General features: G+C 58.9%; 48 protein-coding genes and 6 tRNA genes (1 of these 54 running past the window's edge). 47 read left to right on the forward strand and 7 right to left on the reverse strand.

Annotated elements, in window-relative coordinates; translation table 11 throughout:
• Nucleotides 1–634 (forward strand): tetratricopeptide repeat protein (locus tag R3C19_16435; GenBank protein ID MEZ6061934.1); only part of this gene is annotated, 634 nt, incomplete at its 5' end.
• Nucleotides 635–675: 41 nt separating this feature from the next.
• Here the strand turns inward: R3C19_16435 and R3C19_16440 are convergent.
• Nucleotides 676–2,049 (reverse strand): hypothetical protein, encoded by a 1,374-nt coding sequence (locus R3C19_16440; GenBank protein MEZ6061935.1) that lies wholly within the window; start codon nt 2,047–2,049, stop codon nt 676–678.
• Nucleotides 2,050–2,086: 37 nt separating this feature from the next.
• On the opposite strand from R3C19_16440, the gene R3C19_16445 reads away from it, so the two are divergent.
• From R3C19_16445 to R3C19_16515, 15 genes are all read left to right on the forward strand, one after another.
• The gene (locus R3C19_16445) at nt 2,087–2,329 is read left to right on the forward strand and encodes a hypothetical protein (protein ID MEZ6061936.1); all 243 of its coding nucleotides are present in this window, start codon (nt 2,087–2,089) and stop codon (nt 2,327–2,329) included.
• Nucleotides 2,330–2,353: 24 nt separating this feature from the next.
• A complete protein-coding gene (locus R3C19_16450; GenBank protein MEZ6061937.1) occupies nt 2,354–3,019 on the forward strand; it encodes an acetamidase/formamidase family protein in 666 nt (221 codons plus the stop codon).
• A 16-nt stretch (nt 3,020–3,035) separates the two neighbouring features.
• Complete coding sequence (locus R3C19_16455; protein ID MEZ6061938.1) at nt 3,036–3,236, forward strand: hypothetical protein; 201 nt, start codon at nt 3,036–3,038, stop codon at nt 3,234–3,236.
• A 33-nt stretch (nt 3,237–3,269) separates the two neighbouring features.
• Complete coding sequence (locus R3C19_16460; protein ID MEZ6061939.1) at nt 3,270–4,028, forward strand: SDR family NAD(P)-dependent oxidoreductase; 759 nt, start codon at nt 3,270–3,272, stop codon at nt 4,026–4,028.
• A gap of 208 nt (nt 4,029–4,236) precedes the next feature.
• Nucleotides 4,237–6,747 carry a PPC domain-containing protein gene (locus R3C19_16465; protein MEZ6061940.1) on the forward strand — a complete coding sequence of 837 codons (2,511 nt, stop codon included), beginning with the start codon at nt 4,237–4,239 and terminating at the stop codon, nt 6,745–6,747.
• The gene (locus tag R3C19_16470; GenBank protein ID MEZ6061941.1) at nt 6,744–8,990 is read left to right on the forward strand and encodes a DUF1549 and DUF1553 domain-containing protein; all 2,247 of its coding nucleotides are present in this window, start codon (nt 6,744–6,746) and stop codon (nt 8,988–8,990) included. Before R3C19_16465 ends, R3C19_16470 begins: the two co-directional genes overlap by 4 nt.
• A 94-nt stretch (nt 8,991–9,084) precedes the next feature.
• Nucleotides 9,085–10,371 carry a DUF1501 domain-containing protein gene (locus R3C19_16475; GenBank protein MEZ6061942.1) on the forward strand — a complete coding sequence of 429 codons (1,287 nt, stop codon included), beginning with the start codon at nt 9,085–9,087 and terminating at the stop codon, nt 10,369–10,371.
• A 207-nt stretch (nt 10,372–10,578) separates the two neighbouring features.
• Nucleotides 10,579–11,160 (forward strand): sigma-70 family RNA polymerase sigma factor, encoded by a 582-nt coding sequence (locus tag R3C19_16480; protein ID MEZ6061943.1) that lies wholly within the window; start codon nt 10,579–10,581, stop codon nt 11,158–11,160.
• A gap of 27 nt (nt 11,161–11,187) precedes the next feature.
• Nucleotides 11,188–13,530, forward strand: coding sequence for a serine/threonine-protein kinase (locus R3C19_16485; protein MEZ6061944.1), 2,343 nt, complete (start codon nt 11,188–11,190; stop codon nt 13,528–13,530).
• Between the two features lie 159 nt (nt 13,531–13,689).
• Entirely contained in the window at nt 13,690–16,170 is a 2,481-nt protein-coding gene (locus tag R3C19_16490; GenBank protein ID MEZ6061945.1) for an aryl-sulfate sulfotransferase, read from the forward strand.
• A gap of 1 nt (nt 16,171) precedes the next feature.
• The gene (locus R3C19_16495; protein ID MEZ6061946.1) at nt 16,172–18,295 is read left to right on the forward strand and encodes an alkaline phosphatase family protein; all 2,124 of its coding nucleotides are present in this window, start codon (nt 16,172–16,174) and stop codon (nt 18,293–18,295) included.
• Entirely contained in the window at nt 18,292–20,346 is a 2,055-nt protein-coding gene (locus R3C19_16500) for an alkaline phosphatase family protein (GenBank protein MEZ6061947.1), read from the forward strand. The genes R3C19_16495 and R3C19_16500 overlap by 4 nt, the downstream gene beginning before the upstream one ends.
• A gap of 35 nt (nt 20,347–20,381) precedes the next feature.
• Nucleotides 20,382–20,582 (forward strand): hypothetical protein, encoded by a 201-nt coding sequence (locus R3C19_16505; GenBank protein MEZ6061948.1) that lies wholly within the window; start codon nt 20,382–20,384, stop codon nt 20,580–20,582.
• Nucleotides 20,579–21,415, forward strand: a complete 837-nt coding sequence (locus R3C19_16510; protein ID MEZ6061949.1) for a hypothetical protein — start codon at nt 20,579–20,581, stop codon at nt 21,413–21,415. The genes R3C19_16505 and R3C19_16510 overlap by 4 nt, the downstream gene beginning before the upstream one ends.
• A gap of 27 nt (nt 21,416–21,442) precedes the next feature.
• The gene (locus tag R3C19_16515; protein MEZ6061950.1) at nt 21,443–22,024 is read left to right on the forward strand and encodes a sulfotransferase family protein; all 582 of its coding nucleotides are present in this window, start codon (nt 21,443–21,445) and stop codon (nt 22,022–22,024) included.
• A 92-nt stretch (nt 22,025–22,116) separates the two neighbouring features.
• On the opposite strand, the gene R3C19_16520 is transcribed toward R3C19_16515, so the two are convergent.
• A complete protein-coding gene (locus R3C19_16520) occupies nt 22,117–22,506 on the reverse strand; it encodes a hypothetical protein (GenBank protein MEZ6061951.1) in 390 nt (129 codons plus the stop codon).
• Between the two features lie 487 nt (nt 22,507–22,993).
• Here R3C19_16520 and R3C19_16525 point away from each other — a divergent pair, with 487 nt between their 5' ends.
• The 4 genes from R3C19_16525 (at nt 22,994) to mazF (ending at nt 26,508) form a co-directional block, all read left to right on the forward strand.
• Nucleotides 22,994–23,218 carry a hypothetical protein gene (locus R3C19_16525; GenBank protein MEZ6061952.1) on the forward strand — a complete coding sequence of 75 codons (225 nt, stop codon included), beginning with the start codon at nt 22,994–22,996 and terminating at the stop codon, nt 23,216–23,218.
• 101 nt (nt 23,219–23,319) lie between these two features.
• Nucleotides 23,320–25,662, forward strand: a complete 2,343-nt coding sequence (locus R3C19_16530; GenBank protein ID MEZ6061953.1) for a 2OG-Fe(II) oxygenase — start codon at nt 23,320–23,322, stop codon at nt 25,660–25,662.
• A gap of 247 nt (nt 25,663–25,909) precedes the next feature.
• Entirely contained in the window at nt 25,910–26,152 is a 243-nt protein-coding gene (locus R3C19_16535; GenBank protein MEZ6061954.1) for an AbrB/MazE/SpoVT family DNA-binding domain-containing protein, read from the forward strand.
• Nucleotides 26,153–26,172: 20 nt separating this feature from the next.
• Nucleotides 26,173–26,508 (forward strand): endoribonuclease MazF, encoded by a 336-nt coding sequence (gene mazF, locus R3C19_16540; protein ID MEZ6061955.1) that lies wholly within the window; start codon nt 26,173–26,175, stop codon nt 26,506–26,508.
• 111 nt (nt 26,509–26,619) lie between these two features.
• Here the strand turns inward: mazF and R3C19_16545 are convergent.
• The 3 genes from R3C19_16545 to R3C19_16555 form a co-directional block, all read right to left on the reverse strand.
• Nucleotides 26,620–26,692, reverse strand: a tRNA-Ala gene (locus tag R3C19_16545).
• Nucleotides 26,693–26,770: 78 nt separating this feature from the next.
• Entirely contained in the window at nt 26,771–27,148 is a 378-nt protein-coding gene (locus R3C19_16550) for a DUF2784 family protein (GenBank protein MEZ6061956.1), read from the reverse strand.
• A 193-nt stretch (nt 27,149–27,341) separates the two neighbouring features.
• Entirely contained in the window at nt 27,342–27,812 is a 471-nt protein-coding gene (locus tag R3C19_16555) for a GNAT family N-acetyltransferase (GenBank protein MEZ6061957.1), read from the reverse strand.
• Nucleotides 27,813–28,021: 209 nt separating this feature from the next.
• On the opposite strand from R3C19_16555, the gene R3C19_16560 reads away from it, so the two are divergent.
• The 4 genes from R3C19_16560 to ccsA all read left to right on the forward strand — a co-directional run bounded on the left by R3C19_16560 (nt 28,022) and on the right by ccsA (nt 34,408).
• A complete protein-coding gene (locus R3C19_16560; GenBank protein ID MEZ6061958.1) occupies nt 28,022–28,513 on the forward strand; it encodes a sigma-70 family RNA polymerase sigma factor in 492 nt (163 codons plus the stop codon).
• The gene (locus R3C19_16565; protein MEZ6061959.1) at nt 28,510–29,124 is read left to right on the forward strand and encodes a hypothetical protein; all 615 of its coding nucleotides are present in this window, start codon (nt 28,510–28,512) and stop codon (nt 29,122–29,124) included. The genes R3C19_16560 and R3C19_16565 overlap by 4 nt, the downstream gene beginning before the upstream one ends.
• 288 nt (nt 29,125–29,412) lie before the next feature.
• On the forward strand, nt 29,413–29,985 hold the full coding sequence (locus tag R3C19_16570; GenBank protein MEZ6061960.1) for a hypothetical protein: 573 nt from the start codon (nt 29,413–29,415) through the stop codon (nt 29,983–29,985).
• Nucleotides 29,986–30,205: 220 nt separating this feature from the next.
• Nucleotides 30,206–34,408 (forward strand): cytochrome c biogenesis protein CcsA, encoded by a 4,203-nt coding sequence (ccsA, locus tag R3C19_16575; GenBank protein ID MEZ6061961.1) that lies wholly within the window; start codon nt 30,206–30,208, stop codon nt 34,406–34,408.
• Between the two features lie 128 nt (nt 34,409–34,536).
• Here ccsA and R3C19_16580 read toward each other — a convergent pair whose 3' ends face one another.
• The gene (locus R3C19_16580) at nt 34,537–35,106 is read right to left on the reverse strand and encodes a hypothetical protein (protein MEZ6061962.1); all 570 of its coding nucleotides are present in this window, start codon (nt 35,104–35,106) and stop codon (nt 34,537–34,539) included.
• A 167-nt stretch (nt 35,107–35,273) separates the two neighbouring features.
• Between R3C19_16580 and R3C19_16585 the strand changes: the two genes are divergently transcribed.
• The 4 genes from R3C19_16585 to R3C19_16600 all read left to right on the forward strand — a co-directional run bounded on the left by R3C19_16585 (nt 35,274) and on the right by R3C19_16600 (nt 38,040).
• The gene (locus R3C19_16585; GenBank protein MEZ6061963.1) at nt 35,274–35,846 is read left to right on the forward strand and encodes a glutathione peroxidase; all 573 of its coding nucleotides are present in this window, start codon (nt 35,274–35,276) and stop codon (nt 35,844–35,846) included.
• A 166-nt stretch (nt 35,847–36,012) separates the two neighbouring features.
• The gene (ispG, locus tag R3C19_16590; protein MEZ6061964.1) at nt 36,013–37,161 is read left to right on the forward strand and encodes a (E)-4-hydroxy-3-methylbut-2-enyl-diphosphate synthase; all 1,149 of its coding nucleotides are present in this window, start codon (nt 36,013–36,015) and stop codon (nt 37,159–37,161) included.
• 25 nt (nt 37,162–37,186) lie between these two features.
• Nucleotides 37,187–37,438 (forward strand): hypothetical protein, encoded by a 252-nt coding sequence (locus R3C19_16595; GenBank protein ID MEZ6061965.1) that lies wholly within the window; start codon nt 37,187–37,189, stop codon nt 37,436–37,438.
• 203 nt (nt 37,439–37,641) lie between these two features.
• On the forward strand, nt 37,642–38,040 hold the full coding sequence (locus tag R3C19_16600) for a GlsB/YeaQ/YmgE family stress response membrane protein (protein ID MEZ6061966.1): 399 nt from the start codon (nt 37,642–37,644) through the stop codon (nt 38,038–38,040).
• A 33-nt stretch (nt 38,041–38,073) separates the two neighbouring features.
• On the opposite strand, the gene R3C19_16605 is transcribed toward R3C19_16600, so the two are convergent.
• A complete protein-coding gene (locus tag R3C19_16605) occupies nt 38,074–38,544 on the reverse strand; it encodes a hypothetical protein (protein MEZ6061967.1) in 471 nt (156 codons plus the stop codon).
• A gap of 705 nt (nt 38,545–39,249) precedes the next feature.
• Here R3C19_16605 and R3C19_16610 point away from each other — a divergent pair.
• The 19 genes from R3C19_16610 to fusA all read left to right on the forward strand — a co-directional run.
• On the forward strand, nt 39,250–40,914 hold the full coding sequence (locus R3C19_16610) for a sigma-70 family RNA polymerase sigma factor (GenBank protein MEZ6061968.1): 1,665 nt from the start codon (nt 39,250–39,252) through the stop codon (nt 40,912–40,914).
• Nucleotides 40,915–41,189: 275 nt separating this feature from the next.
• A tRNA-Thr gene (locus R3C19_16615) sits at nt 41,190–41,262 on the forward strand.
• A 66-nt stretch (nt 41,263–41,328) separates the two neighbouring features.
• Nucleotides 41,329–41,410: transfer RNA gene (locus R3C19_16620), tRNA-Tyr, on the forward strand.
• A 40-nt stretch (nt 41,411–41,450) separates the two neighbouring features.
• Nucleotides 41,451–41,521, forward strand: a tRNA-Gly gene (locus R3C19_16625).
• A 26-nt stretch (nt 41,522–41,547) separates the two neighbouring features.
• Nucleotides 41,548–41,620, forward strand: a tRNA-Thr gene (locus R3C19_16630).
• 111 nt (nt 41,621–41,731) lie between these two features.
• Nucleotides 41,732–42,928, forward strand: a complete 1,197-nt coding sequence (gene tuf / locus R3C19_16635) for an elongation factor Tu (GenBank protein ID MEZ6061969.1) — start codon at nt 41,732–41,734, stop codon at nt 42,926–42,928.
• A gap of 75 nt (nt 42,929–43,003) precedes the next feature.
• Entirely contained in the window at nt 43,004–43,156 is a 153-nt protein-coding gene (gene rpmG, locus R3C19_16640; protein ID MEZ6061970.1) for a 50S ribosomal protein L33, read from the forward strand.
• A 22-nt stretch (nt 43,157–43,178) separates the two neighbouring features.
• Nucleotides 43,179–43,251, forward strand: a tRNA-Trp gene (locus tag R3C19_16645).
• Between the two features lie 46 nt (nt 43,252–43,297).
• The gene (gene secE, locus R3C19_16650) at nt 43,298–43,726 is read left to right on the forward strand and encodes a preprotein translocase subunit SecE (protein ID MEZ6061971.1); all 429 of its coding nucleotides are present in this window, start codon (nt 43,298–43,300) and stop codon (nt 43,724–43,726) included.
• A gap of 247 nt (nt 43,727–43,973) precedes the next feature.
• Nucleotides 43,974–44,540: a transcription termination/antitermination protein NusG gene (gene nusG, locus R3C19_16655; GenBank protein MEZ6061972.1), complete on the forward strand. Its 567-nt coding sequence runs from the start codon at nt 43,974–43,976 to the stop codon at nt 44,538–44,540.
• Between the two features lie 21 nt (nt 44,541–44,561).
• On the forward strand, nt 44,562–44,987 hold the full coding sequence (rplK, locus tag R3C19_16660; protein MEZ6061973.1) for a 50S ribosomal protein L11: 426 nt from the start codon (nt 44,562–44,564) through the stop codon (nt 44,985–44,987).
• Nucleotides 44,988–45,097: 110 nt separating this feature from the next.
• Nucleotides 45,098–45,781: a 50S ribosomal protein L1 gene (gene rplA, locus R3C19_16665; GenBank protein ID MEZ6061974.1), complete on the forward strand. Its 684-nt coding sequence runs from the start codon at nt 45,098–45,100 to the stop codon at nt 45,779–45,781.
• A 59-nt stretch (nt 45,782–45,840) separates the two neighbouring features.
• Nucleotides 45,841–46,356: a 50S ribosomal protein L10 gene (gene rplJ, locus R3C19_16670; protein ID MEZ6061975.1), complete on the forward strand. Its 516-nt coding sequence runs from the start codon at nt 45,841–45,843 to the stop codon at nt 46,354–46,356.
• An 80-nt stretch (nt 46,357–46,436) separates the two neighbouring features.
• On the forward strand, nt 46,437–46,856 hold the full coding sequence (rplL, locus tag R3C19_16675; GenBank protein MEZ6061976.1) for a 50S ribosomal protein L7/L12: 420 nt from the start codon (nt 46,437–46,439) through the stop codon (nt 46,854–46,856).
• A gap of 422 nt (nt 46,857–47,278) precedes the next feature.
• Complete coding sequence (rpoB, locus tag R3C19_16680; protein MEZ6061977.1) at nt 47,279–51,001, forward strand: DNA-directed RNA polymerase subunit beta; 3,723 nt, start codon at nt 47,279–47,281, stop codon at nt 50,999–51,001.
• Between the two features lie 141 nt (nt 51,002–51,142).
• Entirely contained in the window at nt 51,143–55,462 is a 4,320-nt protein-coding gene (gene rpoC, locus R3C19_16685; protein ID MEZ6061978.1) for a DNA-directed RNA polymerase subunit beta', read from the forward strand.
• A gap of 181 nt (nt 55,463–55,643) precedes the next feature.
• On the forward strand, nt 55,644–56,015 hold the full coding sequence (rpsL, locus tag R3C19_16690) for a 30S ribosomal protein S12 (protein ID MEZ6061979.1): 372 nt from the start codon (nt 55,644–55,646) through the stop codon (nt 56,013–56,015).
• 40 nt (nt 56,016–56,055) lie between these two features.
• Nucleotides 56,056–56,529 carry a 30S ribosomal protein S7 gene (gene rpsG / locus R3C19_16695; GenBank protein ID MEZ6061980.1) on the forward strand — a complete coding sequence of 158 codons (474 nt, stop codon included), beginning with the start codon at nt 56,056–56,058 and terminating at the stop codon, nt 56,527–56,529.
• A 122-nt stretch (nt 56,530–56,651) separates the two neighbouring features.
• Nucleotides 56,652–57,671 carry the beginning of an elongation factor G gene (gene fusA, locus R3C19_16700; GenBank protein MEZ6061981.1) on the forward strand. Its footprint extends 1,053 nt past the window's final position, so the window shows 1,020 of its 2,073 coding nt (coding positions 1–1,020); its start codon is at nt 56,652–56,654; the stop codon falls past the right edge of the window.

Here is a 57,671-nt window from a genome sequence, read left to right on the forward strand (position 1 = left end):
GGTAATCGCGTCGACGTCGGTCAACCTCGCGGAATTGCTGCGGCAGACCGGTCGACCGCAGGAAGCATTGTCAGTGGCCAACCGGGCCGTCGAGTTTGCGGAAGAGATCTACACCAATCAGGTCGAACCCGTCGACGCGAACACCACGCTGGTACCGGCTCACGGGTGCCGGGCACATGCCCTGCAGGCTCTCGGACGGTATTCCGACGCCGTCTCCGACTGGGACCGCATCGTCGCCGTTGCCAGGAATCCCGTCCGCCCGGCTCACTTCGTATCGCGAGCCTACTGCATGGTCCAGGCGAAGCAGTTCCACAATGCAGCGGCCGAAGCCATGCGGCTGGCAAGCGAATCTCAGGTTCACCCGGACAATCTCTACAACGTGGCCTGCATTCTGTGCCTGTCCGCTCCGGCGATGCCCGACACCACCGACGCGTCAAACAACGATCAGCCAACGCAGCAGCAATGCGTGGAAACCGCTTTGACGCTGCTGGAACAACTGAACCAGAGCAAGTACTTCGACGACGCTGCACGAGCCGCGCACGTTCGAGTTGACTCCGATCTGACCGTGCTGCACGACGAGCCGCGGTTCCGACAGTTGTTCCCCGCGACGCCGGATGCTCAAGACGTCCCGTAGATGCGATAAATCGCTGACCAACGGCCGATCGTCCGGGCCGGCTACTTGTCGGCCGGTGCGACTTCCGATGGCACCGACTTCAGGCCGACGGTGTTCACGGCGATGACGCGATAGATGTGCTTCGCGCCGGCGTCGGCGGTCGTGTCGGTGAATTGCATGGGCACCAGCGGCTGCGTGGGTGTGTCGCTGTACTGCAGATTCTGAAAGATCGGACGCCCGAACGGGTTGCGGGCGTTCTCCGGCACGCTGGCCAGAACCTTTCCGTCACGTTCGATGATGAAGCCTGCCAGACCGCTTTCGACGTCGGCTGCCGCATCCCAGCGAAGTTCGCTGCCGCTTACGCGCAGGTTGCCCGGTGCAGGCGGCGGAGTTGTATCGGCGACACTTGTGTCCCGAACATATTGCATCCAGCTTTGGGCAATCGCTTCGTTTGGCAGCCATGCTGCCTGCAGTGGATCGCCGTCGAAGTCTGCAGCCCGAACTGCTTCCGACCCGATGGGCTTCGCCAGCCAGATTCCATCCGCAGGCATGGCGTTAAGCGGTGCGCCGCTGGTTGCCGGAAGTCGAATGCTCAGACACGCGTCGAGCCACGGAATGGCGAAGTACCGCTGATTGCCACACTCGTGCGACGTCAGCGGATCGACGGCCACACCGATCAGACCGCCTCTGCCGCGAACTTCACCGAAGAATGCCTGGTTGGCGGGCCATACACCGGCAAAGCGCCCGTTCGTGTCCGTCACGCCTTCCTTCGTCCCGAGGTTACACATCACCGGGACGCGAAGCGCCGCGTCGGGCAACTCGTGATGTTTGATGGTCGATCGTTCCGGGTTCGGTTTCAGCAGGGGCACGCCGGAACGGAGCCACGCGGCCGCCACACGTTCCGGATGCATCAGCAGCATGCCGCCCGCCCAGTGTCCGCCGCCGCTGTGACCCCACAGTGCCCACGGTACCGTTGCAAGCTCCGGATGCCCGGACATCTCACCGAGATCTGCCAGGCACTTCTGAAACGCCGCGTCCGATCCATTGCGAGGATCGCACCACATCTGGCAGTCGGCTCCTTCAGGCTGTTCGTATGACGGAGCCAGCAGCGCACAGCCGTGCTTTTCGGCAAGCGCCTGCCAGTGCAGATCGAAGGCTCCCGTCAGTCCGGACTTGCACGAACCTTCGCCGCAACCGTGCTGATGGACAACGACGCCTCGCAATACATCGACGCTACCCGGAATCCAGATCGTGTAATTCACCGGAAAGATCAGCTCGCCCGGCTTGCTGGAACCCTCGTAGCGCACCCGGTAATACGGCGGGGTCGCTTCCGGAAAGACGTCGTACGGAGCGTTCTGTGCAACGACGACCGAGGGCAGAGCGAACAGCAATACGATGCTGTGACACAACGTCGAAACCGTGCGTGAGAACATCATGTGGACCCTGTCGCAAGCTGGATTTGGATTCACCGGAATGATCAACGCCGGCATTGTGAACAATCCGCCGCGTCGCCGGTACCGAATGAGCGTCGACGACAGCCGTCAAGCGCTGGTGAACGGTCTGGCTGTCGTCGCCATGAACTACAACGGGATGTTTCGTCAGGTGCGCGACAGCGGACGTCCTCAGATCGATTTGTCGCGACCACCGCCTCGCGCGTGGCTGTCGCTTGCCTTCACGAGCGTTGGCAAACAAGCTGTGCCGGTTCTGAACCGCTGATAACCCCGTTTCACGAGAACCGCGATGCAGCGACTTTCGATCGGTCCACTCTATTACGAATTCAGTCGTCACAATGAACCGCGGCTGACGATCCGGCCGGGCGAAACGCTGCAGGTCGAATCGGAGGACGCCTTTTCCGGACAGATTCGCACCAACGACGACCGGCGCGACAAGTCAAAACGCCCGTTCGGGAATCCTCAGACGGGCCCGATTCTGGTCGAAGGTGCCGGCCCCGGCGATACGCTGGCGGTCACGATTGACGACATCCAGCCACTGATCGGCCAATGCGCCACGCGCACCAGTGATCCCAGACAACTCGCGCAGTGGCTGGGCGACGATTGCCCGCACGGCACACATGTCTGCCCGATCCGCGACGGCCTGATTTACTGGAGCGACCGGATCACGCTGCCCTATCGGCCGATGCTGGGCTGCATCGGAACGGCGCCCGGCACAGGCGTTCCGACAACCGGTCCTGCCGGACCGCATGGCGGCAACATGGACATCATCGAAACCTGCCCCGGCAACACCGTGTATCTGCCGGTGTTTGTCGAAGGTGCCTACCTGTATCTGGGTGACGCCCACGCAGCCATGGGCCACGGCGAACTGTCGGCAAGCGGTCTGGAAATGCCGGCGCGCGACAACCATCACCGTGAACCTCCTCAGGAATCAGTCGATCCCCGCGCGCATTGAATCTCCGGACGAAATCATGACGATCGCAACAGGGTGTCCGATGGAACGGTCTGTCGCTCAGGCGTTTGCCTGGCTGATCCTGTGGATGGAATCTGACTACGGCTGGAACCGCTGGCGCTACGACCTGCTGACTCATGCGGCACAGATTTCGGTCGGGTACTACGACATCGGAACCGTCGCCACAAAGATCGCAAAGTCCCTGGTGCAACTGTCCTGAACGAAGTCGTCCTGATAACGGAACCCGGATCTGATGAACGAACGCGAACTGAACAACCGCACTGTTCTGGTCACCGGAGGTTCGCGGGGCATTGGCCGCGAATGCTGTTTGCGACTGGCCGAAGCCGGCGCGAAGGTCGCGGTCAACTACCGAGCCGGCGCCGAAGCCGCCCGCCACGTTGTGGAACAGATCCGCGCCGGCGGCGGAACAGCGATTTCCTGTCCGGGCGATGTCTCTCAGCCCGCTCAGGTCGATGCGATGATTGCTCAGGTCCGAAGCGAACTGGGTCCGATCGAATTACTGGTCAACAATGCGGGTGTGTTCGAATTCACGACACACGACAGGGCTTCGTTCGAAACCTGGAAGACGATGCTGGATATCAATCTGACGGGCTGTTACCTGACCACCTGGGCGGTCAAGGACGAAATGATCGAACGTGGTTTCGGGCGCATCGTGAATGTCTCGTCGATCGCCGGCCTGGTGGCTCGCCCGATGTCGATTGCCTATTCGGTCAGCAAGGCGGGTGTTGTGGCACTGACACGCAGCCTGGCGGCCGCCGTCGCCGAACACAATGTTCGCGTGAATGCTGTCGCCCCCGGATTGGTCGACACGGAGATTCTGTCCGGCGTCGATCACGATTCTCTGAATGCGCTGATCGCATCGACTCCGATGAAACGCATCGGAAACGCGAAGGAAATTGCGGAACTTGTCCTGTTCCTGCTGTCCGAACGGTCCAGCTTTACGACCGGCCAGACGATCGTTGCCAGCGGCGGTCGAGTGATGCTGCCATAACAGGCGTCCGGACAACACTGAACAGTGATCCGACCAATGACCGGCGCTGCATGCACACCGGGAATCGTTGAGCGCCCGTTGTTATACTCTGGACCTTGCAACTCCGCGAAGCCCGTGCGTATCCTGCATATCCTTCCTCACGGATTTCTGGTTCACGCCCGAAACTGCCTTCCTGTGTAATGCCGCCCGTAGCCATAAGGAGTCCGACATGACCGACGCCGGACTGACATGGCGCAGTGTCTTCGGAACTCCGCTTTGTGCCGCCGTCCTGACACTGGTGACCGGCGGTGCTTCTGCCGCTCCTCCCGATCCGCTGCTCACGACCGTGTTCCCGGCCGGATGTTCGGCAGGCACGACGACGGAACTGACGCTGTCCGGCACTGATCTTGAGGAACTGCGCACGGTGCAGTGCAATGCCGACGGAGTCGCGTTTGAATTCGTGGAAGCGAATCGCGTTCGCATCAGCGTGCCGGACGATGCGGTTCCGGGGTACTACGACATTCGGGCTGTGACGTCGCATGGAATCAGTTCGCCGCGAACCTTCGTGATCAGCCATCAGGAGGAGTTCACCGAAACGGAACCGAATTCCGGGCTGCCGGACGCTCAGCGGGTTCCGATGAATGCCGTCATCAACGGACAGATCAGTGAATCGGGTGATGCTGACTGCTTTCGCTTCGACGCCGTCGCCGGGCAGCGAGTGATCATCGACTGCGCGGCCCGCCGGATCGATTCCCAACTGCGTGCCGTCCTGAAAGTGTTCAGCGATCAGGGTCGTCAGCTTGCCGTAAACCGCGGTTACTTCGGCGTCGATCCGCTGATCGATTTTGAAGTTCCCGCGGACGGGCCATACATCGTCCAGGTGCAGGACCTGACGTCAGCCGGCGGCGGTCAGCATCTCTATCGGCTCGACATCAGCAGCACACCGCGCGTCCTGTTCACTCGGCCGGATATCATTCAATACGGCCAGTCAGCGAAGGTCGAATTGTTCGGCTGGAACCTGAGTCCCGGTTCCAAAACGAACATCGCTCCGTCAGGGACACTGCAAACGGTCACGGTCCACCTCCGGGCACCGCCGAAACCATCGGCATCGGGCGATTCTTCTGAGACGGTTTACACAGCGACATCGTCAAGCCCCGCGATCGCGCAAAGGCCGCCGGCGTCAGCGGCGGTGAGCGACGAATTTGCCTGGCACCTGCCTCATTCGTCGGCGGCGATCACGTTCGGGCTGACCGACGTTCCCGTTGTCGTCTCCCGCGCCGGGATCCATTCACCAGAGTCTGCGCAGAATGTCCAGGTACCATGCATCGTTGCAGGACAGCTTGCGGAATTGCACCAGCAGGACTGGTTCGCATTCGATGCTCGGCGCGGTGAGGTCTTCCACATCGAAGTCATCGCCGATCGCCTGCAGTCGCCGGTTGATCCGGAGATCAGTGTCTGCGACGAAACCGGCGATCGGGAACTGGCCTGCTTCAGAGACGAAGTGCGAAACATCGGCGGGACGATGTGTTCGACCAGTCACCTGGACCCGTGCGGTCGCTGGGTTGCTCCGGTGGACGGCAGGTTTCTGATTAACGTCCGAAACATCGGCGGCGGAGCTGCCAGGGATCCGCGTCGAATTTATCGGCTCAGCGTTCGCCGCGAGGAACCGGGATTTCAACTGGTGGCGGTACCGCGCCGCGATGGATTCGGACGCGTGAATCTCCGTCGCGGAGGACGGGAAATTCTCGACATCGTCGCTCTGCGTCAGCGCGGTTTCAGCGGGGCGATTCGAATTTCCGCGGACGATCTGCCGTCGGGTGTCGAATGTCCGGATGTGTGGCTGGGGCCGGATGTCGAACGCGGCGTGATCGTTGTGTCGGCGGACCAGGCGGCCGACGACGCACTCGGAGTTCTCAGACTGACCGGGACGGCCGAAGGTTGCGACGCAGTTTCCGTTCGGTCGGCCACCGTGGTCAGACCGGACACTCCGCAGGTCTGGAGCCGGCTGACGTCACAGACGCCGCTGGCCGTCACCGGCGATGCGCCGCTGGCGGTCACCGCAAGTGCCGAAGAAATCCTGGAACACCATATCTACGGACCGTTGCAGGTTGAGCATGCTCCGGGCAGTGTGCTGGACGTGGCGGTGCAGATCGATCGGCGCGACGGCGACCAGGGGGCTCCCGTGCGACTTTCCGCGGTCGGCCTTCCCGCACTGATTCGTGATGAAACGGCCGTGATTCCGCAGGGACAGCACAGGGGCTATATCAGCTTCTACCTGCCGCCGTCGCTTGCTCCCGGCCGCTATTCGCTGGCCATTCAGGCGGAAACAACAGTGCCGACTCCCGACCAGAAGTCCGAGCAAATCGTCGCTATCAGCAATGCTGTGACGTTCCGCGTCAAGCCGGCCGCGTTTCTTATTGAAGCTGATCGATTCGCGCCGAAAGTCGTGCAGCGCGGGGAGACGTTTCAGATTCGGTACGCATCGCGGCGGCAGAACGGCTTTATCGGGAAGATGCACACGGAACTCGCGGCCCCCGGAGTCATCACCAATGTTCCCGGACTGCGCAGCCGCGGCGAAACGTTCGTCGGGCAGACGGATACCGGTTCGCTGCAGATTGAAGTCAACGCTGACGCGCCGCTGGGACATCAGCAGTTTCTCAGACTGTTTACCGTTGGTGTCGTGGAAGATGAGCCCGTGTTTTTTGGCAGTTGTTTTGTGCCTCTGGAAGTTGTGGAATGAAGCATCCCATGACCGTGACAACAACAACTCGCGCTGTGCTGCTGTTACTGGGAGTGCTGGTTCCGCTCGGTTCCGGAGCTTCCGCCGCGGACAGCGTACCGGTTCGGTTCGCGACGGATGTCGTGCCGGTATTGACTCGGCTGGGTTGCAACGGCGGCGGCTGTCACGGCAAGGCCACTGGCCAGAACGGATTTCGCCTATCGCTGCTGGGCTTCGAACCCGACTTCGACCATGAGGCGATCGTGCGGGAAGGCCGCGGTCGTCGGCTGTTTCCCGCAGCTCCGGAGCAAAGTCTTCTGCTGCTGAAGGCGACTGCCGCATCACCGCACGGCGGTGGAAAACGGCTCGATCCCGCCAGCGACGATTACCGACTTTTGCTGCGGTGGATCGTCGAAGGTGCCCGCCCGGCGGATGTGTCTGATCCGACAATTGAACGCATTGAAGTGACGGCGCCCGAACAGACGCTGACCCCCGGTTCGTCGATACAACTGTCCGTCGTCGCGTGGTTCTCGGACGGCACTTCACGCGATGTCACGCGGCAGTCAGTATTTCAGTCCAACGAACCCGATATCGCCGACGTGGACGAAAGCGGTCTGCTGACGACCGGCACTCAGGCCGGAATCGTCGCCGTGATGGCTCGGTTCGGAGACCAGATTGCTTCCTTCGGCACAGTTTTGCCGTTCGCGCGTGACGCAGCGGCGGCTGCAGAAGCCGAACGAAGACTCAGTGAACTCGAACAGGTCGTCGGCGATTCTGAATTCGATCGCTTGCTGATGCAGCAGTGGCGGCGACTGGGAATTGTGCCGTCGGAGCCAGCGGACGACGCCACGTTTCTGCGCAGGGCCACGATCGACATCTGCGGCACGCTTCCCACGGTGGCGGAAATTCAGGACTACACCAATGATGTCCGTCCCGATAAGCGCGCCCGTCTGATCGACCGACTGTTGGAGCGGCCCGAATACGCAAGCTACTTCGCACTGAAGTGGGCCGATATTCTTCAGAATCGCGGTGCCGGATATTCCACCAGCCGCCAAAGGGCCGGGACAACACTGTTCGCCGGCTGGGTTCGTGATTCGCTGGCCGCCAACAAGCCGTATGACCAGTTTGTGTCCGAGATTCTGACTGCCAGCGGAAGCCAGAGCGAGAATCCGCCGACAATCTGGTATCGCACGGTTCGTAAGTCGCCGGAGTACGTGGAATCGGTGGCTCAGGCGTTTCTGGGTGTTCGCATTCAGTGTGCTCAGTGTCATCATCATCCGGCGGAACGGTGGAGCCAGGCGGATTACTACGGCCTGGCCGCCGTGTTCGCACGCGTTGGTCGAAAGGGCGGATTTGCCGATGCCGAAGTCCCGACGAACGAAACGATTTTCGTCAGTGACACGGGACAGGTTGTGCATCCGAGAACTCAGGAAGTGCTTCGTCCCACGGCACTCGGCGGCGAAATCTTTGAAATCCGCCGCCATGAAGATCCTCGCGTCAAACTCGCCGAATGGATGGCACGTCCTGACAATCCCTTCTTCGCGCGGACGATGGTCAATCGCATGTGGGCTCACTTCCTGGGTCGCGGGATCATTCATCCCATCGATGACGCCCGCAGCACGAATCCGCCGAGCAATCCGGAGCTGCTGGATGCTCTGTCAAACGACTTCATCGCCAGCGGTTTCGACATCAAACACCTGATTCGCAGGATTGCCGGCAGCTATGCCTACCGGCTGGAATCAATTCCGAACGACAGCAATGCCGGAGACACACAATCCTTCGCGCGCTTTTATCCCCGGCGACTGCCGGCGGAAGTTCTGCTGGATGGATTCAGCCAGGTTCTGGAAGTGCCGACGGAATTTCCGGGAGGCATCCCCGTCGGAACGAGAGCGATCGATCTGCCGGATGAAAATGTTCCCGCCGGCTTTCTGGATGTTTTCGGCCGCCCGGCGCGGATGTCGGCCTGCGAATGCGAACGAGTCGACGCGCCGGCGCTGACTCAGGCGCTGGAACTTGTGAACTCCGCCGAGATCCAGCGAAAACTCGTGCATGAAGACGGATACGCTCAGCGCGTGGCAGCCGGCAATCAGCCTGCTGCGCGGCAAGCCACGGAAATGTTCCTGAAGACTCTGGGAAGACCGCCGCGCCCCGAAGAACTTGACGTGGCTGTTGAGTTTCTGGAATCACAGTCGGACAAGGCCGAAGCGTGCCGCTCGCTGCTCTGGTCACTGCTCGCGACGAACGAATTTCTGTTCAATCATTAACACCGCCGAAGGGGAGCGGCATTCGTTCGCTCTTGTCGGGGAGACTTCCATCGTGCTGCAACTTACCGGTCCATCGTTCCGGAACTGCGCCGGATTGACGCGTCGCAATCTGCTTCAGATCGGAATCCCCGCACTCGGACTGGGACTGTCCGACCTGCTGCGTCGGGAAGCCCGCGCCGCCGAATCCGGTCGTGCGGCCGGCGGCAAGTCGATCATTGTGTTCTGGACTGACGGCGGTCTCAGTCAGCAGGACACCTATGACCTGAAACCGGATGCTCCGGCGGAGTATCGCGGCATGTACTCGCCGGTCACAACATCCGTTCCCGGGCTGGTCCTGGGCAATCTGCTGCCGATGCAGGCTCAGGTGGCGGACCGGTTTTCCATCGTCCGTTCCGTCCATCATGAAAACGGCATTCACGCGCCGTCGTCGCACTGGATGCAAACCGGCTACTTCGGTCCGACTCTGGCTCGCAACGCGCCGCAGAAGCCGTCGTTTGGATCGGTGATTTCCAGAACGCTGGGTTCCCGGCAGCCGCCCATGCCCGCGTACATCACGATGCCCAAATCGGAAGCGTTCGGATATCAGGGTGCCGTCTATCTCGGGAAGGCGTTCAATCCGTTCGAGGTGATCGCCGACCCGAATGACGCGGAATTTCAGCTTCCGAATCTGACACTTCCGGCCGGTCTGTCTGTGAGCAGCGTTGAGTCGCGACGATTTCTGCTGAAACAGTTCGATACGCTTCGGCGCGACATTGACGACAGCGGTGTGATGGACGGACTGGACACCTTCAAGACTCAGGCACTGACCATGGTTGCCGACGACCAGATGCGGGCTGCGTTCGACATCGGCTCCGAAAAGTCCGCATTGCGGGATCAATACGGTCGCCATCGGTACGGCCAGAGTGCGCTGCTGGCGCGGCGGCTGATTGAAGCGGGAGCACGCTGCGTCAACATCAACACCGGCAACTGGGACCATCACGACAACATCGCGAAAGGACTGGAAACACACCTGCCTCCTCTGGATCGCGCGATCGCCACATTGATTCAGGATCTGGAAGACCGCGGAATGCTGAACGATGTGATCGTTTACTGCGTCGGTGAATTCGGACGCACTCCGAGGATCAACGGTCATGCCGGACGCGATCACTGGTCGGACTGCTTCAGCGTATTGCTTGCCGGCGGAGGAATTCAGGGCGGACGAATCGTCGGCGCCAGTGAGAAATGGGGCGGCAGCGTCGCCGAACGACTGGTCACACCGCTCGACCTGCTGGCAACGATCTACAACGTTCTGGGAATCTCGCCGGGGACACACTTCGACGATGCCAGCGGCCGACCGATCAGCATCACCGGCAGCGGCAAACCCATTCACGAACTGCTGTAACCCGCGCAACGCTCAGGCCCGCGGCGCGGACTTCCGCCTCCGGCCAGGAACGACGACGACGGATCGCCGCGGAATGCGCCGACCAGACTCCGTGCGTTCGCCCCGGCAGAATTTCAGCTCACGCGACAGGATTGGCTGCGTCGAAATGCGTATGATCTCGCTGGCCCGCGTTTCTGAGCCTGCACGTTCACAGACAACCGCCATTCCATGGAAAACGTCACGCAGATTCTGCATCAGGTCGAAGCGGGTGACGCCGGGGCGGCGGCGAAACTTCTTCCGCTGGTCTATGACGAATTGCGGCGGCTGGCCGCAAGGCAAATGGCGGTCGAAAAGGCAGGCCATACGCTGCAGCCCACGGCGCTGGTGCATGAAGCCTGGCTGCGGCTGGCGGGCGATGCTTCGTCTCAGCAGTGGAACAGTCGCGGGCACTTTTACGCAGCGGCCGCTGAAGCCATGCGCCGCATTCTGATCGAATCGGCTCGCCGGAAGGCCAGTCTGAAGCGAGGCGGCGAACTCAACCGGGTGGAACTGCCGTTTGAGGCGATCGCAACATCGCCGGAAAATGACTGGGCGGGTCTGCTGTCGCTGGATGAAGCCCTGACGAAGCTTCGGGATGTCGACTTTGATTGCTACCAACTGGTGATGCTGCGATTTTTCAGCGGCCTGACCGTTGAGGAAGCTGCGCGGTCGCTCGACGTGTCTTCACGCACCGCGAAACGCAACTGGAATTACGCCCGGGCGTGGCTGCAGCGGGAAATTGACAGCGAACCTGCGGATCCGCCGTCATAATCACAGCCGGGTCAGGCGGCAGGCGTCATGATGAACAACCGGGAGAAATCGATCTTTCTCAACGCGCTCGACATCGAGTCGGATGAGGAACGGTTCGCCTACGTGAACAGCGCCTGCGGGAATGACCCGGAACTGCGCCGTTCGGTGCAGTCGCTGCTGGCGTCTCACGAAAAGCCGTCAGGCCTTCTGGATGACAGCAACGATCCGCGCGCGGAACTGCACCGGCATGTGCAGCAGGCTGCCGAAGCGTTCGAGTTGTCGAATTCCGAATTTGACGCGGACGGGTCGTGTTCGGTGGATCGAACCGGTGAAACGATTCGCGGCTTTCGCCTGATGGAAAAACTCGGCGAAGGCGGTTTCGGGCAGGTCTATGTGGCTCGCCAGGACCAGCCGGTCAGACGCGATGTGGCGATGAAACTGCTGAAGCCGGGAATGGATACAAAAGAAGTTCTGGCACGATTCGAAGCGGAACAGCAGGCGCTGGCACTGATGAATCATCCGAACATCGCTCAGGTGTACGATGCCGGTGCGACGAAGGAAGGCCAGCCGTTCATCATCATGGAACTGGTCCGCGGTGTTCCGATCACAACCTTCTGCCGGAAGAAGAAACTGTCGCTTCAGGAGCGGCTGGCGCTGTTTGCCGATGTCTGCAAAGCCGTGCATCATGCGCACCAGAAGGGCGTCATTCATCGCGACCTGAAGCCTTCGAACGTGCTGGTGGCGATGCACGACACGACCGCTGTCGTGAAGGTGATTGACTTCGGAGTCGCCAAGGCCATCAATCAGCCCCTGACGGACAAGACAATCTACACGCGGTTCGCACAGCTGATCGGGACTCCCATGTACATGAGCCCCGAGCAGGCGGAGATGAATGCGTTTGATGTCGATACCCGCAGTGATGTCTATTCGCTGGGCGTGTTGCTGTATGAGCTGCTGACCGAATTGACGCCGTTCGATCAGATGCGAATGCAGACCGCGTCGTTCGACGAAATGCGGAAGATGATTCGTGAGGAAGAGCCGCCTCGCCCGAGTCTGCGGCTGTCGACGGCACGTGCGATGAAAGTGGAGACCGGGACGGATGTTGTCGCGGACCGGCTTGAGCTTGCCGGCCGCCTCCGCGGGGATCTTGACTGGGTGGTGATGAAGGCTCTGGAGAAGGATCGAGTCCGCAGGTATGACACGGCCGCGGACCTGTCTCGCGACGTGCAGCGTTATCTGAATGCGGAGCCGGTGGTCGCTCGTCCGCCTTCGCAGTGGTATCGATTCCGAAAGTTCTACGGCCGCCACCGGCTGGTGCTTGTGGCGACTTCGGTCGTTCTGTTTTCGCTGGTGAGCGGCACTGTCGTCAGCACGTGGCAGGCCATTCGGGCAACACGTGCACAGCAGGAAACCGAACGGCTGAGGCGGGAAGCGGTCGATTTTGCTCAGCGCCTCCGGGACGCCAACATCCTCCTGGTCAGCGCGCGAGCCAACTTCGATCAGGGGCGGATTCAGCAGGCTTTTGAAGACTACACGCGGGCCACGGAGTTGTCGCCGGACCACTTTCTGACCTGGGCCGGCCGAGGTTCGCTGCTGGCGACACTTGGAGCCTGGAAGCCGGCCGCCAGCGACTACGCGAGGGCAATCGCGCTGGGAACGCCCGCCGACGATCCGTCCTGGTGGGGCGTGCCGCAGTTGTGTTTCTATGCGGGGGAACGCGAGGCGTACGCGGCGATCTGTGATTCGCTGTCCGACAAACTGGATAAGTCGAAGGATGCGGCGCTGATCACGCTGGCGTGTCGGTCCATCTGCCTGCAGCCGATCGAACAGGATCGCGCGGCATCGCTGGCGGCACGCCTGGAGTCGCTGCTGGAACATTCCAATCCGCCGCGACCTCCATTCGGCCCCCCGGATGACCGAGCGCGTGGTCTTCCGGAAAATGACCGGCAGCGTCCGCCGGCGCCGGGTCGACCGTTCGGCCCGGGCGTTCCGCAGCTCGGCTTACCGCGCGAACTGACCGCGTATGCCGCAGCCATGGCCCACTACCGAAACGGCAACTTCCACCGGGCAAAGGAACTGCTGCAGTCCAGCCGCCGCGATTCGTTCTTCGGCGCCGGTGCAATGCAACTCGCGATGCCGCTGTTGTCGCTCGTTCAGCACCGGCTAGGCGAAACCGATGCCGCCCGGAAGTCACTTTCCGCCGCGACCGCCGAACACACGAAGTGGATTGAAAGCATGAGCACGTCCGGTACCGCACGGTTTCCGTGGTTCGACGGCGTGGAAGCGTACATCCTGCTGTCGGAAGCGTCCCTGCAGATCAACGGTCGGCCTGTGGATCCGGCGCCGATGGCGAAGCTGGAATCCGCCGCCCGGGCGATGCTCAGACGCTGAATCCCGCAGACGATCAGTCCTCTGCGAAGCGTCTCGGTTCGCCGCATCTTTGTCCGTTTGGGATTTTCGCGAAATGTGCTGTCACCTTTCTCGCGCAAATCTCGCACGTTAATCCCGGAGCCCGGAGTTCACGACTTTCCCCATGCCCGAGGAGCTGGAATGAACAGGTATCTTCTTGCTGCAACACTTTCAGCGACGGTTTTGTGTGGTCTGCATGCCAGAGCCCAGGATGGCGAACGCGGTTCCCAAAACGCGACCATTGATTCTGCACTGGCAAATCCCAAAGTCGGCCTGTCCGTCAACAAGCCGCAGGCGATGGCCGGCTATGTTCTGGTCGCACCGATGAATTCCACGTCGACCTACCTGATCGACAATGAAAGCCGGGTCGTCAACGAATGGAAAAGCGACTACACACCCGCGCTAAGCGCCTATCTGCTGCCGAACGGGCACCTGCTGCGACCCGGTGCCGAAAGAAGGTTTCCCGGCGGCGGGCCGGGGCGTCCCGCAGAACCGGGCGGACCCGATCGACCCGATGGTCCTGACGGCGATCGTCGCGGTCCGGAGGCTCCCGGTGAACCGGACAGACCGGACGGTGATCGTCAGGGGCCGGGTGCCGCCGACGGTTTTGGTCCGGGCGGATTTCGTCCGGGAGGACCGGGTGGAATTGCTCCGGGAGCGGGTGGTCGAATTCAGGAATTCGACTGGGACGGCACTCTGGTGTGGGACTTTTCGTTCACGGAGACATTCCGCGATACGAAGTACTCCCGGCTGCGCCCTCACCACGACATTTGCCCGTTACCCAATGGCAACGTGCTGGTTGTCTGCACTGATCCGCACACGAAGGAAGAATCGATCGAAGCCGGACGCCTGCCGACGATTGCTCCCGAAACGCTGCAGGCCGACGCCATTCTGGAAATCAAACCCGCCGGCAGGGACGGAGGCGAAGTTGTCTGGGAATGGTATGCCTGGGATCACCTGATTCAGGAAGTTCACAAAGAAAAGAGAAACTACGGCGACGTTTCAGAACATCCGGAGCTGGTCGACATCAATTTCACCAGCGGGATGATGGATCGCATGATGCAGGATCCGGAACAGCTCGCCAGGCTGCGTTCCCTGGGGTACGTCGGCGGCGGCACGGCAGCGCCTCCGCCGGGAGCAGCACCGGACGGCGCCGGTGGCCGTGACGGACAGAATCCGCCCACGGACGGCGATAGTCGCGGGTCAGGTCGCGGCGGGCCAGGTCGCGGCGGGCCAGGCGACGGTGGCGACTGGATGCATGTGAACTCCGTCGCGTACAACCCCAGGCTCGATCAGATCATGATCAGTGTGCATGAATTCAGCGAAGTATGGATCCTCGACCACAGCACGACGACCGACGAAGCGGCTTCACATTCCGGCGGCAAGTCAGGGAAGGGCGGTGACCTGCTGTACCGCTGGGGAAACCCAAGAGCCTATCGCAGCGGAACGAATACGGACCAACAGCTCTTCGCTCAGCATTGTGCTCACTGGATTGCCGACGGCCTTCCCGGCGCCGGAAACATGCTGGTCTTTAACAACGGCGGCAATCGTCCGGACGGAACGTATTCGTCCGCGGATGAAGTCGTCCTGCCTCTCGCGGATGACGGCACGTACGAAAAGGAAGAGTACGTTGCCTTTGAACCGTTCCAGGCCGAGTGGCGATTTGGTTCGAAGGACACGCCCGAGTTCTTTTCGATGCTGATTTCGGGCTGTCAGCGTCTTCCCAACGGCAACACATTCATCTGTTCGGGCACTCAGGCTGTGCTGTTCGAAGTCACGCCGGATGGAGACGTGGTCTGGGTTTACAAACATCCGGGTGCCGGCTTTGGCTTCGGACCGGGCGGCCCCGGTTCCATGTTCCGCGGGCTCGTGCCCGGCTTTCTGGCGGGAATGCTGGGTGTCGACGAAGATCAGCAGGCGAAGATCAAGGCTCTACAGGACGACGTCGACATGAAGCTGAAAGACCTGCTGAGCGAAAGTCAGTTCAGGCAGCTCAACGCAGACAATGGGTTTCCCGGTCCGCCAGGCTTCGGTCCTCCCGGTGGCTTCGGACCTCCTGATGGTGCCGGACCTCCCGACGGACAGAGCCCTGATGGAAGAGGCCGTCGTGGTCAGGGGCGCGGTGGACGCGGGCGAGGCGGATTTCCGGCACCTCCCCGTGTCGGCGAAGTTCTTACTGAAGCAAGGCAGAAGGAACTGGAGCTGACGGACGAGCAAACGGCAAAGCTGGCGGAGATTCAAAAGGACGTCACAGCCCGGCTGGACGCGATTCTGACGGACGTTCAGCGTAAGCAGATCAGCGACATGGAAAACATGTTCGCCGGCGGAGGCGGACCGGGCTTTGCACCTCCGGGCTTTGGTCCTCCCGGCGGCGGCGGTCGCGGCTTCGGGCCTCCCGGTGGTTTCGGCGGACCGCCTCCCGGCTTCGGTCCCCCCGGTGCAGGCGGTGACAACGGCGGCGGTCCAGGGCGCGGGTTCGGCGGACCGGGGCGTCGCGGGCCGGGCGGTCCCGGTGGTCCCGGCGGAATTTTTCGGGCCTACAAATACGCCGCGGACTACACCGGATTGCAGGGTCGTGATTTGACGCCCGGCAAAAAGCTGAACGAACAGGTCGAGCAATAACATGAATCCGGATCATTCATTGTCGCTGCTTGATTCGGCGATTCTGAGTTACATCGGACCGGGAGCCGGTTTTGCACTGGCCGGCTCCTTCCTGGCGATCTTCGGCGCGCTGCTTTCGGCCGTCTCGATGATTCTGTTCTGGCCGATCAAGCGTCTTATTCGCGCCTTCTTCCGAAAGCGTCCGCCGAAGAAGCCACGATTCAAACGAGTCGTTGTGCTGGGACTGGACGGACTGGACTACGGTCTGACGTCAAGATTGCTGGACGAGGGCCGGCTGCCGAATCTGGCGAGGCTGAAACAGACTGGCAACTTCAACGCGCTGGCAAGCACACTGCCGCCGATTTCACCGGTGGCGTGGTCGTCGTTTCAGACCGGTGTGAATCCCGGCAAGCACAACATCTTCGACTTCCTCACGCCGGACGAAAAGACTTACCAGCCGAAGCTGTCGTCGGTGGAGATTCGATCCGCAACACGATCGATCGGAATCGGCCCGCTAAAGTTCTTCACCTTTCAGAGACCAGACGTGCGCATGCTTCGCAAGAGCAAGCCGTTCTGGAGTGTTCTCAGCGACTACGGTGTTTTCAATTGCGTCATCCGGGTACCGATTACGTTTCCGCCCGAGAAGCTGAACGGCGTGCAGCTTTCCGCGATGTGCGTTCCCGATCTTCGCGGAACGCAGGGGACGTTTTCGCAATTCACGACTCGTGACGCTTCCGGCAACGAAAAGACCGGCGGCGAGGTTCACTACGTCAAGCGAATCGGCGACACCGTTTCCTGCGAATTGCTCGGACCACCAAACCCGAACAAGCCGGCTGATGGCGAGATGCGGCTGCCGTTTACCGTGAAGGTCAGCGGTGACGACTCCGCAACTTTGATGATCAATGGTGGCCGGCACAAGCTGAAGCTCGGCCAGTATACGGACTGGATCACCGTGAAGTTCCGAATCGGAAGGGGTTCATCGATTCAGGGCGTTTGCCGGTTCATGTTGTTGTCGGTCGCGGACGAATTCAGTCTGTACGCCACGCCGATTCATATTGATCCGGAGAACCCGGCGATGGCGATCGGCTATCCCAGGGTCTATCCGATCTATCTTGCCAAACGGCAGGGGCCGTACGCGACTCTGGGACTGGCCGAAGACACGTGGGGGCTCAGTGAAGAAGTTCTGGAAGACCAGCACTTCCTGCAACAGTGCCGGGACATCGACGTCGAACGCGAAAAGATGTTCTTCGACGGTCTGGACAAAGTGCCCGAAGGCTTTTGTGTCTGCGTCTTTGACGGAACTGACCGGATGCAGCACATGTTCTGGCGTTATCTTGACGAATCGCATCCGGCTCGACCGCCGCAGGTTCCGGCAGCGTTCGCCACGGCCATTGAAGACCTCTACTCGCGCATGGACGATCTGGTCGGGCGCACGCTGTCCCGATGCGATGACGACGATACGCTGCTGCTGGTGATGTCCGATCACGGTTTCAACACTTTCCGACGCGGTATCGACCTGAACCGGTGGCTTGAAGTCAACGGTTACCTGGTTGTCGACGACGACGCGAGAAGGACCAACTATCTGGCCGGAATCGACTGGTCACAGACGCGGGCCTTCGCGATCGGCCTGACCGGCATCTTCATCAACCTCAGAAACAAATTCGACCAGGGAATCGTCGCCGACGAAGACGCCGAATCGCTCCGTGAGGAAATCGCGGGCAGACTGCGGGGACTCGTCGATCCGCTGACCAATTCCAACGCCATCAAATCGGTTTACCAGGCAGCCAGGGCCTATCGCGGTCCATTTCGACAGAATGCCCCCGACCTGATTGTCGGATATTCCAAAGGTTATCGCGTGTCCTGGGACGCCGCAGTCGGCCGAACAGGCACCGAAATCTTCAGCGACAACAAGAAGGCGTGGAGTGGCGATCACTGCGTCGATCCGTCGGTGGTGCCGGGAGTTCTGTTTTCGAACCACGCGATCGAAACAGCCAATCCGCGTCTGTTGGATCTGGCGCCAACGATTCTGGAGATGTTCGGCTGCCCGGTGCCGGACTACATGGACGGGCGAGTGCTGGAAATCGGCAAGCGCAGGGAGGTCACGCCGGTTGATTCCGCGAATCAGCAGAAGGCGGACGTCGCATGAACGATCCGAAGACCGATGCCGGCCGGATCAGCCGGCGCACACTGATTTCGGGAGCCGCGCTGGCCGCCGGCGCTGCGGGAATCAGCGCGGCCAGCTATTTCGTCGGCGGTCCGAATCGCGTTTCGCGAAGTCTCGGAAAGAAAGTCATTGTCATCGGCATCGACGGCATGGACCCGCGTCTCAGCAGCGCGATGATGTCTGCGGGCGAACTGCCGAACCTTTCCAAAATGACGGCCGCCGGCGGCTTCAGGAAGCTCGGTACCAGCATTCCGCCGCAAAGCCCCGTCGCGTGGTCGAACTTCATCAACGGCAGCGGTCCGGGTTCGCACGGCATCTTCGACTTCATCCACCGACACCCGCATGACCAGTGTGCGCCGTTCTTCTCGGCAGCGGAGACGCTGCCCGGTGAAGGCTTTATCGAATGGGGCGATCATCAACTGCAGTTGGATTTCTGGCCTTTCGGTCACAAACCGCCGCAGACAGTGCTGCGCAGGCAGGGTGTACCGTTCTGGGATTATCTTGATGCGAAGAAGATTGACTCCGTCTTCTATGACCTGCCTTCCAACTATCCGCCCAGCCCGTCGCAATACGGGCACCACAAGTGTATTTCCGGCATGGGCACACCCGACATGCTGGGCACCTATGGAACGTATCAATACTTCAGCGAAGACTCGCCGGACGAAGGACTGGAGGAAGGCGGCGGCATTCGAACCCGGCTGAAGTTCGACGGCGATTCCGCGCGATCGAAAATCGTCGGCCCGCCCGATGCCCTGCGAAAGAACCCGAAGCCGCTGGAAATCACGTTCGAGATACACCGCGACCGCAACTCCGGCGCGGCGCTGATTGAGATTCAGGGCCGGCGAATCATGTTGCGTCCCGGTCAATGGAGTCACTGGATCCGCCTGGACTTCGCCGTCTCCACTCCGAAACCGCTGCCCGCTCAGCACGCCAGCGGCGTCTGCCGAATTCTTTTGCAGGAGATCGCGCCGAATTGCCGGCTGTATGTGACTCCCATCAACGTCGATCCGTCCGACCCGGCTGTGCAGCTTTCTGAACCCGCCGACTTCATCACCGATGTCTCCGATAAACTGGGACTGTTTTACACGACCGGTTTTCAGGAAGACCACAAGGCGCGGTCCAACGGGATCTTCAACGATGACGAGTTCCGGCGGCAGGCAACGCATGTGCTTGAGGAGCGGCTCGCCCTGTTCGAGTACGCCGTCGAAAACTACGAAGACGGACTGCTGTTCTTCTATTTTTCCAGCAGCGACCTGCAGTCGCACATGTTCTGGTGGGACGAATCGGACGGCAATGCCCGGCACCCGATGATGAGCAGCCCGGAAGCCGCCGCCCGCTTTCAATATGTGAAGGATCTCTACAGGCGGCTCGATTCGATCCTCGGCGACATCAATGACCGATACGGCGGTCGGGCGACCATTTTCGTGATGAGCGACCACGGGTTCGCCAACTTTGGCAGGCAGTTCAACCTGAATTCCTGGCTGCGCGACTTCGGCTACCTCAATCCGCGCGAATGCACCAACGTGCTGGTCGACGGTGACTGGTCGCGAACGCGAGCCTACGGGCTTGGCATCAACGGCCTGTATCTGAATCTGAAGGGCCGCGAATCCGAAGGCATCGTGGAACCCGGCGAAGAGCAGGAAAAACTGCTCCGGCAACTCTCGGCGCGGCTTCGCAACGTCCGCGACTTCAACGGCAACAGGGTGATCCGCAACGTCTATCGCGCTGATGAGATCTACTCCGGCAACGCAACCGCCCTGGCACCGGACCTGATTATCGGTTATGCGCGCGGCTATCGGGCGTCGTGGGAAACCTGCCTTGGCGAACTGACGCAAGACACGCTGCTGGACAATACATCGGCATGGGCCGCCGATCACTGTGCCGATGCGCTGGAGGTTCCCGGAGTGCTGTTCTGCAACAAGACGATCGACAAGACCGATCCCTCGCTTGTCGATATCGCACCCGGCATCCTGCAGGAGTTCGGATTGCCCGTGCCCGACACCATGTCCGGTTCAGGCATCTTCAGATCATAACTTCCAACACTGACGCATGGCTCACGGAGACCGAAATGCCCAAAACAACAATTGACGACGGCCTTTATGAACGAGCCCGCAGGGCCGCTCAGAAGGCTGGTTACAGCAATGTCGACGAATTGATCCGAACTGCGATTGAAAACGAAATCCGAAAGATCGGCGAAGACGACGATGCGGAAAGCCAGGTCGCCGATCAGCTCCGCGGACTCGGCTATATCGAATCGGGCAACCGATGATCACACAGATCGTCATCTGGTTAAACACACTCGCCAGCGCCGCCGGTTCGGTGCTGCTCGCGCCCGTGCAGTGGCTGCCGGGCTGGCTGTCATCAACGATCATCGGCATCGTGACCGGCGTATTGATGCTGGTTGTCTTCAAGTACACGTCGAACCAGTCCGGCATCAAAAGGACCCGGGACGCGATCAAAGCCAACATGCTGGCGCTGTCGCTGTTCAGGGACAACATCCGCGTCAGCCTCCGGTGCCAGGCCGGACTGCTGGCCGGAGCCGCAAAACTGCTGCTGTTTTCGCTCGTTCCGATGGCTGTGCTGACTGTCCCGATGATCCTGGTCCTCGGACAGATGTCACTCTGGTACCAGGCACGTCCCTTAGCCGCGGACGAAGAATCCGTGGTCACCGTGCAGTTGAAGGAAGATGCTGCCGACGCGGTCAGCACGATCCGCATGACGTCGACGGACACGGCCACCATCGTAACCGGCCCCGTCAGAATCCCGGGCAGACATATGGTCTGCTGGAACCTGACTCCCGCGAAAGTCGGCGTCCACGAACTTCAATTCGACGTGGCCGGCGAAACCTTCACCAAGCAATTCGCCAGCGGCCGCGGATACGAACCGGTCAGCATCAAGCGTCCGTCGAGAGTTCTTGGGGAACTGCTGATGCATCCCCGAGAAGCGCCGTTTCCTCCGGATTCCGTCGTTCAGTCCATCGAAGTCACGTATCCGGACCGCGACGGATTCTCATCCGGCACCAACAACTGGGTGATTTACTGGTTCATCGTCTCCATGATCGGCGCCTTCGCCGCGAAACCGTTTCTGAACGTCAACATCTAACCCAGGTCCGCAGACAGGCAGACAACCGTGTCAGAATCGAAAGAAATCATCGTCGTTTCCGGCCTGCCGCGATCGGGCACATCACTGATGATGCAGATGCTGGCGCTGGGCGGAATCGAACCGCTGACCGACGAAATCCGCACGGCCGATACCGACAACCCGAAGGGCTACTTCGAGTTTGAGCGTGTGAAGAAGATCCGGGAAGACAAGCAGTGGCTTCCCGATGCTCGCGGCAAAGCCGTGAAGATGATCTCTCAGCTTCTCTACGACCTGCCCGCCACCGAATGCTACAGGATCATTTTTATGCGCCGTGACATCGACGAGATCATCGTTTCGCAGGAAAAGATGCTGCAGCGGCGCGGTCAGCCGGTTCCGGAACGGGACGCAATGAAATCGGCCTTTGCCAGACACCTCGACAAGCTGCTGCAATGGATCCCGGCTCAGCCCTTCATGAGTCTCCTTGAAGTCAGCTACCACGACCTGCTCAATGCCCGAAACGATGCCGTCAGACCAATCGCTGCATTCCTTCCGCTGCCGCTGAACATCGACAAGTCGCTTTCGGCAATTGACACGTCGCTCTACCGCAACCGCGAAGCAGCCTCTTCCTGACAAAGCGCAAAGACCATGGTGGCTTCCGAACCGCCTCGGCTGAGCCTTCGGGAAGCGACAAGGCCCAGCGGCGAGGCCGAACGGCGAGGCTGTCAGTCCGACAGGATACGACAGCCTTTGCTGGTGGCTTTCAGGGTTTTGATCAGTTCCTCGGAGACACCGGTTCCTCGCAGGTTGATCAGCTTGAGGCTCGGCAGGGGCTTGCACTGTTTCAGGTGCACATCTTCGACATGGGTGCCTTCCAGATTCAGGGTTTTCAGCTTGTGGCATTCGGCGAGGTATTCGAATCCGACTACCTGGACACCCGTGTTCTTCAGTGAGACCTCCTCGATCTCCGGAAGATAGCGAAGGCTTTCAAATGAGTAGCGTTCCGGGATTTTGGCCCCTTCGAAATTGATCGTCGTGACCACAAAGTCCGGAGCCGGAAAGTCGTTTTCTTCGGCCAGTCGTTTGATCTGTCTTAGCGAACTGCTGCCCGTCACTTCGGCTCCCCATTTAATATAGCCAATCAGTGTGCCGTCCCGATTCCCGCAGCCGAAGGTAATTTTAGGGTGCTTCCGCCTGAGCTGGGCGATGAATTCTACGTGCCGACGTCCGTGGTGGTCGGGCGTGGATGCAGGTCATTGACGTTCGGAATCCTGCGTCAGGGACTCCGTGGTGCAACTTGATGTTTCCAGAGAATAGCTGTGGAATAGAGAAAAATCACGAATCCCGCGCCTCTGACGACCGCGGAATTTTCCGAAGTCGACATCGGTGTGCCGCTTTGGCAACATGACCGCTGCGGTCGACCAATACTTTCATTTCCCGTCCACCTGCTCGTCGGTCGGCGGTCAGTGAAGTGGCCGGGGCAACCCGCACCTTTCTGCCCGCGCGACTGCGGCCCGAATCTGAATGCTTCGGGTTTCGGCATTGATGCAGCAGGGTTCGGTCGTCCTGAATATCGAATGATTCAAATCGCGGTGATCATGAATGAGCAGACGAAAACTGACATCAGCCGAAAAGCGCAGGAAGAAGGAACGCAAGACCGCGTTCATGACGGTGTTCATCAACGGTAAGCAGAGGCGTGTACGACGGCCTCAGATGATTGACGGTTTGCCGGTTGATGAATTCATTGCCCAAAACGTCGATCCGGTCTGGCTGCACGAAAACGGGATGTGGGAGCTTCTTCCCGTGGATAACGAATCCAGTCAATGATGCAGGTGTTCGCAGTCAATCGAGCTCGCTCGCCTTGAATCGGTTGATCTCAGGTGCGGCGGAGATGAACGAAACCTCGCAGTCACAGGAAAAGAGCATCCATGGTCAAGGATCTGACGAAATCCCTTTCTGACGCCATCTCAAGTTCGATTCGAGCCTCAAAGTTCTGCTGCGGAGGAACGATCCCGCAGTCAGATCCCGGGATTGAGGTCAAAGACGTCGGGGTTCTCAAGTTTCCGCTGAAACCGAAGGCGGTCAAAAGCCTGGTCGAACAGTGTCAGATCGCTCCGTTTGGCAAGGGCACAAAGACGCTTGTCGACACGAAGGTTCGTAAGACGTATGAGCTGTCACCAGATCGCTTTTGCGTGAGCGACGAGTGGACAGCGAAGGTCGCTGATGTCGTCGCCGGCGTTGCGTCGGAACTGGGACTTCCGCCGGACAAATTGCAGCCCGAACTCTACAAACTGCTTGTGTATAAAGAGGGCGGTTTCTTCGTTCCGCATCGTGACAGCGAGAAGAACGATGGCATGGTCGCCAGTCTGATCATCGCCCTGCCGAACGAGTTTCGCGGAGGCGCTTTGATTGTCAGGCATCCCCCGTCACAGGAAATGAGATTTCCGTTTGAGGAAGCGGCCAACGGCAATGTCGCAAGCTATGCCGCGTTCTATGCGGACTGTGAGCACGAAGTCAGGCGAGTTGAGAGGGGAGTGCGTGTTTGTCTGTGCTACAACCTGACTCTGCGTCCGTCCAAAACTGCTCGTGGAAAACGCAAGTCAGGTGAGCAGGATGGCAATCCGCTGGCGGCGTCCGTGCGCTCGTGGTTTGCGGTTCGTCCTTCCGCGCCGCTCGTCTTTGCTCTGGAGCACCAATACACAGAGCGAGGTCTTTCGGGAAGCCTGCTGAAAGGCGTAGATCGCTCGCTCGCTGATCTCGTGACCTCCGTTGCCGAAGAAGCCGACTGCCAGGTTCACCTGGCACACGTTTCTCGTCATCTGTGTCAATTTGCGGACGATGGCAGCTTTCAGGACTGGGATCGCTACGGCCGGCGCAGTCGCTCGCGGACGGGCCGAAAACTTGAGATCGGAGAAACATACGAGGATGAGTTGCTGGGAACCCAATGGACGAATCTCTCCGGAAAGAAGCAGCCATGGGGAGACCTGCCCCTGGAACTGACCTCGATCGTTTCGGAGATTCCCATCGATGGCTGGAAACCGACCTCAGAAGAATACGAAGGCTACACGGGAAACGCAGGCAACACGCTCGACCGCTGGTATCACCGCACGGCCGTCGTGATCTGGCCGACATCCCAACACTACAATGTGCTGGCGTCCGCCGGCCATGCGGTCTGCATCCCGCTTTTTCTCAAGCTGATGTCGAAACTGGCCAGGGCGGCAAAGTACCGAAAGGAAAGTGTTCGCTCCGACTGCATCGCCTTCGCGCGAGCCATCATTTCGAATTGGCCAACTGTCTACGAGCGACATCGGCAGACGCGGGTACAAGACGACACTCAATCCCTGCTGGATCAGTTTCGCGACCAACTTGTCACTCTCAACGACCGGGAGACCATCGTCGAGCTGTTGTCGCAGGTTGCCTCGCGCGACCAGACGCTCGGCCTGAAAGCGTTGATACAGCACGCGTGCCGGGAATTTGGACTGCCCTCGATCGCAGCCGGGCTCCAGGCACTTTTGACTCCGCCGCATGACCTTTACAGACGCATTGATCTTCCGGTGCGAAACGTGGAATGGCTGGCTGCCGTCTGCGAGTTGTCGCAGAAGGACGATGTGGCCCGAGACGTTGCACGCGATCTCTGCCGCAAGGCTGTCTCATGGTTCTGCGTCCCCATCCCCAGGCAGCGCTATTATGGTTATCGCGACGACGCTCGCACCAGGACGACAGCAGAGGCCGCGTTGCCGCGACTCCTCAAAGCCCTGCTGAACTGCGACTGCAGCAATGAAGTCGCGAGTGTCATTCAGTTTGTGGAATCAAACCCGGGACAGTTCACTCTGGAACATGGTCACGTGCCGACTCTCATAAAACTCGTCCCCTGGTCATTGAAACGATTTGGCCGGATTCCGGAGCCAATTCAGGACTGGCTGACGCAGGTTCGGCAGCAACTGGAAACAGCAACGGCCCTCGAACCTCAACCGCCGGCCGACTGGACGCACCCGTCAGACGTCTCCTGCCAATGCAGATTCTGCGACCAACTGAGTGCGTTTCTGAGAGACCCCACCGCCGAAGTCGGCCGAATCCCCGCCCGCGAGGACATCCGTTCGCATTTGATCCAGCAGATCTCTCAACAGCAATTCGACGTGACACACACCATCGAGAAGCTGAAAAGCCCGTACTCCCTCGTCCTGACCAAAACGCAGGATTCGTTCCAAAGAACCCTCAAGCGATATCAACTGGACACAAACCTGCTGGCGACCCTGCCGAAGTCAGAATGAAAAGACCCGGGTCTGATGGAGGCGGGAGTACACCAATAGAACTTTTTCTGACCGGGGTCAGCAGAATGGAGTGTCCTGCTAAAGAGTTGCTTCAGGCGATTTCTACGCTGTTTTCACCACCCGATAAAGCCCCCGCATGAGCGATACAACGAAGGAGCGAAACCGACGTTGTGCCGATTCACATTGACTTAACAATCACCGGCGTGTATACTCAATGTATCTACTCGTCGTGTCAGGAGGAACAGGAATGTCAACGATTCAGAAGTGGGGTAATAGCCTCGCAATTCGAATCCCGCAGACGCTCGCCAGGCAACTTTCGGTAGAAGAGGGAGCTGCCGTCGAACTGCAGGTTCGGAGTCGCGAATTGGTAATCCGGCCGATCCGGGCCAAGAAGCTCAGCCTTCATGAGTTGCTGAAGAACTGCCGCCCCTCGCAATTGCACGGCGAAACCGATTTTGGTGCCGACGTCGGTTTTGAGGTGGTCGAGTGAAACGGAAGACACCGAACTATATGCCTGATCGCGGCGACCTGGTCTGGATTACGTTGAATCCGATTGCTGGGCATGAGCAGGCTGGTCGTCGTCCGGCGATAGTGATCAGTCCTCGAAGCTATAACCGCAAAACGGGCTTGTGCGTCCTGTGCCCGGCTACGCGGCAGGCGAAGGGTTACGCCTTTGAAGTGGAGATCTCGAACCCGGACGGCACCACAACTGTGGTGCTGGCCGATCATCTGCGGAATGTCGATTGGAAGGCACGCAACATCCAGTTGATTCGTCGAGTCTCCGAAGCGGAGTTGTATGAAGTCGTATCGCGAATCGACGCCTTGCTCGTTAGCCCGGATGTCTGACGACCTGCCTTAACCGGTAGACAGGAGCTTTCACTACGTTCGCATAACAGCCCGTCCATGATTCTCGTAAAAAAGACCCGGGTCAGTTCACCTGAACTGACCCGGGTCTGATGGAGGATAGGGGACTTGAACCCCTGACCTCTTGCATGCCATGCAAGCGCTCTCCCAACTGAGCTAATCCCCCGGAAGTTCCCGAATCCGACACGATGTGGCTCGTCCGGGTTCGGGGCGGTTGGCACGCTATCAGTCGATTCCGGCACTGTCAAGGTGTGCGGTTGGACGATTTGGTGCGGAGCCAGACGAAGGCCGTCACGAAAAGAATGAGCACCAGGACCGTGATCGTGACGATGTCGGCGAAGGTCCGCGTTACCTTGAGTCCCGGGACCTGGTTGAACAGCAGTTCGGTGTAGGACGACTCCCCGGCATGGATTCCCATCCGGCGGCGAATCTGAAAATGCCAGTCGGCGCAGGCACAGTAACCCCAGCCCTTCCAGGCCCCCATCACCAGCCAGGAAAACAGCGTCATGCCCATCGTGACGAGGTGCAGTTTGCGGGTCTTCGGCCAAATCCAGCCGGTCAGGTTGAAGACGATAAGTGTGTTGTGAATTACGAAGAACGCTATATTCAGGAATGACAGCATGAGGTTCTCCGTGTCGTTGCATCGCGTGAAGCGGGTCACATCTCCGGCGTTTTTTTCGGCGTCCGGCCGTGGATGATCCGGGTGCCGTACGCGGCATTTCGTGCGACGTGACATGGATGCGGTGACCGCGTTTTGACGGAATCCGGGTTCCGACGCACGCGATCGAATACCAGCGAATCCTGCGTCCGGGAGTTCAGTGCGGCGAGCCGGCGAGTCGTTCAACCAGAAAGCGTTTGAAGAGCACGTTGTTGCGTTTTACTGTTTCTACCCTGATATCAGTGAAGCCGAATTTGTGAAACAGCGGCCGGCTGAAATGGCTGGCTTCGGCGTGGAGCCGGGGGATGCCGATATCGGCTGCGTACGAAATGACGTGCGCCAGCAGCCGGCTGGCGATACCTCGGCGGAAGCTGTCGGGCCGCACGTAGACGGACGCAACGTGGCCATCCTCTTCGACTCCACAGAATCCGCGAATTCCGGCCAAATCCTCGGCGACAAATGTCGCGGCGGTCGCGACAAACAGGGGAAAGTTGTCGGCGTCGGCGAACTCTGCCCAGGCGGTGACCTGGCGACGTGAATACGCCTGAGGTCCGAGCGTCAGGACGGCGTCGCGGAAGACGGTACACAGTTCCGGCAGATCGCGTAAGTCGGCTCGTCGAATGTCCATGAGCGGGCAGCGGCGTAACTGAGCAATGCGGGCGGGGAGGACGGACCGGACGTACATCCCGTGCGGCCGGTCTCCGGAGTGTACCGCGACGCTCGGTTTGGGGAATCCCGCAGGATTCGGACAAAATCCTGAAGAACTGCGGTCCCGCGGAGCGTGTGTTCTGATGGAGGTCCGTTGCGACGGAAGAATGGAATGATGCCTTGCGAGACATGCTGGAACAGATCTATTCGTCGCACCGGCAGGGGCTGTTTTCTCTGGCGTTGTCCATCACGGGCTGTCGGCAACAAGCGGAAGATGCCATCCATTCGGCGTTTGAACGCCTGTGCCGTTCAACAGCCTCACCAAACGGCGAGCCCGTGAACTACGTCTTTGCGGCGGTCAGAAATGCGGCTCGTGATGCGGTTCAGGCGGACCGACGGGTATCGAAGCTGCGGGAGTCGATCTTCAACAGTCACTTCGACTGTCCTGCTGCCGAAACCGCACCGGCCGACGGCCTGCTGACGGAGGAGCGCGATCAGATTCTGCGGTCGGCCGTTGAAAATCTGGATGACGATGATCGGGAGGTGGTGGTGCTGAAGGTCTTCGCGGAACTGACATTCGACGCGATCGGCGCGATTCTGAATCAGCCCGCCAAGACTCTGGCGAGTCGTTATCGCCGCGCTTTGAAGAAACTGGAAGAACAATTGCGAGGTCAGCTATGACAGAGTCGCAGGTTGAGAAACAACTTCGGCAGATCGCCCTGACGGAACCGTCGGGCACCCTGGACGAACGCGTGAAGGCATGCTTCGCGGCGCCGGTGGCCGTTGTGGTTTCGTCCGGCGGAGGCGTGGTGCCGTGGAGACTGCTGACGACCGTTGCGGTCGTCTGTCTGTTGATCGGCGGAGCGCTTGGGCGAGTCGCGTCGGTGGCTTTCGTCGAGAACGGTGCATCATCGGACCCGCGCAGCACGCCGGATTCAGGCAGTGATCCGGACAGTCTGCCAGCGAACCCGGGGGACTCGGAAATTGTGATCGTCAGCGATGCATCCGTCGACGCCGCTTCCGGAGCATTCGAATTTCCGGTGGCGGTGCAGGGGCCGAGTCTGTCGATTCTGTGCACCATGGTGCAACAGCATTCGGTGCCAGGCTCTGCTGAGGAACGGTGCCTGCAGTGCCATCACGGCATCAGAACCGTGACGCCGCAGTTCCGGTCGGAACACGTGCGAGATCCCAGATTCGAAGTCTGCATGTGGTGTCATGACACAAACGACGGTATCGATTCGCTGCTCAGGAGCGGACCGGCGGATTTGTCAACTGACGGCAGGCTTCGGTGACGTTGTTTGTTCCCGCCCGGGGCGGTCGCGACGGTGTGTGCATCAGCGCCGCGGGTGGGTTCGTTGCCGTTCACAGCGTGGATGGCATGTCGGACTGGACAACGCGGCTTGACATACCGGCTGTGGAGGATTCTCCCGCGTGTGCGAAATCCAATCAGGCTGCCGGCGGGCCGGATGGCTTTCGAATCGATGTGTCGTACAATTCAGCCTGCCCGCCGCATTCGCCGCCTGCTTTGGCCCCGTCACAGACCTGCCGGTTCTTCGTTCCTGTTGAAATCACCTGTTTTCATGAAGCGACTCTCACGAATTTTTCGCCTGCCTGGCGGCATTGCGGTGTGCATGCTGGGGGCTGGCTGTGGTGCAGACTACGAAATTCGCACATACGTCGCTCCGCGCGAAAACAAGGACGTCGTGAGCAGCGAAGCGCTGCGAAGTCAGTTTCCGGGAATACCGTTCAAATGGAAGGTTCCTGACACCTGGCGAATCGCCGAAAACGACCAGTTCAGTGTTTCTGCCTGGGAAACAGGTCCCGCCGGGATGGAAGCCCGAATCACGCTCAGCAAACTTGACGCGGCTGCCGGACTCATGCAGCAGGTCATTCGCTGGCGGACGCAACTGAATCTGAAGACAGAAACGGAAGAGGAACTGGCAGGCAGCTATCGGGAAATCACGGTGGGAAAATCGACGGGGACTTTCGTCGACATCAGCAATGACACGGAAACAATTCTTGGATTGATTGTTTCGGTCAATGAGACAATGTGGATCTTCAAGTATCGAGCACCGAACGCGACGACAAAGCAGACGGGTGACAGCTTTCAGAAGTTCGTCGAGGGTCTGGAAGTTGCGGATTCGGGACAGTGACGGGAACTATGCCCGGGATTGCGGATCGCTTTGGCTGCACCTGCCTCCGGGCCGACAATGGGTACGCAGCCGCGTAAGGAAGCGACGGTGGCCTGAGAAAGTAATCGGGCTGCCAAACCCAGCCGACGGAGCCGTTCGCAATTCGCGGCTGGCTTCCGACGACAGCGTCAAATCGTGACGCAGATGACATCAACGGTGAAATTCAGGGATACAACCAACCATGTCCAGCACCGCACTCCCCGGCAACATGGACCGGCATGCAGAAACGTCCGGCGAAGATCCGCTGATCAGAGCTGCATCGCAAAGCCTGCACGCACTAGCTTCGCTGAAGCTGACGTGCGTGCTGCTGCTGCTGTCGATGGTCATTGTATTTATCGGCAGCCTCGCTCAGGCACGGCGGGACGTGTGGCCGGTTGTGGGCCAGTACTTTCGGACATGGGTCGCCTGGATTGACGTGCAGGATCTGTTTCCTCCGTCGATGTTTCCATCACTGATGGATTTTGACTTCGATCGGCTCGGCAAGCTGCGTCATATCCCATTTCCCGGCGGCTGGACGATCGGCGTGCTGATGTTCGTAAACTTGGGAGTCGCGCATGCGCTTCGATTCCGGGTGCGCGTCCGGGGGATTCGGCTGCTGGCCGGAACCGTCGTGATCGTCATCGGCGGACTGATGACCACGGCCGTGATCGTCACCGGAAACGCCCAAACGGGCGTTGAATCCGCCAACACGCTTCTGACACCGATGCAGATCTGGAACTCAATGCTGGGACTTCTGGGCATCAGTGCGATCGTTCCGATCGTTGCCGCTTTCCGGAGTGCGGGTACGAAGCTTCAGAAAGCGGTCATGATCGGCACTGGCGGAATGCTGGCGGCACTGCTGGCGTTCTACGTGATCGGCGGTGATCGCGTCCGTCCGGACCTTTCCGCGATGAGAATTCTGTGGCAGCTTCTTAAAGGTGGAGCCTGCTCATTGGTGCTGCTGGTCGGCTGTCGAATGGTGTTCGACAAGCGCGGCGGAATTGTGCTGCTGCACGCGGGGGTTGCATTGCTGATGATCAGCGAACTGCTGGTTGCGGTCTACGGCAAGGAAAACCACCTGACACTCGTCGAGGGGCAGACCTCCAGCTACATGCGCGACATCCGTGAACGGGAACTGGCAATCATCCGGGCCGAGAGCGATGACAGTGACCAGGTCGTCGCGGTTCCTCAGGAAGTGCTGGAAGCCGGAGCCGCGGGAAAACTGCTGGATGGCGATGAAGGCAAGCTGGTGTCGCTGGAGACCCTTCCCTTCGACCTGAAGATTCGCAGGTATTTTCAGAATGCGGAACTGCGCTCCGTCATGCCTGACGACGAACCGGTCGGAACATCAGGTCTGGGGACCTTTGCTGTCCCCGTGAAACTGGAACCCGTCACCGGCATGGATGACAGCCAGGACCAGAGCGCGGTCGTGCTCGATGTGGTCGATCGCAGCACTGGTCGGACGATCGATTCGCTGCTGGTGTCTCAAAGCGTCAGTGAATTCCGGTCAGTTCCGATCGCGGAAAGAATTACCGTCGACGGAGAAGACTATGAGTTCTATCTGCGTTTCCAGCGAAATTACCGGGACGACGAAATCACACTGCTGGACACAAACCGCGAAAACTACGTCGGGACCGCAACGCCGCGCGACTATCGATCGACGATCATGATTCGAAATCCGGAGAAGGGGACCGAAGAGAAGTTCACGATCTGGATGAACAATCCGTTGAGGTATTCCGGCGAAAACTTCTACCAGACAGGCCATCAGGTCGTTGGCGACACGGAAATGTCCACGCTGTCGGTCGTCAGAAACACCGGTTGGATGCTGCCGTACATCGCCTGCATGATTGTGGCGTTCGGCATGTTCGGGCAGTTTCAACTAACTCTGTTTCGCTATCTGGGGCGAGTGGGCCGCCAGCCTTCCGGCAATTCCGCCGGTGAACGCCCGGTGGAAGCCGACGTGCGGAATCCGTTTGAGAGGTCAGAAACGAACTCGGCATCCTCTGTTTCGACAGAACCGCAAAGCACCTTAGCGAATTGGTCCGTTGTCGTGCCGGTCATTGTCGTCTGCCTGTGTGCCGCCTGGCTGGCCAGCAGCGCACGTACACCGAAGCCGGATTCGAAGACGTTCAATCTGTATCGGTTTGCGAACACTCCGGTGGCGTGGCGGGGGCGATCACAGCCGATCGACACATTCGCCAGGGCTCAGTTGCTGAAGGCGTCGCACAAGTCGACCTTCAAGGGTGAATTGGAACAGCGCGAGCTTGACCAACGGCGGGATAAGATCGTGGCCGCTGTCCAGTCCTACTGGTCAGACGTCGACTCCGGTTCACTGCAGAATTTCTCCGGGCAGTATTCCGACTGGATTGAGGAAATCGTCCGCATCACGCAGTCGGGCAGGGAAGCCGTCGAAGCCCGCATGCGCGACGTGATGGTCGCCAGAATGCCTGCCATTCGGTGGCTGCTGGACACTGCTGCACGTCCGGAACTGGCCGAGCGGCATCGCATCATTCGAATCGACAATGACAAGGTGCTGTCCCTGCTGGGTCTCGAAAAACGTCCGGGTATGGTGTATTCGCTCGCCGAAATCCAGCCAAATCTGAAGGAACTGGAATCGATCCATCGGCAGGCCCGTATGCTGCAAAGCGCGAATCAGACGGCAAGGATGGAAGACCTGGATCGGGGCGTAGTGGCGCTGTTCGACGCCGTGCGGTCGGTCAACGACGCAGGTGCCGCATTCCAGCGGGAGACCGCTCAGGGACTTGTCGATGCCTTCACGCGCGCACAGTTTCTCTTTGAACGGCTGGAAGGCTTTTCGATGATCACAGCGACGCCGACCGGTTTGCCGGACGCTCAGCGGTCGTGGGAAACCTTCATCGCCGCGGGAGCTGTCAGGAACGCTGCTGACGAGATGCGAAAACTGAACCTGACGACGGAAGAGCAGGTGAAGGACTACGTCTCAAAGACTCTGCCTCGTCAGATGGTGGAAACCGCCATCCAGGGCACTCACAAGATGGTGGAAGCCTGGGTTCGGGAAGAACTGAAGGAGGGCGAGGAGCCCGAACCGGATGCGGTTAAGAAGTTTGCCGTTCAGGCGGCGATGGTCCAGGAGGATCCCTTCCTGAAGCTGATTCTCGCTCACATTGCTCTGGCAGAACCCGGCACGTCGGCTGACGACATCCTTGCGAGTCTGGACGACGAACAGATCGGCAGGATTGCCGCACCGCGACTGGGATCTGCACTGACGGCGATCGACGATGTTGGGAAGCGGGCCGGACGTCTGCTGTACAATTCGAAGGACCGTGACTTCTTTGTCGCGGCGACAAACGGATTCGAACGAATTCTGGATTCGTGGGAAGACAAGGACATCGCGGGGTTTAATGACGCCGTCGACAGCTATCAGGCACTGCTGGCGGACGAACAGCCGGCCCACCTGAACGCGGCGTCCGTGAAACAGGAGGCATACTTCAATTTCTACGAACCGTTCTGGAAGGCGATCTATCTCTATTTGCCGGTGATTCTGCTGTCGTTCTGTAGCTGGCTGGTGTGGCCGAAGACTTTGCGCTGGACGGCGTTCTGGATCATGTTCGTGGCGTTCGTGGTCCACACTTTGGCGCTTAATGCCAGGATGGAGATCTCCGGTCGCCTGGCTCCCGTCACCAGCCTGTATTCGTCGGCAATCTTCATCGGCTGGGCGGTCGTGCTGGCATCGTTTGTCATCGAACTGGTCGTAAAACGCGGCGTAGGTAACATCCTTGGAGCGTCCTGCGGGGCCGCGACGCTGGTCATTGCCCACTTTCTGGCAATCGACGAAGGCGACACGATGGGAGTCATGCAGGCCGTGCTGGACACGACGTTCTGGCTGGCGACACACGTGGTCTGCATCACGCTGGGCTACGCAGCCACGTTTCTTGCCGGCGCGCTGGGGTTGGCGTACTGCGTACTAGCTATCTTCCGGACGGACGACCACGGCAAAGCGGCTGATCTGAAGCGGACGGGCTCGATGCTTTACGGCGTCCTGTGCTTCGCGCTGTTCTTCAGCCTGGTCGGAACAGTGCTGGGGGGACTCTGGGCAGATGATTCCTGGGGCCGGTTCTGGGGATGGGATCCGAAGGAAAACGGCGCCATGCTGATCGTGCTGTGGAATGCCGTGATCCTGCACGCTCGCTGGGACAGGATGATTCGCGACTATGGTACAGCCGTCCTGGCAATGGTGGGCAATATCGTCACGGCATGGAGCTGGTTCGGTGTCAACGAATTGGGAGCCGGATTGCACAGCTATGGCTTTACCAGCGGCCGCCTGCTGGCTCTGATTCTGTTTGTCGCCGTGCAGGCCATCGTGATCGCCGCAGCCGCGGCGCTAAGACCGGGGCAGGTGACCGGGAATCGCTCAGCGACCGCGTAACAGGAGTGATTCCGCAGGAGCGCGCGGCGGAATCCGCTCTGTGTGCCGACGGTGCGATCGATTCCCGCGCCGAGTTGCCGAAATCCGTCCGCCCGAATCCGGTTCGTTCTGCTTCGCGGCAGGTTCGTCTACTGCACGGCGATGGCAAACACGCACAGGATCCCCAGCCAGACGATCCCCAGCACGTGCCAGAAGCAGCTCGCGAACGTGACTCCCCAGTAGTATTCGTGGTCATACCGGTCGGCAAACGCACTCAGCGTGATCCACAGCAACACCGACTGAGCGACCAGAAAATGCATCGCGTGAAGCGCGGTGAACATGAACACAAATCCGTGGACGTTCATCTGCGGGTTTTCAACGTCCTTTGTGGCGGACGCAAAGTGCCACAGCCCGAACGACTGCACGCCAACGAACAGAATCGCACAGGCCAGTGCCAGCAGCAGTGATCGACGAAACGGCACCTGACGTTCGATCTTCACGTGCTGCACACTTCGGTGCAGGAACCAGCTTCCCGCCAGCAGAAACAGCGTCCCAAACTGAAACGCGGTCGGCAGTTGCAAGCCGTCCCCGGGCGGCGGAACGGGATTCAATCGCGACAGCAGGAACGCAATGCAAAACGCGACGACCGCCTGCATGACCGTCGCCACGAAGAAGTGGCGAGTCAGAACGGCGCGGGAAATTCGGTCAGTTCCGGACATTCGTGAAACCGATTCGCATTCCTGCCGGGCTTTTCGTACGTCATCGCAGCCGGAATTCGCCCGGCTGCCTGGTCGAATTCTTCGACGGCGAAGCTACGATGCAGGCTGCGTATAAACAGTCCTGATGCCGGTACCAATCCGGCAAGTCTGAAAACGGGAGATCATGTATGAATTCGTTCCGCTCGCTGATGTTGGTCCCCGCTGTGATCGCCGGGGGTGTATTCGCCGCCGGAAGTGCCGCAGCAGGCGATTCCTTTTACGAATTTGACGTGAAGTCGCTGGCCGGCGACAAGGTGGATCTGGCTCAGTACAAGGGAAAGGTGCTGTTGGTTGTCAACGTGGCCAGCAAATGCGGCGCGACTGAGCAGTACAAGCAGCTTCAGGAGATGTACGACAAGCATAAGGAAGAGGGGCTGGTTGTTCTGGGATTTCCCTGCAATCAGTTCGGCGGCCAGGAACCCGGATCCGCTAAGGAGATTCAGGAATTCTGCTCGTCAACGTACGCGGTGAAGTTTCCGATGTTCTCAAAAATCGACGTGAATGGCAGCGAGGAGGCCCCGCTTTACGGCTGGCTGAAGAAGCATGCTGAAGACCACACGGACATCGGGTGGAACTTTGAGAAATTCGTGATTGGCAGAGACGGAAACGTGGTGGCTCGTTTCAAAACGCGGACGAAGCCTGACGCCCCGGAAGTGATCGCGGCGATTGAGAAGGAGCTCGCGAAAGCAGCCGCCGAATAATCCGATGCGACACCAGCAACCGCCGGGCGCGGTGAACGCTCCCGGCGGTTTGCGGTTCATTCCACGTGCCGCAGCACGATGATGCGGTCAGGAGGCGGTACAGTCAAACCAGCGAGTTTCTCGAGCGGCCTTCATGGCAGCAGGCAGCAAAATTCAGGATCAGCGGGTGACCACCATTCAGCGAAATCCGACTCGACCCGTTCGGATCGGCAGCGTGACGATCGGCGACAGCCATCCGATCGCGATTCAGAGCATGACGGCGACCCGGACTCGTGACATTGACGCCACAGTGCGGCAGATCCGGGATCTGGTCGACGCCGGGGCCGATATCGTGCGAGTCGCAATTGACAGCCGCAACGACGCGGAGGCCCTGATTGAAATCCGCAGTCAGGTCGACGGCAATCTTTCGGTCGATCTGCAGGAAAACTACCGACTGGCGGAAGTGATTGCTCCGCATGTCGACAAGATCCGTTACAACCCCGGGCACCTTTACCACCACGAACGTGACAAACCGTGGCACGAAAAAGTGCAGTACCTTGTCGGCGTCGCTCGGGACAACGATTGTGCCCTTCGAGTCGGCGTGAATTGCGGATCCGTGGACCCGGACAAGAAGTCGAAGTTCGCCGCGGACGACTCCGTTTCACCGATGCTGGAAAGTGCGTGGGAACACTGCGATTTGCTGGACGGGATGGACTTCACTCGCTACTGCGTTTCATTGAAGGACTCCGATCCGGCAAACGTCGTCGATGTCAACCGGCGGTTTGCCGAAAAGCGTCCCGATGTTCCGCTGCATCTGGGCGTCACCGAGGCGGGAATGCCGCCTGAAGGAATCATTAAGACTCGCATCGCGTTCGAGCAACTGGTCAGTCGCGGTATCGGCGACACAATCCGCGTTTCTCTGACAGTGCCCAACAACCGGAAGCCGGAAGAAATTGCCGCCGGACGAGCAATCCTTGACGACATCGCCGGCGGGCGAGTGCGGTCCGTTGTCGACTACGGGCTGAAGACGCTGAATATCATCAGTTGCCCAAGCTGTTCGCGAGTGGAGAACGAGGCGTTCATCGATCTGGCCGAGCAGGTTCGCGACATGACCGCGTACGCTCAGGATCACGCCATTACGATCGCCGTGATGGGCTGCCGCGTGAACGGACCGGGTGAAACCGACGACGCCGATCTGGGACTCTGGTGCGGACCAAATCAGGTGAATCTGAAAAAGGGTCCGGAAAGTCTGGGAGCCTTCGGGTACGACGAAATCCTGCCTCGACTGAAGGCGGAACTGGATTCGCTGATTGAACAGAAATGCCCGACCCCGTGAGAAAGGGGGCTCCCGGAAGCTGCTCATGAGCTGGCGAAAAAAACAGGACGAAACGAATCGGCTGCGCCACTGGCTTGCTGTTGGCGGCTGCACGGTCGTCGGTGGCTTCATCGGTGCCACGATGGGATTGGGCGTCTGCGTCTATCTGCTGTCGTTCACGATCCTGTTTCCGGGTGACACAATCGTGGCCGGCGCGATCATTTGTGGTACGTTCGGCTTTATCTACGGCGAACCGTTTCTGGATTGGTTGCTGGAAAATTTCCGGCACTTCGTGTGAGCCGCCTGTCGCCAACACCGGCGAATTTCGCAGGTTCTGTCGCCGCGTTCGCCGAAGATCGCCTTCACTCGTTCAGCAACTTGCCCGGCGACGGTGGAAGTGCCGATTCCCATCTTGGGAGCCGCATCGGAACACGGTACGTTTCGTCCGAAAAGCGCCGCGATCGCTGTGCGCGTCGAATGAGCAGGGCAGGAGGCCCGAAAATGTCCGAAGTCGAAGTCATCGAAATCATCAAGACCAGCCTCAACGAACTCCTTCGCTGGGTGGGCTTCGGGACGCTGACCGGACTGGCAGCCAAAGCGATCATGCCCGGCCGCGACCCGGGCGGTGCCGTGGCGACGGTCCTGATGGGCATCGGAGGCAGTGTGATCGGCTGCGGAACGGTCCTGTTTTTCTGGCGCGACGCGGAGATCGATCCCATTAGCGGCAAGGGATTCGTCGCCGCGACGCTGGGTGCCTTCATCCTGCTGTTCTTCTATCGCCTGCTTGCCGGTTCGTTCATCAGCGAGTCCAGCGGGCACGAAGACAAGATGATGCACAAGACGCGCAAGCGAAGCCGTCGACGCAAGATGATCGAAGACATGCTGAACGACGCTGCGTGAATCGTCGCGCGGCGTTCCGAAACCGAAATCGCTTCAGGATCGCGAATCCCCGGTGTTCTTTTCGTCGAAACGAATCGCCGGCTGCGAAATGTCATGCGAGCGGCGAACTTCATTCAGCGCTTCCTGAAGCGACTGCCGCAACTTGCGATTTCGCCGCTGAATCTGCGATGAATACACGTGGGAGGCGACCGCGTCGCTCAGGGCCAGCAGCACCAGCCAGAGCGAAAGCAGCAGCAGCCCGATGACGTAAAACGACGCAAAGACCGGGGATTCTCCGAACGCCCTGAGGTATCCGCACAGACCGATCAGCGCTCCCAGGGTGACGGTCAGGGCAGAAGTCTGCATCCTTCGGCGGTACTGCTGATCGTAGAACCGATGATCGGTGTCGGACAGCGAATCGTCCTCCTGGTGACGTCGGTGATGGACGATGTGCAGCACCACCATTCCAATGCCGACTGCGGCCACCAGCGCTCCGAAATACAGATAAGCGGGATCGTTGAACACGGCTGCGTTCTCCGTTTACTGTGTCTTTGGGGAACCTCGAAGTAGCGGGCTGGCCCCGAAATCGCCCCTGGAATCGCCCGCCGAAACGCAGGCTGATAATCGAACGTCCGGTGCCTGCCCCGTCCTTCTGGCGCACCCGGCGGAAAGTCACGCACGGGTGGCTGGCAGGCCATCGTATCGTCGGACGTCGGAATTTCCAGAAGATGCAGGGAAACGTATCTCCGAAAGCAGATGTGTCATCACAACGATGGCGCTAGCGCTGCCAATCCGGACTTGATCCCGTTCTGGATGTTCCGGTCCTCCGGTCAGACGCAGCCGACAACGTGCGGGGTGACAAATCGCGTCGGGCAGGGCGAAGCTGGCCAGCCTGAGATTGTTTCCGTCGCCGAAAAAACGTGAAATCGGGGATAGAATCACTGCGTCTTCAGCGCCGAAACGCGATTCGGCCGAACATTTTTGCAAAACTGACGTCTCTGATTGACATAGTTACAACTCTCACTGCAGAAAAGCGCCCGGGAAAACGGAACGTCGAATCGATCGGAATTCTCCCTGCCGCCGGAGAATCGCTGGCCGAAAAGGCGGTCTCAGACGTTCATGGTCAACCAGCCAGTTCAGACATTTTTCACGGATGCCGGGGGTTCCGGCACAAGCTTTGCCTTTCTCTTGTCGGGATCATCCTGCCCCCGAAGACCCAGGAGGTAAGCTGTGGGACATTACAACACCGACACGATTTCCGAATTGGCGAACCAGCAAATGCGGTTTGCACCGCAGGCGGTGCGCCATCGACAGATCGCCGGGGCGGAAGCGCTGCTCGATCAGGTAGACGGCGCGAAGGCATACAATTTCGCAGACATCTGCAAGCGGCTAACCGGATATCGACCGGAACGGACCGACACTGGTCAGATCGCGGGCACTGATCTGATTCACGATCTGCGCTGCTTCATCGAGGATCTTTCAGAGAGTCTGAAACTTGAATCAAATGACTTCTCAGAACCGCTGCTGACGGTCAGAGAAGTCAGCGAGAAGCTCAACGTTTCGGCAAAGACGGTGGACCGGTGGAGAAACCGCGGGCTGGCAAGCCGCCGAGTGCTCGTGGGCGGCCGTCGGCGAGTTGTGATCCCGCAGTCGACGCTGGATCGATTCGTCGAGACTCACCGAGACGAAGTCGATCGCAGCCAGAACTTTCGACAGCTTTCCGACGAAGAGCGCGAGCGCATCATCTTCCTTGCTCGCCAGCTTGCATCCGAGGGGCTTGGCTTGACGGACGTGAGTCGAAGAGTCGCGCAGCGTTTTGACCGCGCGACGGAGACGATTCGCTACACACTGCGGGACTTCGACTCGAAGAACCCCCAGAATGCGATTTTCCCGACGAATGGCACGCGGTTGAGCACCAGTCACGAGAATCTGGCATACGACCTGTACTCCGCCGGCATCCCGCTGACAGACCTTGCGCGGCGTTTCGGCAGACCAAAATCAATGATCCAGGCAGTGATCGCAGACGTCCGGGCACGGCGAATCAAGTCGCTGGATATCGACTTCATCGACAGCGAGGAATTCCGTCTGCCGGACGCCGACAGAATCATCCGGACCACTGCACCGGAATACGACGAACCGGACTCGACGGCAAGAGTGCCGACGGATCTGCCCGCCTACCTGGCAGAACTGTACAACGTGCCACTTCTGAACAAGGCTCAGGAACAACACTACTTTCGTCTGATGAACTACCTGAAATTCAAGGCTTCGAACCTGCAGCAGGACCTGGACCTGAAGCAACCGAAGGGCCGACCCGTGGCCGAGATCGAAGCGATCCTGAAGGAGGTCGCGGAAGTCAAGAGCCTGTTGATTCGTTCGAACCTTCGACTTGTCGTCTCCATTGCAAAGCGTCACCTGAAGCCCGGCGCGAATTTCTTTGAACTCGTCAGCGACGGCAATATGTCGCTGATCCGTGCGATTGAGAAGTTCGACTACTTCCGGGGCAATAAGTTCTCGACGTATGCGTCATGGGCCATCATGAAGAACTTCGCGCGATCGGTGCCGGCGGAATCGACGCGGCTCGATCGATTCCGGACCGGTTTTGATGAACTGTTTCATGAATCGGATGACGCTCGTGGCAACCCGTTCGCCGCAGAGATGGTCAACACAGCTCAGCGAACGGCCATTCAGGAGATCATGAAGGAGCTGAGCGGCCGCGAACAGAAGGTAATTGCCTGCCGCTTCGGACTCGACTACGGCACTGAGCCGGAAACTCTGGAGCAGGTCGGCAACCGGCTTGGCGTCACCAAGGAACGGGTCCGGCAGATCGAAGTCAGAACGCTGGAGAAGCTGCGGCGAATCGCTCGACGGCGCCGGGTCGACATTCCGGGAATCTGACCGCTTGCCGGGTTTCCGGGCGAGGACTCAGAACGCCCGCCAGAACCCTGGTGGCGCAGCCGCGTTTTTCCCGAGGAATCGGGGCCGCACTTCAGCCTCCGCAACCGGCTGCCAGGTGCGGCTGCAGCGTCCGGCAACTGGTGAATCACCTGCGGGAATACTGCGTTCCTGGCCTGACTTTTCCTGAATTCGGACTGCCCGGCGAATCGCGAAACAGCCTTGCTTGCGAAATCGCGATTGCTATACTCCCCGGCTCGCCACTGCGGTCGGTCTGCGCTAGCGTAGCTCAATTGGCAGAGCTCCGGTTTTGTAAACCGGTGGTTGTGGGTTCAAGTCCCTCCGCTAGCTTAAACGCGTCGCTGGAAGTGTGGTGTGTACAGAGCTGCCTCATTTGCAGTGCCGACGAGCGATCGAGGGGGTGTTCCAGAGCGGCCAAATGGGCCAGACTGTAAATCTGGTGGCGAAGCCTTCGCAGGTTCGAATCCTGCCGCCCCCACCTCATTGGATCTGGAAGCCCGGACGCGGGTTGAGGTTCAGCGGGCGTAGTTCAATGGTAGAACTCCAGCCTTCCAAGCTGGTCGTGTGGGTTCGATTCCCATCGCCCGCTCTCCATCTTTGTGTTTGGCAGGGTTTGCTGCTGTAGCTCAGTTGGTAGAGTGCGTCCTTGGTAAGGACGAGGTCATGGGTTCAAGTCCCATCAGCAGCTCTCGGTGAGTGACGAGTGTGGGCGGTGTCCTGTGTTGGGGCACCTGTTTTTATTTTGAAATCTGCCGGGCGCCGATGTCAGCCCGGCTTAGATCGATCTGGAGTTTGGGAGATGGCAAAGGAACAATTTCAGCGCACGAAGCCTCATGTGAATGTGGGCACAATCGGCCACATCGACCACGGCAAGACAACGACAACAGCCGCAATTCTGGCTGTGCAGGCCGCGAAGGGACTTGCGAATGCGGTCTCCTACTCCGAGGTTGCCAAGGGGGGCACGGTCCGCGACGAAACAAAGACCGTCACGATTGCCGTCAGCCACGTTGAATACGAAACACCCAATCGGCACTACGCCCACATCGATTGCCCCGGCCACGCCGACTACATCAAGAACATGATCACCGGTGCCGCCCAGATGGACGGTGCGATCCTGGTGGTGTCCGCAGCCGACGGGCCGATGCCTCAGACTCGTGAGCACATCCTGCTGGCTCGCCAGGTGGACGTCCCGGCCCTCGTCGTGTTCCTGAATAAGTGCGACCTTGTCGACGATGAGGACCTGCTGGAACTCGTCGAGATGGAAGTTCGCGAACTGCTGACGAAGTACGACTTTCCGGGCGACGACGTTCCGCTGGTCCGCGGCAACGCCAAGGGCGCGCTGGACAATCCGTCCGACGAAACCTACAGCAAGTGCATCACAGAGCTGATGGAGGCTCTCGACTCGTACATTCCCGAGCCCGCTCGTGAAGCCGATAAGCCGTTCCTGATGGCCGTTGAAGACGTGTTTTCCATCGAAGGTCGCGGCACTGTGGCAACCGGCCGTATTGAGCAGGGTGTCGTCAAGGTCGGCGAAAAGGTTCAGGTTGTCGGGCTTCGTGATACCCAGGAAACGACCTGCACCGGCGTCGAAATGTTTCAGAAGACGCTGGATCAGGGAATTGCCGGTGACAACGTCGGCCTGCTTCTGCGAGGTCTGAAGAAGGAAGACATTCAACGGGGTCAGGTGCTCGCCGCACCCAACACCATTCATCCGCACGTGAAGTTCGAAGCAGAAGTTTATGTGCTCAGCAAGGAGGAAGGTGGCCGTCATACGCCATTCTTCTCCGGGTATCGACCGCAATTCTACTTCCGTACGACAGACGTCACCGGCGCGGCCAAGCTGCTTGGCGGCGCGGAGATGTGCATGCCTGGTGACAACGTGAAGCTGGAAGTCGAAATGGGCAAGCCGATCGCTCTGGATGCAGGTAGTCGCTTCGCAATTCGTGAAGGCGGCCGCACCGTGGGATCCGGCGTCGTTACAAAAATCCTTGAGTAACCTGACTGGTCTCTTGGCTGCCGGTCCGCGTCGGAGCGGTCCGGCAGTTTACTTTTGATGGTGGAGGATGGTCTGGTGCGCGAGTACGTCTGGCTGGAATGCACGGAAACCGGTATGCGAAATTACCGCGTGATCAAGGAAACACGCGGGACGGAGCGGCTGGAACTGATGAAGTACTGCCCCAGGCTGCGGAGGCACACGCTTCACAAGGAATCTCGCAAGAAGTAAGTGGCGGCGGCCCCGGAAGTTTACGGGTGTAGCTCAATTGGCAGAGCAGCGGATTCCAAATCCGCAGGTTGGGGGTTCAAGTCCCTCCGCCCGTGTTCTGAGGCGGTTTCATACCGAGGATTTGATGAGAGATTCGAGCTGATGTCAGGCAAGGGTGCTGCTTCAATTCTGCCTCAACTGTTCCGGGTCGGTCTGTACAAACCCAGCCAGGGGCGGCTGGTCCGTCAGGCGACGTTCATCGGAATTGCTGTCGTAACGGGGTTTGGAGCGATGACGCTGGCAAACGGCCCGCTGGGAGCGATGCAGACTCCGGTTCAGATCGGTGTTCCGCTGGCTGTGTGGATGTGTTGCTGCTGGTTTGCTTTTCGCGCGGTCAACGTGCCCAAATTTGCTGACTTCCTGATTTCTGTTGAATCGGAACTGGAAAAAGTCGTTTGGCCCGGTCGCCGCGAAGTCTTGCAGGCAACGGTTGTTGTCCTGGTAACGATGCTGTTTCTGGGAGTCTTTCTTTCCGCCATGGACTTTATCTGGAAGGAATTGTTTTCCCTGATTCATTTCATCGACTACTAGAGCCACAGACGCCGCTGTGGCCTGAAACGCGGCAGTCCGTTCGCACTGAGTTGGCTAAACTCGCAAAAGCAACAGCGCGCGACGTTGCAATGTCGATTGCTCCCGGTCAAGATGCCGCGTTTCGAATTTGCAGGGTGGTTAGCCGCAGTCCCGAACATCGATTGGCACGGGAAAGTTCCCGCCATTTCCCTTCGTTCTGAGTGCCACGAGGCAGATCGTCTTACTCATGACCGCGAGCGTTACAAGTATGACTGAAGGATCTGAAGGATATGGCTCGTCCGATGAAATGCTTTGGTACGTACTGAAGGTGCAGACGAACCGCGAGCGGACGATTCGCGATGCACTCCTGAAGAAGATCCGACTTGAGGGCCTGGAGGAATACTTCGGCGAGATTGTGATCCCCTCGGAGAAAGTGGTTGATACTCGAAGTGGCAAGGCAAGGGAGCACGATCGCAAGCTGTTTCCCGGCTACATCATGATTCAGATGATGCTGAATGATGAGACATGGTACTTGGTGCGGGACACCGGCGGAGTCGGCGATTTTGCCGGGGCTGCCGGCAGGCCGATGCCCATGGAGCAGCATGAAGTCGACCGAATGCTGGGGCGGGCCGAAGAGGATGCCGCGGCGGCGCCCAGAGTCAAGATTGAATTCTCCCGGGGCGACGTCGTCAAGATCCGCGAAGGAACGTTCGAAAGCTTTGAGGGAACGATCGAAGAAATTGACGAGCACAATGGCAAGGTTTCTGTACTGATTGAGATTTTTGGCCGGTCAACGCCGGTTGAACTCGATCACTGGCAGGTTGAGTCTGTTTAGTCTTAGTGGATTGATCGATCGATGGGTAAACAGTTGGTGACGCAAATCAAGGTTCAGGTCACCGGTGGACAGGCGACACCCGCGCCGCCCGTCGGAACGGCCCTGGGGCCTCATGGAGTGAACATCGGGCAGTTCGTCCAGCAGTTTAATGATCAGACACGCGACATGATGGGGACGACCATTCCCGTCGTCATCTCCGTCTACAACGACCGTTCGTTCGACTTCATCCTGAAGAGCCCGCCAGCTGCAGTGTTGCTGAAGAAGGCGGCATCGATCGCGAAGGGATCGTCCAATCCGCTGAAGACAAAGGTGGGGACCGTCAAGCGGTCGCAGCTCGAAGAAATCGCAAAAGTGAAGTTCAATGACCTGAATTCGTCTTCGATTGAACAGGCGATGAAAGTGATCGCAGGCACCGCCAGAAGCATGGGGCTGGAGGTCGTCGAATAGCAATCCGGGAAGTCTCGCGGTGAGCCGCGTGCCGACGCACTGCGGTGTGTGTTCGTGAAGTTTGCTGAAGACATTTTTGGGTGAGAGTGATGGCTCGACAGTCAAAGCGCATGAAAGCGCTCGTTGAAAAAGCTCGGGAGCTGGGTGTTGTCGAACTTCCAAGGGCCGTTGAATCGCTGAAGGCTCTTGAAGGAAAGCTTCCGAAGGGCATCAAGCCCTGCAAGTTCGATCAGACAGTGGAAATCGCCGTTCGGCTGGGCGTTGACCCCAAACAGGCTGACCAGATGGTTCGCGGGTCGATCGTTCTGCCGCATGGAATCGGCAAGTCACAGCGTGTGCTTGTGTTCGCGCAGGGTGACAACGTTTCTGTCGCGAAATCTGCAGGGGCCGACCATGTCGGGGGCCGGGAACTTGCAGATAAGATCAAGGACGGATGGCTCGACTTCGATGTCGCGATCGCGACACCGGACATGATGGGGGTGGTCGGCCCGCTGGGTCGAGTCCTCGGGCCGCGCGGATTGATGCCGTCGCCACGTGCGGGCACTGTGACCCAGGACGTTGCAACGGCCGTGAAGGAATACAAGGCCGGCAAGGTGGAATTTCGTGTTGATTCAGGTTCGAACGTTCACTGCGTCGTCGGTCGCCTGTCGTTCGACGCCGCGAAGCTGCAGGAAAACATTGAGTCTCTGCTGCACTACATTCGCAGCCTGAAACCATCCACATCCAAGGGCGTTTACCTTCGAGGCATGTACGTTACGGCAACGATGTCTCCTTCAATTGCGGTCGCTATCTGACATATTGTGAGATCACCGGCAGGCGAATCTGGAATCATCTGCAGTCCGGGAATTTTTTCATGAGTCGTCGAATTAAAGACATGCTGATTTCGGACATTCAGTCACGGCTGGGTGATTCGCGGGATTTCCTTGTGGTGGATGTTTCAAAACTCGACGCGGTGTCGGCGAATAAATGGCGAATTGCACTGCGCCAGTCACGTATTTCCGCCCTGACGGTCAAGAACTCAATCGCTCGAAATGCGTTGCAGCGACTGGAAATCACCGGTCTGGAGAATGTTCTTAACGGTCCGTCAACACTGCTTTGGGGCGGTGAAGATGTTGTTGCGTTGTCGAAAGAAATCTCCCGCTGGGCGAAGCAGCTCTCCGGACTGGAGATTAAGGGCGGCACCGTCGAGGGTCAGGGGCTGGACGCCGCGGCCGTTGAGTCGCTGAGTAAGAGTCCGGGGCGCGCCGAACTGATTGCGGAGATCGCCGGATTGATGCTGGCACCGGGGCGTCAGCTTGCCGGTGCGATGCAGGCTCCCGGCGGGTTGCTTGCCGGCGCGCTGAAGAAGATCTCCGGGGATGACGACTAGAGCCACGAGACATGTGGACCTGACTGTACTGCGACAGTCAGGATGAATAGCTTTTTTACAGAATGGAAAGGTGGAGTTTAATGTCAACTGCCGAGGCAGAAGCCGCTACGGAATTTGATGCGTCAACCAAAGAGCTGGGCGATAAGATCGTCGGCCTGACGTTGCTGGAAGCGAAGAAGGTCGTGGACTACCTGAAGGAAGTTCATGGCATCGAACCGGCCGGCGGCGGCGCCATCATGATGGCAGCACCCGCCGGTGATGGTGGCGGCGGTGAAGCTGCCGCAGAAAAGACGGAATTTGACGTCGTGCTCACGGGCGACGGCGGCAACAAGATTCCTGTCATCAAGGTTGTCCGCGCCGCGACCGGCTTGGGCCTGAAGGAAGCCAAGGAACTTGTTGAGGCTGCTCCGAAGGCCGTCAAGGAAGGCGTCTCGAAAGAAGACGCCGAAAAGCTGAAAGCCGAAATCGAGGGTGCCGGCGGCACCTGCGAAATCAAGTAGTTTCAGTGAACAACGTGCTCTGTAAAAGGCTGTTCTCAGGGCTTCGGGGAGCGGTGATCGCCGCTCTCTGAGTCCTGTTTGGTGGCGTCGATGTGTCGTTCTTGCTACGATTCTGCGACGTCTACCCTGTTACGAATTCGATTTCAGTCGACGGCTGGCGTGGTCAACAGGATGTGGTCTCACTGATAGGTATTTCGTTCAGGCAGCTATCCTCGCGGGTAGGTGCCTTTTCGTTGTGCGCCTGTCGCGAGCGTCTTCCGGGTGACCCGCAGTTGGGAAGTTGTGGCCGCTCCCCCGTCCGCAGAAGCCCTCACATCGCGTTGCTCAGGAAATGAAGTCCGGAACCTCTTCGAGAGTTGACTCCGGCGCCGGTTGACTCCCCCCAAGCAATTGCATTCTGGATACGGAAGGCAAGAACACAGATGCCCGTCCCCGCTGTTCGCACGATCGACCAGAACACGGTTCGCGATTTCGGAAAAATCCAGGCAGACTTCGAGATTTCGGATCTGACTCGCATCCAAACGGCCTCGTATAGCCGGTTCCTGCAGATCGACCGCTCGCCGCGCGACCGTCTGGATCAGGGTCTGGAGGGAATTCTGCGCGAGGTCTTTCCAATCGAAAGCTATGACGGACAATTTCGCCTGGAGTACGTACGGTATGAACTGGGAAAGCCGCGGTACACCCCGGCGGAATGTCGCCAGTTGCGGCTGACCTATGGCATGCCGTTCCGAGTCTGGCTGCGACTTGTTAAGGAACAGCCGGTCGAGGAAGAGGTTTACCTCGGCGATATTCCAATCATGATCGGCGGCGGTGAATTCATCGTTAACGGCGCGGAACGTGTCGTTGTCAGCCAGCTCCACCGCTCACCCGGTGTTGACTTTGTGATGGCGGAGGAAACCGCCAGCAGCGATCGAAAAACTCACTCGTGCCGAATCATTCCCGAGCGGGGAAGCTGGATCGAGCTGTTGGTCAGCAAACGCGATGCAATCGGCGTGAGGATAGACCAGAGCGGCAAGTTTTCAGCTTTGACCCTGCTGCGAGCAATGTCGCCGGATTACTCCTCCGATGCATCACTGCTGCGACTGTTCTATGAAACCGAACAGGTCCGGATAAATGCGAAACTTGATGCGGAATCGCTGGTCGACCGGTATGCCGTCGACGACATCGTGTTCCCCAAAGACCATGAACGCAGCGGTGAAATCCTATGCGACGCCGGAGCTCAGTTGACTCAGGATCTGGCGGAGCTTCTTCTGACGTCAGGACTCAAGTCGGTCGAACTTGTTAAGGAAGTGAACGATCCCCTGATCCTGAAGACGCTTGCGGAGGATGCGACAGCTTCGCACGAAGAAGCGCTGCTGAGAATTTATCAGCGGCTGCGACCGGGGAACCCTCCGAATTTCGACAAGGCGCGAGACCTTTTCGCGGAAAAGTTCTTTGACGTGAACCGGTACCGCCTTGGTCGAGTCGGCAGGTTCCGCATCAACCGCAAGTTTGCGCAGGAGATTTCTGATGATGAAATGACTCTGCGACCTGAAGACTTCATCAACGCAATGCGGTACATCGTCCGTCTGCGGACTGCGGATGACACGGCACACATTGATGACATCGACAACCTGGGCAACCGACGCCTGCGGACCATCGATGAACTTGCAAGCGACGAAATCCGAAAGGGGTTTCTGAAGCTGCGGCGTACCGTGCAGGAGCGAATGAGCCTGAAGGAAGTCGACGCGATGACTCCGCGCACGCTTATTAACCCCAAAAGTGTATCCGCCGCGATCGATTTCTTTTACGGCCGAAGCGAACTCTCGCAGGTCGTTGACCAGACTAATCCCCTTTCAATGCTCACTCACGAACGGCGGCTCAGCGCGCTGGGGCCCGGTGGCCTGAACCGAAAGCGAGCCGGCTTTGAAGTTCGTGACGTTCACATTTCGCACTATGGTCGCATCTGTCCGATCGAAACGCCTGAAGGAACCAACATCGGACTGATCTCCAGCCTGGGAATTTTCTCCAAGGTTGATGACTACGGCTTCCTGATCTCGCCCTACCGTGTCGTTGAACACGGAAAGATCACCGACCAGGTGGTCTGGCTGCGTGCGGATGAAGAGTCATCCGGCCATGTCGCCCCCGCCGATACACCGGTCGAAAAAGGCGCCATCTCTGAAGCTCTGGTGCTGGCAAGATTCAAGAGCGATGTTGTGTGGATTCCCAAGGAGTCCGTTCAATACATCGACGTTGCCCCCTGCCAGATGGTCGGCGTTTCCGCAGGGCTGATTCCCTTCCTTGAACACGATGATGCAAACCGGGCACTGATGGGATCCAACATGCAGCGGCAGGCCGTGCCGCTGCTTATCACCGAGCGTCCCGTCGTCGGAACCGGCATGGAAGACCACGTCGCCCAGCACTCCGGCATGCTGGTCCGCGCGGAAAAGAGCGGCAAGGTGACCTATGTTGACGCAAACGTCATCGAAGTTGAGGGCCACAAGTATCCACTCAGGAAGTTTGTGCGGCTGAATGAACGTACCTGCCTGAATCAAAAGCCGATTGTTGCTGTGGGCGACAAGGTTAAGGCCGGACAGTTGCTGTGCGACAGCGCCGCAACTCGAAATGGCTCCCTGGCACTTGGACGCAATGTCCTGGTCGCATTCATGTCGTGGGAAGGATTCAACTTCGAAGACGCAATCATCCTCTCCGAGCGGCTGGTCAAGGAGGACGTTTATACATCGATCCACATGGATGAATTTGATGTGGAGATCCGTGAAACCAAGCTCGGTCGCGAAGAATTTACGCGCGATATCCCCAACGTCAGCGAAAAGGCGCTGCGACATCTCGACGAAGACGGAATCGTCAAGGTCGGAACTCGAGTCCACCCCGGCGACATTCTGGTCGGCAAGGTTTCGCCAAAGGCGAAGTCAGAACTGACGCCCGAAGAAAAGCTGCTGCACGCAATTTTCGGGCGGGCGGGCGAAGACGTGAAGAACGAATCGCTGGAGGTTCCCAGCGGCGTCGGCGGAATCGTGATTCATACCGAACGCTTTTCCCGCCGCATGAGCCTTTCTGAAGTGGAACGAAAGAGATTTGAAGATGAACTGAAGAAAGTCGAAAAGGAAGGCGACGCACGAATCGCCGAAGTGTTCAGGGGCTTCGCAAAAACTCTGTCGTCCGAACTCGGCCAGGCGATTACGGACGAGGACGGACGTGATCCGGTGAAACTCGATGACGCAAAGGTCGTTGCAGAATTTGCCCGCCGGTTTCCAGGGTACTTCGAAGAACTCGACATCCGCACGGCTCAGAAGAAAACCGCGGCACGAAAGCTGATGAAAGACGAATGGCCGGCGGTGGAAGCGGTCATCGATGAAGAAGCGCATCGGCTGAACAGCATGAAGCGAGGTGATGAACTTCCGAGCGGTGTGCTGCAGATGGTGAAAGTCTATGTGGCTTCCAAGCGGCAGATTTCCGTTGGCGACAAGATGGCGGGAAGGCACGGAAACAAAGGGGTGATTTCCAAGGTTCTTCCGATCGAGGACATGCCGTTCCTGGAAGACGGCACACCTGTGGACATTATCCTCAATCCTCTGGGCGTTCCGAGCCGCATGAACGTCGGTCAGATTCTGGAAACCCATCTGGGCTGGGCCGCCGGCAAAATGGGATACCGTGCCATCTGCCCGGTGTTCGACGGAGCGTCAGAAGAGGAAGTGCGAGATGCGCTTCGCGAGGCGGGTCTGCCCGAGGACGGCAAGGCGACACTCTATGACGGGCGCACCGGAGCGCCGATGGAGCAGAAAACCACGGTCGGCCAGATCTATATGCTGAAACTGCATCATCTGGTGGATGATAAAGTCCACGCCCGGGCAACCGGCCCGTACTCACTAATCACTCAGCAGCCGCTCGGCGGCAAGGCCCGATTTGGCGGCCAGCGATTCGGCGAAATGGAAGTCTGGGCACTGGAAGCATATGGAGCAGCCTTCATCCTGCAGGAACTGCTGACCGTCAAGAGCGACGATGTTGAGGGGCGAACGAAGATCTACGAATCGATGGTGAAGGGTGAAAATACTCTGGAAGCAGGCACCCCTGCCAGTTTTGACGTGCTGAACAATGAGATTCGCGGATTGTGCCTCAATCTGCAGCTCGAAAAGGCCGGGCACTAGCATCGGATCCGGGACCGGCAGTAGTTTTCTGCATCCGGGCTCTACTGTTGATCGTTGATATTGCCGGTATAACGGCCCCGCGGAAAGCCCTGCAGGCTGCGGTTTCCTGAATGAAGCGACAAGTGTTTGGGAGTTACAATCGTGAGTGTAAGCGAAACAACCTTCGACCGCGTAAACGATTTTGCGTCTGTCAAGATCGGGCTTGCGAGTCCTCACGATATTCGCAGTTGGTCCTTCGGTGAGGTTAAAAAGCCGGAGACAATCAACTACCGAACCTACCGTCCGGAACGCGACGGATTGTTCTGCGAGCGTATCTTTGGACCGGAAAAGGACTGGGAATGCGCCTGCGGCAAATACCGCGGCATGAAGTATAAGGGCATGATCTGCGACCGGTGCGGCGTCAAAGTGACACACAGTCGGGTGCGCCGCAAGCGCATGGGACATATCGAACTGGCAGCACCTGTCGTCCATATCTGGTTCTTCAAATCGATGCCCAGTCGTCTGGGCGCACTGCTGAACATGAAGACGACGTCGCTGGAAAAGGTCATCTATTTCCAGGACTACGTCGTCACGGACCCTGGCGAAACACCACTGACAATGTGCCAGATGCTGACGGAAGAAGAAGCCCGCACTGCGCGCAGAGACTACGGTGACGATGCTTTCGAAATCGGTATGGGGGCTGAGGCGATCAAGAAGCTGCTGACTGCCATTCGGCTGACGGATCAATCGGGAGATCTGCGGACCGCTCTCGCAAAGACCAGAAGTCAAACCACAACCAAGGACCTGATCAAGCGGCTGAAAATCACGGAATCCCTGCGCGACAGTGAGAATCGTCCGGAATGGATGGTACTCGACGTAATTCCCGTTATCCCACCGGACCTGCGACCGTTGGTGCTGCTGGATTCCGGCAACTTCGCGACAAGTGACCTCAACGACCTCTACCGCCGAATCATCAATCGGAACAACCGGCTGAAGAAGCTCGTTGACCTCAACGCGCCGGAAGTCATCGTGCGCAATGAAAAGCGCATGCTGCAGCAGTCGGTCGATGCCTTGTTTGACAACAATCGCTGCAAGCGGCCGGTGCTCGGATCATCCAATCGTCCGCTCAAATCGCTGATGGACATGATCAAGGGGAAACAGGGTCGCTTCCGCGAGAACCTGCTCGGCAAGCGAGTCGACTATTCCGCACGCAGCGTGATCGTCGTCGGCCCGGAACTCAAGCTGCATCAGTGCGGCCTTCCCAAGAAGATTGCGCTGGAGCTGTTCCAGCCGTTTGTCATCCGCCGCCTGAAGGAACTGGGACACGCGGATACAATCAAGCGTGCGAAGCGCATGCTGGAACGCCGCGACGAAGATGTCTGGGACATTCTTGACGAGGTCATCCGCAACCATCCCGTTCTGCTGAATCGCGCTCCGACGCTGCACCGCATCGGCATTCAGGCATTCGAACCCATTCTCGTGGAAGGCAACGCGATCAAACTGCACCCGCTGGTCTGCAAGGGCTTCAATGCGGACTTTGACGGCGACCAGATGGCCGTCCATCTGCCACTGTCAATTGAAGCGCAGGTCGAGGCCACGACGCTGATGATGTCGACGCACAATATTTTCAGCCCGGCCAATGGTGCGCCGATCATTAGTGCCTCACAGGATATTGTGATGGGATGCTATTACCTGACGCTCAAGCGCGAAGGGCATCGCGGCGAAGGCATGGTATTCGCGTCGGCCGACGAAGTGTTTATGGCATTCAATCAGGGCAAGGTATCCCGACACGCCACAATTCGTGTGCGCATGCCCAAGGACAAGCGGGTGAAGGGTGATGGCGCAAAAGCCTATCGGCAGGGCGGACTGATCGAAACATCTCCCGGCCGCGTTATGTTTAACGACATCCTTCCTCACGGGCTGGCGTTCTACAATATGACCATGAGGAGCAAGGATCTGGCAACTGTCATTTCCGACTGCTATTTGGAGTTGGGTCGCCGTGAGACAATTGAGCTTCTGGACCGTATGAAGGACTGCGGCTTTCGGGCATCGACGGAAAGCGGACTGTCATTCGGAGCAAGTGACCTGAAAACCGCTCCCAACAAGGAGAAGGTGATCGCCGAAGGTGAAAAGGCGGTGCTGAAGCAGATGAAGCTGTTTGAACGCGGTGTTCTCACGGAAAAGGAACGTTACAACACGGTACTTGACATCTGGACTCACGCACGTGAGGAAATCGTCAAGGGGATGATGGAGCAGCTTGAGCATGACGTGCGCGACGAGGGTCGGTATGTCAATCCGATCTACCTGATGGCTCATTCGGGCGCTCGAGGCGGTGTCGGGCAGATTCAGCAGTTGGCCGGCATGCGCGGCTTGATGGCGAAGCCCAGCGGCGAGATCATTGAAACACCCATCAAGTCAAACTTCCGAGAAGGGCTTTCGGTGCTGGAATACTTCAGTTCCACACACGGTGCCCGCAAAGGGCTGGCTGATACGGCGCTCAAAACGGCGGACAGCGGGTACCTCACCAGAAAACTTGCGGATATCTGTCAGAACATGGTTGTCACAAGCCACAACTGCGGGACGACAAAAGGGCTCACTCGCGGCGTCGTGTATCGCGGCGAGAAAGTCGAAGTGGGTCTGGCGGATGCCATTCGCGGCCGCGTATCACGAACCAATATCGTGAACCCCATTACGGACGAGGTTATCGTTCGCGAAGACGAGCTGATTACCGTCGAAAAGGCCCGCAAGATCGAAGACATGGGACTGGAGCGGATTCAGGTGCGCAGCCCGCTGACGTGCGATGCGCCTCTGGGCATTTGTCAGTTGTGCTACGGAATGGACCTCTCCACCGGAGACCTTGTCGAGCAGGGAATGGCAGTGGGGATTATTGCCGCCCAGAGTATTGGCGAACCAGGTACGCAGTTGACAATGCGGACATTCCACATTGGCGGTGTCGCCCAAAAGGATATGGAACAAAGTGAATTGCTCGCAAAGCGAGCCGGCCGAATTCGCTTTGCAAGAATCCGGAGTGTGTCCAACGCTGACGGTAAGCCCGTGGTGCTGGGACGCAACGGCGAAATCGCAATTGTTGACGACAAGGGACGTGAAGTCGAAAAACAAACGGTTCCCAGCGGGGCGGTACTTCAGGTCGCTGAGAACCAGGAGGTTGCGCAGGGCGCCGTGCTCTGCAATTGGGACCCTCACTCGATTCCGATCATTTCTCAGGTAGGTGGTCGCGTGCGTCTGGACGAATGCGTCGAGGGTCAGACCATCAGGTCCGAAAAAGACTCGTCAGGCAACATTCGTCGGACTGTCACCGAACACCGCGGTGGCCTGCATCCTCAGGTAATCGTGGAGGACGGAGCCGGAAAGATTCTCGACTTCTATTACCTGCCGGAAGGAGCCGGCCTGGAGGTTTCTGAAGGGGACCAGATTTCGGCTGGAACGTCCGTCGCAAAGACCCCCCGCGAAGCGTCCGGAACGCAGGATATTACCGGCGGGTTGCCGCGTGTTACGGAGCTGTTCGAAGCCCGCAGCCCCAAGGATCCGGCCGTCGTAGCCGAAATTAGCGGCGAAATCGAACTGCTGGCCGAAAAGAAGCGCGGAAAACGAATCGTCGTCGTGCGAGGGAAGGACGGCACCGAAGTCGAACATGTCATTCCGCACGGAAAACAGTTGCTCGTACATCAGGGTGACGTTGTCGTGGCGGGCGATGCACTTGTACGGGGTCCGCTTGTTCCGCACGACATCCTGCGAGTCAGCGGTCCCGAAGAAGTTCAGCAGTATCTGCTGCATGAAATTCAAAACGTGTACCGCGCTCAGCGCGTCGAAATCGACGACAAACACATCGAAATCGTCGTTTCCCAAATGCTGCGCAAGGTAAAGATTGACGAGGTTGGCGATACGGATCTGCTGCCCGGACTCTTGATCGACAAGTTCGAACTCAAGAAGGTAAATGACGCCCTTGACTCGGAGTGCCGCATCACGGATCCCGGCGATACCGAATATGAACTCGACGATAAGGTCAGACTCACTGAAGTCGAGGAAGTGAATACCGAAGTATCCAAACCTGCAAAGTTCACAAAGTTAAGGCCTGCAAAGGCCAGTCCACAGTTGCTTGGCATCACAAAGGCGGCTGTTCAGAGCGAAAGCTTCATCTCCGCCGCCAGCTTCCAGGAAACGACCAAGGTATTGACGGAGGCTGCACTTGGGGGGCGAGTGGACAACCTCGTCGGCTTGAAGGAAAACGTCATTCTGGGACACCTGATTCCAGCGGGCACCGGGTTCCACCTTCACCAGGAAGCACACGTGCGAATTCATGACGAAGCGATCCGGGAACAGGAGGAAGCGAAGGCCAGGATTCTTGCCGCTCGTCATGACATGCTCACCGAAGCGGATCTGATCGCACGCCGGGCAGAGAACGACGACCGGCCTCGCGCCCCTTCGCTGGCTGACCTCACTCCCGACGAGCCGCTCAACTAGAACTGGAATTGAAGAGTACACATCGCCTTCGGTTGACGATGATCCCCGCCGCGACTAGAGTGCCGCGTTCCGGCAATTCCCTGATCCGCCACGCGAGTTCTGTTCGTATCGCCCGGAGTCTTATTTTGCCAACGGCGGGTGTCGCCAATCCGGCGCCATGTTTTGACAGAGTTTCATTTCCATGCCGACAATTAATCAGTTGGTCCGAAAGCCTCGCCGGCAACAAAGGTCCAAGAGCAAGACGCCACTGCTGGAAGGTTGTCCGCAGAAACGCGGCGTCTGCCTGCAGGTCAAGACGGTGACTCCGAAGAAGCCGAATTCGGCACTTCGAAAAGTTGCACGTGTGCGCCTGTCGAACGGAAAGGAAGTAACAGCCTACATTCCCGGCGAAGGCCACAACCTTCAGGAGCACTCGATCGTGCTCGTTCGGGGTGGTCGTGTGCGTGACCTTCCCGGTGTCAGATACAAGGTCGTTCGCGGCGTCCTGGACACGCTGGGCGTCGGCGATCGCCGCCAGGCGCGCAGCCGCTACGGTTCAAAACGCCCGAAATAGACATTTCCCGATCACGTTTTGTGGAAGTTCCCGTTTTAAGATGGTCAAGAAGTTCACAGCAAGTCGAGAACAGCTCAAGCCGGACACTCGGTATGGTTCGAAGCTGCTTTCGAAGTTTGTCAACTGCCTGATGTACGATGGCAAAAAAAGTGTCGCAACCAGCGCCGTATACAGCGCGCTGGACATAATCAAGAAGCAGCTTCCCGACGAAGACCCGCTGGACGTATTCACGACGGCGGTGGAAAACGTCAAGCCGGCGATTGAAGTGCGCTCAAAGCGTGTCGGGGGAGCGACATATCAGGTTCCCACTCCGGTAAACCCTCGCCGACAGCAGGCATTGTCGATCCGGTGGATTCTGGAGGCGGTTCGGGGCCGCAAGGGAAGGCCGATTAATCGGTCGCTTGCCGAAGAGCTGCTGGCCGCCTATCGCCGGGAAGGAATTGCAATGACGAAGCGAGAAAACGTTCATCGGATGGCAGATGCAAACAAGGCGTTTTCGCACTTCGCCTGGTAAGCACCGCCCGGCTTCAATCCCAATCCGCCAGACAGAGCGTTCATTGAACACTGTTTGGCGTTTTTTTTTGCCGCAGCGCTCTGTCGGGTTTCCTGCCCGGCGGTACTGCCAAAGCAAGTCCCATGTCACGACCAATTGAATCCCTCAGAAACATTGGCATCATCGCACACATCGATGCCGGAAAAACGACAACCACGGAACGCATTCTGTACTACACTGGCGCTTCGTATCGCATGGGAAACGTCGATGACGGCACAACGCAGACGGACTTCGATCCCGAGGAAGCCCAGCGCGGTATCACCATCTATTCGGCGGCGGTCACGTGCGAATGGAAGGATTGTGTGATCAATATTATTGACACACCGGGTCACGTTGACTTCACGGCGGAAGTAGAGCGCAGCCTGAGAGTACTGGACGGTGCCGTCGTAATCTTCAGTGCCGTCGAGGGCGTGGAAGCGCAAAGTGAAACGGTCTGGCGACAGGCTGACCGCTACGGTGTGCCACGAATCTGTTTCATTAATAAGATGGACAGAATTGGTGCTGATTTTGAGGCAGTGCTTCAAGCCATGAAGAAGCGGTTACATGCTGACCCGCTGCCGCTTCAGATTCCCATTGGTCACGGTCCGGCGGAGAATCAGAATGGTTTTCGAGGCGTCGTCGACCTGCTGTCCATGAAGGCAATGTACTGGGACGTCGAGTCTCGCGGAGCTCAGTTTCGAGTTGAGGACGTTCCACCCGAAATCTCGGATGATGCGGTGCTGCGTCGCGACGAATTGCTTGACGCCCTGTCTCTAATTGACGATGACGTCATGCAGGCGTATATGGAAGGCGACAGTGTGCCGGAGACCGCCGCCCTGAATGCCATTCGCAAAGGAACACTGGATGGAAAGTTCCAGCCGGTGCTTTGTGGTTCGTCACTTGATTACATCGGCGTACAGCCGGTTCTTGACGCCGTCTCGGCATTTCTGCCGAGCCCGCTGGATCGACCAGCGGTCAGTGGCCTGAACCCGGCTGCCGCGGCGGGCGACGAGACGATTTCCAGACGGACGTCCAACGACGAACCCACCTGCGCCCTGGTCTTCAAGATCCAGGCAGACGTCCATGGCGACTTGTATTTCGCGCGGGTGTATTCCGGCATCCTG

The organism is Planctomycetaceae bacterium, from assembly GCA_041398785.1.
Classification (GTDB): domain Bacteria; phylum Planctomycetota; class Planctomycetia; order Planctomycetales; family Planctomycetaceae; genus JAWKUA01.

Coding starts and splice junctions, on each gene's coding strand:
- nusG (MEZ6061972.1), top strand. CDS start 43,974: ATGACTGAAGGATCTGAAGGATATGGCTCGTCCGATGAAATGCTTTGG.
- R3C19_16560 (MEZ6061958.1), top strand. CDS start 28,022: ATGCTGGAACAGATCTATTCGTCGCACCGGCAGGGGCTGTTTTCTCTG.
- rplA (MEZ6061974.1), top strand. CDS start 45,098: ATGAAAGCGCTCGTTGAAAAAGCTCGGGAGCTGGGTGTTGTCGAACTT.
- ccsA (MEZ6061961.1), top strand. CDS start 30,206: ATGTCCAGCACCGCACTCCCCGGCAACATGGACCGGCATGCAGAAACG.
- R3C19_16565 (MEZ6061959.1), top strand. CDS start 28,510: ATGACAGAGTCGCAGGTTGAGAAACAACTTCGGCAGATCGCCCTGACG.
- rpoB (MEZ6061977.1), top strand. CDS start 47,279: ATGCCCGTCCCCGCTGTTCGCACGATCGACCAGAACACGGTTCGCGAT.
- rpsG (MEZ6061980.1), top strand. CDS start 56,056: ATGGTCAAGAAGTTCACAGCAAGTCGAGAACAGCTCAAGCCGGACACT.
- R3C19_16525 (MEZ6061952.1), top strand. CDS start 22,994: ATGAGCAGACGAAAACTGACATCAGCCGAAAAGCGCAGGAAGAAGGAA.
- R3C19_16490 (MEZ6061945.1), top strand. CDS start 13,690: ATGAACAGGTATCTTCTTGCTGCAACACTTTCAGCGACGGTTTTGTGT.
- R3C19_16595 (MEZ6061965.1), top strand. CDS start 37,187: ATGAGCTGGCGAAAAAAACAGGACGAAACGAATCGGCTGCGCCACTGG.
- R3C19_16555 (MEZ6061957.1), bottom strand. CDS start 27,812: ATGGACATTCGACGAGCCGACTTACGCGATCTGCCGGAACTGTGTACC.
- R3C19_16505 (MEZ6061948.1), top strand. CDS start 20,382: ATGCCCAAAACAACAATTGACGACGGCCTTTATGAACGAGCCCGCAGG.
- R3C19_16585 (MEZ6061963.1), top strand. CDS start 35,274: ATGAATTCGTTCCGCTCGCTGATGTTGGTCCCCGCTGTGATCGCCGGG.
- R3C19_16495 (MEZ6061946.1), top strand. CDS start 16,172: ATGAATCCGGATCATTCATTGTCGCTGCTTGATTCGGCGATTCTGAGT.
- rpsL (MEZ6061979.1), top strand. CDS start 55,644: ATGCCGACAATTAATCAGTTGGTCCGAAAGCCTCGCCGGCAACAAAGG.
- R3C19_16550 (MEZ6061956.1), bottom strand. CDS start 27,148: ATGCTGTCATTCCTGAATATAGCGTTCTTCGTAATTCACAACACACTT.
- R3C19_16600 (MEZ6061966.1), top strand. CDS start 37,642: ATGTCCGAAGTCGAAGTCATCGAAATCATCAAGACCAGCCTCAACGAA.
- R3C19_16500 (MEZ6061947.1), top strand. CDS start 18,292: ATGAACGATCCGAAGACCGATGCCGGCCGGATCAGCCGGCGCACACTG.
- rplK (MEZ6061973.1), top strand. CDS start 44,562: ATGGGTAAACAGTTGGTGACGCAAATCAAGGTTCAGGTCACCGGTGGA.
- R3C19_16470 (MEZ6061941.1), top strand. CDS start 6,744: ATGAAGCATCCCATGACCGTGACAACAACAACTCGCGCTGTGCTGCTG.
- R3C19_16445 (MEZ6061936.1), top strand. CDS start 2,087: ATGATCAACGCCGGCATTGTGAACAATCCGCCGCGTCGCCGGTACCGA.
- mazF (MEZ6061955.1), top strand. CDS start 26,173: ATGCCTGATCGCGGCGACCTGGTCTGGATTACGTTGAATCCGATTGCT.
- R3C19_16580 (MEZ6061962.1), bottom strand. CDS start 35,106: ATGTCCGGAACTGACCGAATTTCCCGCGCCGTTCTGACTCGCCACTTC.
- R3C19_16530 (MEZ6061953.1), top strand. CDS start 23,320: ATGGTCAAGGATCTGACGAAATCCCTTTCTGACGCCATCTCAAGTTCG.
- secE (MEZ6061971.1), top strand. CDS start 43,298: ATGTCAGGCAAGGGTGCTGCTTCAATTCTGCCTCAACTGTTCCGGGTC.
- R3C19_16480 (MEZ6061943.1), top strand. CDS start 10,579: ATGGAAAACGTCACGCAGATTCTGCATCAGGTCGAAGCGGGTGACGCC.
- tuf (MEZ6061969.1), top strand. CDS start 41,732: ATGGCAAAGGAACAATTTCAGCGCACGAAGCCTCATGTGAATGTGGGC.
- R3C19_16485 (MEZ6061944.1), top strand. CDS start 11,188: ATGATGAACAACCGGGAGAAATCGATCTTTCTCAACGCGCTCGACATC.
- R3C19_16460 (MEZ6061939.1), top strand. CDS start 3,270: ATGAACGAACGCGAACTGAACAACCGCACTGTTCTGGTCACCGGAGGT.
- R3C19_16570 (MEZ6061960.1), top strand. CDS start 29,413: ATGAAGCGACTCTCACGAATTTTTCGCCTGCCTGGCGGCATTGCGGTG.
- R3C19_16440 (MEZ6061935.1), bottom strand. CDS start 2,049: ATGATGTTCTCACGCACGGTTTCGACGTTGTGTCACAGCATCGTATTG.
- rplL (MEZ6061976.1), top strand. CDS start 46,437: ATGTCAACTGCCGAGGCAGAAGCCGCTACGGAATTTGATGCGTCAACC.
- R3C19_16535 (MEZ6061954.1), top strand. CDS start 25,910: ATGTCAACGATTCAGAAGTGGGGTAATAGCCTCGCAATTCGAATCCCG.
- R3C19_16510 (MEZ6061949.1), top strand. CDS start 20,579: ATGATCACACAGATCGTCATCTGGTTAAACACACTCGCCAGCGCCGCC.
- R3C19_16450 (MEZ6061937.1), top strand. CDS start 2,354: ATGCAGCGACTTTCGATCGGTCCACTCTATTACGAATTCAGTCGTCAC.
- rplJ (MEZ6061975.1), top strand. CDS start 45,841: ATGAGTCGTCGAATTAAAGACATGCTGATTTCGGACATTCAGTCACGG.
- R3C19_16455 (MEZ6061938.1), top strand. CDS start 3,036: ATGACGATCGCAACAGGGTGTCCGATGGAACGGTCTGTCGCTCAGGCG.
- R3C19_16465 (MEZ6061940.1), top strand. CDS start 4,237: ATGACCGACGCCGGACTGACATGGCGCAGTGTCTTCGGAACTCCGCTT.